Origin of the sequence: Mycoplana ramosa (genome assembly GCF_041930185.1) — a bacterium.
Taxonomy (GTDB): Bacteria; Pseudomonadota; Alphaproteobacteria; order Rhizobiales; family Rhizobiaceae; genus Mycoplana; species Mycoplana ramosa.
In genome coordinates this window covers 113,695-168,406 of record NZ_JBHEEW010000003.1, presented here as the reverse complement: position 1 = coordinate 168,406, position 54,712 = coordinate 113,695, and the positions used below count along the sequence as shown (strand labels likewise).

The 54,712-nt window shown below is 64.0% G+C and carries 59 protein-coding genes, 1 tRNA gene and 1 riboswitch (1 of these 61 cut by a window edge); of the genes, 29 read left to right on the top strand and 31 right to left on the bottom strand.

What is annotated here, in order from left to right:
* Positions 1-159: 159 nt before the first annotated feature.
* The 3 genes from JNC62_RS05205 (at position 160) to JNC62_RS05195 (ending at position 1,143) form a co-directional block, all read left to right on the top strand.
* Positions 160-369: a cold-shock protein gene (locus JNC62_RS05205; protein WP_374836619.1), complete on the top strand. Its 210-nt coding sequence runs from the start codon at positions 160-162 to the stop codon at positions 367-369.
* Positions 370-503: 134 nt separating this feature from the next.
* The gene (locus tag JNC62_RS05200; protein ID WP_374836925.1) at positions 504-785 is read left to right on the top strand and encodes a hypothetical protein; all 282 of its coding nucleotides are present in this window, start codon (positions 504-506) and stop codon (positions 783-785) included.
* Positions 763-1,143 (top strand): DUF6481 family protein, encoded by a 381-nt coding sequence (locus JNC62_RS05195; RefSeq protein WP_374836618.1) that lies wholly within the window; start codon positions 763-765, stop codon positions 1,141-1,143. The genes JNC62_RS05200 and JNC62_RS05195 overlap by 23 nt, the downstream gene beginning before the upstream one ends.
* A gap of 254 nt (positions 1,144-1,397) precedes the next feature.
* Here JNC62_RS05195 and JNC62_RS05190 read toward each other — a convergent pair whose 3' ends face one another.
* A complete protein-coding gene (locus JNC62_RS05190; RefSeq protein ID WP_374836617.1) occupies positions 1,398-2,621 on the bottom strand; it encodes an argininosuccinate synthase in 1,224 nt (407 codons plus the stop codon).
* A 20-nt stretch (positions 2,622-2,641) separates the two neighbouring features.
* Positions 2,642-3,040 (bottom strand): hypothetical protein, encoded by a 399-nt coding sequence (locus JNC62_RS05185; protein ID WP_374836615.1) that lies wholly within the window; start codon positions 3,038-3,040, stop codon positions 2,642-2,644.
* 25 nt (positions 3,041-3,065) lie between these two features.
* On the opposite strand from JNC62_RS05185, the gene JNC62_RS05180 reads away from it, so the two are divergent.
* Positions 3,066-3,713, top strand: coding sequence for a LysE family translocator (locus tag JNC62_RS05180; RefSeq protein ID WP_374836613.1), 648 nt, complete (start codon positions 3,066-3,068; stop codon positions 3,711-3,713).
* Positions 3,714-3,729: 16 nt separating this feature from the next.
* On the opposite strand, the gene rlmN is transcribed toward JNC62_RS05180, so the two are convergent.
* The 4 genes from rlmN to JNC62_RS05160 all read right to left on the bottom strand — a co-directional run bounded on the left by rlmN (position 3,730) and on the right by JNC62_RS05160 (position 6,812).
* Positions 3,730-4,968 carry a dual-specificity RNA methyltransferase RlmN gene (gene rlmN / locus JNC62_RS05175; RefSeq protein WP_374836612.1) on the bottom strand — a complete coding sequence of 413 codons (1,239 nt, stop codon included), beginning with the start codon at positions 4,966-4,968 and terminating at the stop codon, positions 3,730-3,732.
* A 253-nt stretch (positions 4,969-5,221) separates the two neighbouring features.
* Positions 5,222-5,725, bottom strand: a complete 504-nt coding sequence (locus JNC62_RS05170) for an invasion associated locus B family protein (protein ID WP_374836610.1) — start codon at positions 5,723-5,725, stop codon at positions 5,222-5,224.
* A 322-nt stretch (positions 5,726-6,047) separates the two neighbouring features.
* Complete coding sequence (locus tag JNC62_RS05165) at positions 6,048-6,431, bottom strand: YkvA family protein (protein ID WP_374836608.1); 384 nt, start codon at positions 6,429-6,431, stop codon at positions 6,048-6,050.
* An 81-nt stretch (positions 6,432-6,512) separates the two neighbouring features.
* Entirely contained in the window at positions 6,513-6,812 is a 300-nt protein-coding gene (locus JNC62_RS05160) for a 4a-hydroxytetrahydrobiopterin dehydratase (protein ID WP_374836606.1), read from the bottom strand.
* Between the two features lie 71 nt (positions 6,813-6,883).
* Between JNC62_RS05160 and JNC62_RS05155 the strand changes: the two genes are divergently transcribed.
* Positions 6,884-7,390 (top strand): low molecular weight protein-tyrosine-phosphatase, encoded by a 507-nt coding sequence (locus JNC62_RS05155; protein WP_374836605.1) that lies wholly within the window; start codon positions 6,884-6,886, stop codon positions 7,388-7,390.
* Here JNC62_RS05155 and thpR read toward each other — a convergent pair.
* Positions 7,309-7,890 carry an RNA 2',3'-cyclic phosphodiesterase gene (thpR, locus tag JNC62_RS05150; RefSeq protein WP_374836603.1) on the bottom strand — a complete coding sequence of 194 codons (582 nt, stop codon included), beginning with the start codon at positions 7,888-7,890 and terminating at the stop codon, positions 7,309-7,311. The genes JNC62_RS05155 and thpR overlap by 82 nt on opposite strands.
* A gap of 87 nt (positions 7,891-7,977) precedes the next feature.
* Entirely contained in the window at positions 7,978-8,622 is a 645-nt protein-coding gene (locus JNC62_RS05145; RefSeq protein WP_374836601.1) for an arylesterase, read from the bottom strand.
* A 132-nt stretch (positions 8,623-8,754) separates the two neighbouring features.
* Here JNC62_RS05145 and JNC62_RS05140 point away from each other — a divergent pair, with 132 nt between their 5' ends.
* The 5 genes from JNC62_RS05140 (at position 8,755) to JNC62_RS05120 (ending at position 15,276) form a co-directional block, all read left to right on the top strand.
* Positions 8,755-9,471, top strand: a complete 717-nt coding sequence (locus JNC62_RS05140) for an ABC transporter ATP-binding protein (RefSeq protein WP_374836599.1) — start codon at positions 8,755-8,757, stop codon at positions 9,469-9,471.
* Positions 9,468-12,026 carry an ABC transporter permease gene (locus JNC62_RS05135; RefSeq protein ID WP_374836597.1) on the top strand — a complete coding sequence of 853 codons (2,559 nt, stop codon included), beginning with the start codon at positions 9,468-9,470 and terminating at the stop codon, positions 12,024-12,026. The genes JNC62_RS05140 and JNC62_RS05135 overlap by 4 nt, the downstream gene beginning before the upstream one ends.
* A 261-nt stretch (positions 12,027-12,287) precedes the next feature.
* Positions 12,288-13,031, top strand: coding sequence for a Bax inhibitor-1/YccA family protein (locus tag JNC62_RS05130; protein ID WP_374836595.1), 744 nt, complete (start codon positions 12,288-12,290; stop codon positions 13,029-13,031).
* 168 nt (positions 13,032-13,199) lie between these two features.
* Complete coding sequence (locus tag JNC62_RS05125; protein WP_374836594.1) at positions 13,200-14,018, top strand: DeoR/GlpR family DNA-binding transcription regulator; 819 nt, start codon at positions 13,200-13,202, stop codon at positions 14,016-14,018.
* Between the two features lie 64 nt (positions 14,019-14,082).
* The gene (locus tag JNC62_RS05120; RefSeq protein ID WP_374836592.1) at positions 14,083-15,276 is read left to right on the top strand and encodes an MFS transporter; all 1,194 of its coding nucleotides are present in this window, start codon (positions 14,083-14,085) and stop codon (positions 15,274-15,276) included.
* Positions 15,277-15,309: 33 nt separating this feature from the next.
* Here the strand turns inward: JNC62_RS05120 and JNC62_RS05115 are convergent, their stop codons facing one another.
* Genes JNC62_RS05115 through JNC62_RS05105 form a run of 3 tightly spaced genes read right to left on the bottom strand, consistent with a single transcriptional unit; the run spans position 15,310 to position 18,046 of the window.
* Positions 15,310-16,629, bottom strand: coding sequence for a xanthine dehydrogenase family protein molybdopterin-binding subunit (locus JNC62_RS05115; protein ID WP_374836591.1), 1,320 nt, complete (start codon positions 16,627-16,629; stop codon positions 15,310-15,312).
* Complete coding sequence (locus JNC62_RS05110; RefSeq protein WP_374836589.1) at positions 16,566-17,585, bottom strand: molybdopterin cofactor-binding domain-containing protein; 1,020 nt, start codon at positions 17,583-17,585, stop codon at positions 16,566-16,568. Before JNC62_RS05110 ends, JNC62_RS05115 begins: the two co-directional genes overlap by 64 nt.
* Before the next feature lie 2 nt (positions 17,586-17,587).
* Entirely contained in the window at positions 17,588-18,046 is a 459-nt protein-coding gene (locus JNC62_RS05105; RefSeq protein WP_374836586.1) for a (2Fe-2S)-binding protein, read from the bottom strand.
* Positions 18,047-18,325: 279 nt separating this feature from the next.
* Between JNC62_RS05105 and ispG the strand changes: the two genes are divergently transcribed.
* The gene (gene ispG, locus JNC62_RS05100) at positions 18,326-19,579 is read left to right on the top strand and encodes a flavodoxin-dependent (E)-4-hydroxy-3-methylbut-2-enyl-diphosphate synthase (protein ID WP_374836923.1); all 1,254 of its coding nucleotides are present in this window, start codon (positions 18,326-18,328) and stop codon (positions 19,577-19,579) included.
* A gap of 94 nt (positions 19,580-19,673) precedes the next feature.
* Here ispG and hisC read toward each other — a convergent pair whose 3' ends face one another.
* Positions 19,674-20,732 (bottom strand): histidinol-phosphate transaminase, encoded by a 1,059-nt coding sequence (gene hisC / locus JNC62_RS05095; RefSeq protein WP_374836584.1) that lies wholly within the window; start codon positions 20,730-20,732, stop codon positions 19,674-19,676.
* 3 nt (positions 20,733-20,735) lie between these two features.
* On the bottom strand, positions 20,736-21,653 hold the full coding sequence (locus JNC62_RS05090; RefSeq protein WP_374836582.1) for a polyprenyl synthetase family protein: 918 nt from the start codon (positions 21,651-21,653) through the stop codon (positions 20,736-20,738).
* 101 nt (positions 21,654-21,754) lie between these two features.
* Between JNC62_RS05090 and mtgA the strand changes: the two genes are divergently transcribed.
* From mtgA to rpmF, 3 genes are all read left to right on the top strand, one after another.
* Positions 21,755-22,582, top strand: coding sequence for a monofunctional biosynthetic peptidoglycan transglycosylase (gene mtgA / locus JNC62_RS05085; RefSeq protein WP_374836581.1), 828 nt, complete (start codon positions 21,755-21,757; stop codon positions 22,580-22,582).
* 73 nt (positions 22,583-22,655) lie between these two features.
* Positions 22,656-23,303, top strand: coding sequence for a glutathione S-transferase family protein (locus tag JNC62_RS05080; protein ID WP_374836579.1), 648 nt, complete (start codon positions 22,656-22,658; stop codon positions 23,301-23,303).
* Positions 23,304-23,574: 271 nt separating this feature from the next.
* Positions 23,575-23,760 (top strand): 50S ribosomal protein L32, encoded by a 186-nt coding sequence (gene rpmF, locus JNC62_RS05075; protein WP_097137963.1) that lies wholly within the window; start codon positions 23,575-23,577, stop codon positions 23,758-23,760.
* A gap of 120 nt (positions 23,761-23,880) precedes the next feature.
* On the opposite strand, the gene phaR is transcribed toward rpmF, so the two are convergent.
* Entirely contained in the window at positions 23,881-24,459 is a 579-nt protein-coding gene (gene phaR / locus JNC62_RS05070; protein WP_374836577.1) for a polyhydroxyalkanoate synthesis repressor PhaR, read from the bottom strand.
* A gap of 338 nt (positions 24,460-24,797) precedes the next feature.
* Between phaR and JNC62_RS05065 the strand changes: the two genes are divergently transcribed.
* The 8 genes from JNC62_RS05065 to JNC62_RS05030 all read left to right on the top strand — a co-directional run bounded on the left by JNC62_RS05065 (position 24,798) and on the right by JNC62_RS05030 (position 32,628).
* Positions 24,798-25,979 carry an acetyl-CoA C-acetyltransferase gene (locus JNC62_RS05065; protein ID WP_374836575.1) on the top strand — a complete coding sequence of 394 codons (1,182 nt, stop codon included), beginning with the start codon at positions 24,798-24,800 and terminating at the stop codon, positions 25,977-25,979.
* 103 nt (positions 25,980-26,082) lie between these two features.
* A complete protein-coding gene (locus JNC62_RS05060) occupies positions 26,083-26,808 on the top strand; it encodes a beta-ketoacyl-ACP reductase (RefSeq protein WP_374836573.1) in 726 nt (241 codons plus the stop codon).
* Positions 26,809-26,927: 119 nt separating this feature from the next.
* Positions 26,928-27,767 carry an AAA family ATPase gene (locus tag JNC62_RS05055; protein ID WP_374836571.1) on the top strand — a complete coding sequence of 280 codons (840 nt, stop codon included), beginning with the start codon at positions 26,928-26,930 and terminating at the stop codon, positions 27,765-27,767.
* Positions 27,768-27,813: 46 nt separating this feature from the next.
* Positions 27,814-27,891, top strand: a riboswitch (SAM riboswitch).
* 60 nt (positions 27,892-27,951) lie between these two features.
* The gene (gene metA / locus JNC62_RS05050) at positions 27,952-28,875 is read left to right on the top strand and encodes a homoserine O-acetyltransferase MetA (RefSeq protein ID WP_374836570.1); all 924 of its coding nucleotides are present in this window, start codon (positions 27,952-27,954) and stop codon (positions 28,873-28,875) included.
* 4 nt (positions 28,876-28,879) lie between these two features.
* On the top strand, positions 28,880-29,329 hold the full coding sequence (locus JNC62_RS05045) for a GNAT family N-acetyltransferase (protein WP_374836568.1): 450 nt from the start codon (positions 28,880-28,882) through the stop codon (positions 29,327-29,329).
* Positions 29,330-29,334: 5 nt separating this feature from the next.
* Positions 29,335-30,522, top strand: coding sequence for a vWA domain-containing protein (locus JNC62_RS05040; RefSeq protein WP_374836567.1), 1,188 nt, complete (start codon positions 29,335-29,337; stop codon positions 30,520-30,522).
* Positions 30,523-30,637: 115 nt separating this feature from the next.
* Complete coding sequence (locus tag JNC62_RS05035) at positions 30,638-31,654, top strand: aldose epimerase family protein (RefSeq protein WP_374836565.1); 1,017 nt, start codon at positions 30,638-30,640, stop codon at positions 31,652-31,654.
* Positions 31,655-31,740: 86 nt separating this feature from the next.
* Entirely contained in the window at positions 31,741-32,628 is an 888-nt protein-coding gene (locus tag JNC62_RS05030) for an NAD(P)-dependent oxidoreductase (RefSeq protein WP_374836563.1), read from the top strand.
* A gap of 37 nt (positions 32,629-32,665) precedes the next feature.
* Here JNC62_RS05030 and JNC62_RS05025 read toward each other — a convergent pair whose 3' ends face one another.
* Positions 32,666-33,388: a GntR family transcriptional regulator gene (locus JNC62_RS05025; protein ID WP_374836561.1), complete on the bottom strand. Its 723-nt coding sequence runs from the start codon at positions 33,386-33,388 to the stop codon at positions 32,666-32,668.
* Positions 33,389-33,596: 208 nt separating this feature from the next.
* Here JNC62_RS05025 and JNC62_RS05020 point away from each other — a divergent pair, with 208 nt between their 5' ends.
* A complete protein-coding gene (locus tag JNC62_RS05020; protein ID WP_374836559.1) occupies positions 33,597-34,628 on the top strand; it encodes a trans-3-hydroxy-L-proline dehydratase in 1,032 nt (343 codons plus the stop codon).
* A 176-nt stretch (positions 34,629-34,804) separates the two neighbouring features.
* On the opposite strand, the gene lhpI is transcribed toward JNC62_RS05020, so the two are convergent.
* The 7 genes from lhpI to JNC62_RS04985 form a co-directional block, all read right to left on the bottom strand.
* Positions 34,805-36,496 (bottom strand): cis-3-hydroxy-L-proline dehydratase, encoded by a 1,692-nt coding sequence (gene lhpI / locus JNC62_RS05015; RefSeq protein ID WP_374836557.1) that lies wholly within the window; start codon positions 36,494-36,496, stop codon positions 34,805-34,807.
* 15 nt (positions 36,497-36,511) lie between these two features.
* On the bottom strand, positions 36,512-37,762 hold the full coding sequence (locus JNC62_RS05010) for an NAD(P)/FAD-dependent oxidoreductase (protein ID WP_374836555.1): 1,251 nt from the start codon (positions 37,760-37,762) through the stop codon (positions 36,512-36,514).
* A 7-nt stretch (positions 37,763-37,769) separates the two neighbouring features.
* The gene (locus tag JNC62_RS05005) at positions 37,770-38,492 is read right to left on the bottom strand and encodes an amino acid ABC transporter ATP-binding protein (RefSeq protein WP_374836553.1); all 723 of its coding nucleotides are present in this window, start codon (positions 38,490-38,492) and stop codon (positions 37,770-37,772) included.
* A complete protein-coding gene (locus JNC62_RS05000; protein ID WP_374836921.1) occupies positions 38,485-39,138 on the bottom strand; it encodes an amino acid ABC transporter permease in 654 nt (217 codons plus the stop codon). The genes JNC62_RS05005 and JNC62_RS05000 overlap by 8 nt, the downstream gene beginning before the upstream one ends.
* 13 nt (positions 39,139-39,151) lie before the next feature.
* Positions 39,152-39,817 carry an amino acid ABC transporter permease gene (locus tag JNC62_RS04995; protein ID WP_374836551.1) on the bottom strand — a complete coding sequence of 222 codons (666 nt, stop codon included), beginning with the start codon at positions 39,815-39,817 and terminating at the stop codon, positions 39,152-39,154.
* 68 nt (positions 39,818-39,885) lie between these two features.
* Complete coding sequence (locus tag JNC62_RS04990) at positions 39,886-40,692, bottom strand: ABC transporter substrate-binding protein (RefSeq protein ID WP_374836549.1); 807 nt, start codon at positions 40,690-40,692, stop codon at positions 39,886-39,888.
* Positions 40,693-40,922: 230 nt separating this feature from the next.
* Positions 40,923-42,440, bottom strand: a complete 1,518-nt coding sequence (locus JNC62_RS04985) for an aldehyde dehydrogenase (NADP(+)) (RefSeq protein WP_374836547.1) — start codon at positions 42,438-42,440, stop codon at positions 40,923-40,925.
* A 193-nt stretch (positions 42,441-42,633) separates the two neighbouring features.
* On the opposite strand from JNC62_RS04985, the gene JNC62_RS04980 reads away from it, so the two are divergent.
* Positions 42,634-43,671 (top strand): Ldh family oxidoreductase, encoded by a 1,038-nt coding sequence (locus JNC62_RS04980; protein WP_374836545.1) that lies wholly within the window; start codon positions 42,634-42,636, stop codon positions 43,669-43,671.
* A gap of 144 nt (positions 43,672-43,815) precedes the next feature.
* Here the strand turns inward: JNC62_RS04980 and JNC62_RS04975 are convergent, their stop codons facing one another.
* From JNC62_RS04975 to JNC62_RS04940, 8 genes are all read right to left on the bottom strand, one after another.
* On the bottom strand, positions 43,816-44,778 hold the full coding sequence (locus tag JNC62_RS04975; RefSeq protein ID WP_374836543.1) for a dihydrodipicolinate synthase family protein: 963 nt from the start codon (positions 44,776-44,778) through the stop codon (positions 43,816-43,818).
* Positions 44,779-44,900: 122 nt separating this feature from the next.
* Positions 44,901-45,605, bottom strand: a complete 705-nt coding sequence (locus JNC62_RS04970) for a GntR family transcriptional regulator (protein WP_374836541.1) — start codon at positions 45,603-45,605, stop codon at positions 44,901-44,903.
* A gap of 268 nt (positions 45,606-45,873) precedes the next feature.
* Entirely contained in the window at positions 45,874-46,605 is a 732-nt protein-coding gene (locus JNC62_RS04965; protein WP_374836539.1) for an ABC transporter ATP-binding protein, read from the bottom strand.
* Between the two features lie 2 nt (positions 46,606-46,607).
* Positions 46,608-47,354: an ABC transporter ATP-binding protein gene (locus JNC62_RS04960; protein WP_374836537.1), complete on the bottom strand. Its 747-nt coding sequence runs from the start codon at positions 47,352-47,354 to the stop codon at positions 46,608-46,610.
* Positions 47,351-48,331: a branched-chain amino acid ABC transporter permease gene (locus JNC62_RS04955; protein ID WP_374836535.1), complete on the bottom strand. Its 981-nt coding sequence runs from the start codon at positions 48,329-48,331 to the stop codon at positions 47,351-47,353. Before JNC62_RS04955 ends, JNC62_RS04960 begins: the two co-directional genes overlap by 4 nt.
* On the bottom strand, positions 48,331-49,209 hold the full coding sequence (locus tag JNC62_RS04950) for a branched-chain amino acid ABC transporter permease (RefSeq protein WP_374836533.1): 879 nt from the start codon (positions 49,207-49,209) through the stop codon (positions 48,331-48,333). The genes JNC62_RS04955 and JNC62_RS04950 overlap by 1 nt, the downstream gene beginning before the upstream one ends.
* Positions 49,210-49,265: 56 nt before the next feature.
* Complete coding sequence (locus JNC62_RS04945) at positions 49,266-50,402, bottom strand: ABC transporter substrate-binding protein (RefSeq protein ID WP_374836531.1); 1,137 nt, start codon at positions 50,400-50,402, stop codon at positions 49,266-49,268.
* A gap of 382 nt (positions 50,403-50,784) precedes the next feature.
* A tRNA-Gly gene (locus tag JNC62_RS04940) sits at positions 50,785-50,859 on the bottom strand.
* 271 nt (positions 50,860-51,130) lie between these two features.
* Between JNC62_RS04940 and JNC62_RS04935 the strand changes: the two genes are divergently transcribed.
* The 5 genes from JNC62_RS04935 (at position 51,131) to JNC62_RS04915 (ending at position 54,061) form a co-directional block, all read left to right on the top strand.
* The gene (locus JNC62_RS04935; RefSeq protein ID WP_374836529.1) at positions 51,131-51,652 is read left to right on the top strand and encodes a prolyl-tRNA synthetase associated domain-containing protein; all 522 of its coding nucleotides are present in this window, start codon (positions 51,131-51,133) and stop codon (positions 51,650-51,652) included.
* Between the two features lie 59 nt (positions 51,653-51,711).
* Entirely contained in the window at positions 51,712-52,665 is a 954-nt protein-coding gene (gene trxA / locus JNC62_RS04930; RefSeq protein ID WP_374836527.1) for a thioredoxin, read from the top strand.
* Between the two features lie 112 nt (positions 52,666-52,777).
* Positions 52,778-53,458, top strand: coding sequence for an LON peptidase substrate-binding domain-containing protein (locus JNC62_RS04925; protein WP_374836525.1), 681 nt, complete (start codon positions 52,778-52,780; stop codon positions 53,456-53,458).
* 10 nt (positions 53,459-53,468) lie between these two features.
* A complete protein-coding gene (locus JNC62_RS04920; RefSeq protein ID WP_374836523.1) occupies positions 53,469-53,657 on the top strand; it encodes a Trm112 family protein in 189 nt (62 codons plus the stop codon).
* A gap of 32 nt (positions 53,658-53,689) precedes the next feature.
* Complete coding sequence (locus tag JNC62_RS04915; protein WP_374836521.1) at positions 53,690-54,061, top strand: nuclear transport factor 2 family protein; 372 nt, start codon at positions 53,690-53,692, stop codon at positions 54,059-54,061.
* Between the two features lie 18 nt (positions 54,062-54,079).
* Here JNC62_RS04915 and JNC62_RS04910 read toward each other — a convergent pair whose 3' ends face one another.
* Positions 54,080-54,712 carry the 3' portion of a ubiquinone biosynthesis hydroxylase gene (locus JNC62_RS04910; RefSeq protein WP_374836519.1) on the bottom strand. It continues 588 nt past the right edge of the window, so 633 of the gene's 1,221 nt are visible here — the last part of the coding sequence; its start codon lies off the right edge, out of view — the gene reads right to left on this strand; it ends in the stop codon at positions 54,080-54,082.

Here is a 54,712-nt window from a genome sequence, read left to right as displayed (position 1 = left end):
TACCGTTACCTAAGACAAATCGATATTTGCTTGCTGAGCTTTGCTTCCCGCGCATTTTGCAACCGCGCCCTGAACGAACCTTTCTCTCAAAAATCGCTATATCACTAACCGCAGCGCAACCTCGCGGCGGTCGTTCAATATGCTATGAAAGGGTTCATCATGACCACTGGCACAGTTAAATGGTTTAATTCCACCAAGGGCTTCGGCTTCATCCAGCCCGACAACGGCGGCCCGGACGCGTTCGTCCACATCTCCGCCGTCGAGCGCGCCGGAATGCGCGAGATCGTCGAAGGCCAGAAGCTCGGCTATGACCTGGAACGCGACAGCAAGTCGGGCAAAATGTCTGCCTGCAACCTCCAGGCTGCCTAAATCGGTATCGTGCTCTCCCTTGACCACGGATGTACTGGCACTGTCGAGAGCGTGATCCGAACGAAGGTCAGGCAATTTGCCTGGCCTTTTTTATTGCCGCTCGGTCGGCCGAGCCTGCCAAAGTCAGGGCCACAATGACACAAACACACAGCAAATCGCGCCAACAGGCCGAGATCGCCTTTTCCAAGGCTCAATCGCAATTCTTTGCGCGAGACCGCGCGGTCGAGGAGCAGGAGGCGATCGTCCGGGCCCGCGAGGAAAAGACCCTGCGCCTAAGGGAAGCCCGCCTGACAAAGGAATCGGATGATCGGGCAGCAGCGACCGCCTCCCTCATATTGAAGCGGGCCAAAAAGCCTGACCTTCATACCGCAACTCCTCAACCAGGATCTAGATTTGAGAAACACCAGAGACAATGAACTCGTCGATCGGCGCGGTGCTGCCGCCAACGCCAAGGCGGCTCTGCTGCAGGCCTATCGTGCGGCAAAAATAGCCGCTGAGCCGACACAGCAAGCCCGCCAGGCGGAGCGTCAGGCGATCGCCGCGGCCAGGGAAGAACGGCGCGCCGAGCGGGAGCGGGTCAAGATCGAGGAGCGGGAGCGCATGCAGGCCGAGGCTGCAGCGCGCGAGGCCGCAATCACGGCTGCTGCGAGAGCCGAGGTCGAAGCGCGCGAGGCGGCGGACCGAGATCGCATCGCTCGCGTCATCGAGGACGAGGCCGCTCGCAAGGCCGAGCGCGATCGACGTTACGCCAATCGAAAAGCCAGACAAGCCTAAACGTCACCCGAGCCTGCACAAAGGCCGCGCACCGCTTGCGCATTCCGTTTGCGCAGAAAAACGCCTTCGGTCACCCAACGCGCAGCCCCCGCGCCGGAAGGGTTTCACGGTGCGGCAGACCGCTTTCAGACGCCCCGGCTCGTTCGGGGCGTCTTTATTTTCAAGCGAGCGGTCTGATCGTTCGATAAAAACAAAGGAGCACCGCCGGAGTTTCCCCCGGCAGGGCTCATTTTGTCGGATCTGTCCGGGGCGGATCAGCCTTTGCGGTCGCGGGCGGCCAGCGTGCGCAGGCGCAGCGCGTTCAGCTTGATGAAGCCGGCGGCGTCCTTCTGGTCGTAGGCGCCCTGGTCGTCCTCGAAGGTGACGAGCTTGTCGGAATAGAGCGACTTGTCGCTCTGGCGGCCGATCACCATGACGTTGCCCTTGTAGAGCTTCAGCGTCACCTCGCCCTCGACATTCTTCTGGCTAAGGTCGATCGCCGCCTGCAGCATCTCGCGCTCCGGCGAGAACCAGAAGCCGTAGTAGATCAGTTCGGCATAGCGCGGCATCAGCTCGTCCTTCAGGTGGGCAGCGCCACGGTCGAGCGTGATGCTCTCGATCGCGCGGTGCGCCGCCAGCAGGATCGTGCCGCCGGGCGTCTCGTAGACCCCGCGGCTCTTCATGCCGACGAAGCGGTTCTCGACGAGGTCGAGGCGGCCGATGCCGTTGTCGCGGCCATAGGTGTTGAGCGTCGACAGCAGCGTTGCCGGCGACATGCGCACGCCGTTGATCGAGACGGCATCGCCGCGCTCGAAGCCTACGGTGATGACGGTCGCCTTGTCGGGCGCGGCCTCCGGCGAAATCGTGCGCATGTGCACGTATTCGGGCGCCTCGACGGCCGGGTCTTCCAGGACCTTTCCTTCCGAAGACGAGTGCAGCAGGTTGGCGTCGACCGAGAACGGCGCCTCGCCCTTCTTGTCCTTGGCGACCGGGATCTGGTGCTGCTCGGCGAACTCGAGCAGCTGCGTGCGGCTCTTGAACGACCAGTCGCGCCAGGGGGCAATGATCTTGATGTCGGGGTTCAGCGCATAGGCCGACAGCTCGAAGCGGACCTGGTCGTTGCCCTTGCCGGTGGCGCCGTGGGCGATCGCGTCGGCGCCGGTCTTTCTGGCGATCTCGATCAGGTGCTTGGAGATCAGCGGGCGGGCGATCGAGGTGCCGAGCAGGTAGACGCCCTCGTAGACGGCATTGGCGCGGAACATCGGGAAGACGAAGTCGCGGACGAACTCCTCGCGCACGTCCTCGACGAAGATCTCCTTGATGCCGAGCATCTCGGCCTTCTTGCGCGCCGGCTCCAGCTCCTCGCCCTGGCCGAGGTCGGCGGTGAAGGTGACGACTTCGGCCCCGAGTTCGGTCTGCAGCCATTTCAGGATGATCGAGGTGTCGAGGCCGCCGGAATAGGCGAGAACGACCTTCTTGACTTGCTTGGGAGATGCCATGGTTGTCTGTCCGTCTGGTGTCAGGGAATGCGGTCATGCCGCGCAAAGATTTCGCCGGCACTTTTAGCGAGATTATACGCCGAAGCAAGCGATCGTGCCGGGTGAAGCTTGCGCAGTTGTTGCGACTGAGGGCGTAGTTTCAGAAATCTGCGGCATTGACGCGTCCGGAGGACGATCTCCCCAGCGCCGCTGCGATCAATGCGCGCAACCAGCAATTTCTGGACGAGGTCGGTCGAATCCTGGGCGCCGAGCGGTTCGAAAGCCTGTTTGGTTTTCGCCTTGGCCGGGAGGCCAATCTGGTCGATCCTGAAATCAGGCGACAGCAGCAACTGCTGCAGCAGTAACGATAAAATCGCCCCCGGCATGTGATTGTCACGGCGTGCGTGGAGAGCTAATAACAGATCCAGCATCACTGCCATGCAATGCCTTCCTGGGACGACCATTGTGGATTTGTTACCCGCACCTGCCACCTTCATCGCCTTCACGGCAGCAAGCCTTTTGCTCGCTGCGACGCCGGGGCCGGACATGACGCTGTCGATCAGCCGAGCGCTATCGCAGGGACGTGGCCCGGCGCTCTTCGTGGTGCTTGGCACCAGCCTGGGCATCGTCGTGCACACGCTGCTGGTCGCCTTCGGCATCTCGGCACTGATTACCGCCTCGCCCACCGCCTTCACGATCCTCAAGACCGGTGGCGCAGGCTACCTGCTCTGGCTTGCGATCCGGGCCGTGCGGGTTGGCTCGAGCTTTTCCGACATGCCGAATACGAGCGCACCGAAAGGCGCTTGCGCGTGGGGAAATATCTCGACCGGCTTCTGGGTGAACCTGCTGAACCCGAAGGTCATCATCTTCTTCATGACCTTCCTGCCGCAATTCGTCTCCGCCGGTGATCCCGACGTGACGGGCAAGCTCGTCGTCCTCGGCCTGCTGTTCATCGTGTTGGGCATGCCGGTGAACACAATCATCGTGCTTGCGGCCGACAAACTGTCGATCTGGCTGCGCAACAACAAGAGGGTGCTGCGCGGCCTCGACTATACCTTCGCCGGCGTGTTCTCGATCTTCGCGGCGAAGATCTTCATGACGCAGGGCCGCTGACGCGCCCGCAGGCGCTTCAGTCGTCCTCGCCGTGGCCGGCGATCATCATCGCCTCGTAGGCGAGGCGGTCGACCTTCCGCATGCGCTCGGATTCCGACTTCAACTGGCCGCAGGCGGCGAGGATGTCGCGGCCGCGCGGGGTGCGGATCGGCGAGGCGTAGCCCGCCTGGTTGACGAAATCGGCGAACTTCTCGATCTGCTCCCAATCCGAACACTGGTAGTTCGTGCCCGGCCATGGATTGAAGGGGATGAGGTTGATCTTCGCCGGAATGCCCTTCAGCAGCTTCACCAGCAGCTTGGCATCCTCGAGACTGTCGTTGACGTCCTTCAGCATCACGTATTCGAAGGTGATGCGACGCGCGTTCGACAGGCTCGGATAGGCGCGGCAGGCGTCGAGCAGGTCCTTCAACGGGTACTTCTTGTTGATCGGCACCAGCATGTCGCGCAGTTCGTCGCGCACGGCGTGCAGCGAAATCGCCAGCATCACGCCGATCTCCTCGCCGGTCCGGTAGATTTCCGGCACGACACCGGAGGTCGACAGCGTCACACGCCGCTTCGACAGCGACAGCCCGTCGCCATCGGTGGCGATCAACAGCGCCTGCTTGACGTTCTCGAAATTGTAGAGCGGCTCGCCCATGCCCATCATGACGATGTTGGAGACCTTGCGGCCTTCCGATGGCACGATGGCGCCGGCCGGCGTATCGCGGTCAGGGAAGTCGCCGAGCCGGTCGCGGGCGAGCAGAAGTTGGGCGAGAATTTCCTCCGCCGTCAGGTTACGCACCAGCTTTTGCGTGCCGGTATGGCAGAAGGAGCAGGTGAGCGTGCAGCCGACCTGGCTGGAAATGCAGAGCGTCCCGCGACCCTCTTCGGGGATGTAGACCGTCTCGACCTCGACCGGACGGCCCGCGCCACGCGGCGGAAAGCGCAGCAGCCACTTGCGCGTGCCATCGTTCGACACCTGCTCCTCGACGATCTCGGGGCGAGCGATGGTGAAGTGCTCCTTCAGCATCTCGCGCATGTCCTTCGACACATTCAGCATGTGGTCGAAATCGGAAACGCCGCGCACGTACAACCAGTGCCAGAGTTGGCTGACGCGCATCTTGACCTGCCGCTCCGGCACACCCTTCTCGACGAGAGCCTTGCCCATATCGTCGCGCGAAAGCCCGATCAGCGACGGTTTTTCCGCCTCTCGCGGCTTGCGCACAGGCTTTTCGGTCGCGGGCTCCGCCCCGTTCAGGAAATCCAAGCTGGCCATCACTGCAATCCCATCGCGGCAAAGAGCCTGCGCGGCCATCGGCCCGCGGATTTGCCGCCCATCGAACATGAAGTCTTCGGAACCCGGCGGCGCAACTGGCTGCGCGCGGCTCCTCACGCTAGCGGCGCCTTTAGCATCCTTCGGCCGCAGAGTCACGCGCGCTGGAGGTGGAGGGCGCAATCGCGGCCTGAGATCCGCAAAGCAAAAGGCCGGTCGATCGACCGGCCTTGCGCATGTCAGCTTCTTCAGTGGCCTACTTGCAGGTTTCGATCTGCTTCAGCGCCGCCGAGATGCCCGACAGCGAGTAGGAATAGGTGGTGCCGGTGCCGCGGCGCGAGGTGGCCTTGACGGCCATATCCTTGCCGGACTTCATGGCCGCGACCAGGGCCGGTTCCTCTGCGGCATTCTCGACCCAGGCCGAATTGCCCTTGGTGAACATGACGAACGTTCGGCCGTCGATGACGACATTGACCTTTGAGTTTTCCTGCAGCGGGTAGCCCATCATGGCCTGTGGCTCGTAGGAGATGTTCTGGCCCGGACGCTGCGACACCAGGAAGAAGATGTCGCCGTGATCGACGCTGGCCGGCGCCTTCTCCTTCGGCACGGACAGAACGTAGCAGACCTTTCCGCCGCTCGACTGGTAGGAGTATGCCCCCCAGGCGTTGAACTGCTGGATCCGGGTCGGCGATTGCGCCGATGCAACGCCGGCCGTTGCCAGTACGAGGGTAAGTGCGGTTGCGATTTTCCTTACGAACATGATTCCCTGCCGGTTGTCTTGCTGTCTTTCGCCCAGACGGACGTGACGGCTCGCATCATCACGATTTGATTTAATTTGACTTAATTCTGGTTACCAAATCGTCAACAGACGCTCATTTCATCGAACCGGCGGTTACTATGAAACCTGCTGCAATGCAAACCGCATGCAGGATGTCATGGCGAAACCGCAGGGTGCCGATGGCGAAGCCCATCCCATCACGATGAGTTAGTCGACAAAGATTCGGGCAAGAGTTTGACGCAAGTCGAGAACGCCGCCGCTGCTCCGTTGCGGGCTTCAGGGTGCGCGCAACATCGCAAGCCGATCAAACAGCATCCGGCAAACCGTCCGCCAGGGCGCGGTCAGCCGACAGGTAGTGGTCTTCACGAATATGGCCGCGAATGGCGGCGAAGGCGGCCGTCAGCACGGCGATGTCGTCGGAGAACCCGATGCCGGCGAGGAGGTCGGGAATGCCGTCGATCGGCAGGACGAAATAGGCGAGCGCCGCCAGCAGAATGCCGCGCACGCGCGTCGGCGTCCTGCGGTCAAGCGCGCAGAAATAGGCGGCGACGAGGTCGCGACTGAACGGGACCTGACGGAAGGCCCGCTTCAGCACCGGCCAGAAACGATCGCGGACGCGCTGTTGCTGCCTATGCTGCTCATCCTCATCGCCGGGCAGCAGGATTTCGCCAATTTTCACATCGTCCATTCCGACACACTCCCTGCACCGACGGTCAATATCGACGCGTCCACAAATATGGGAACCCGCAATCCCTGCAGCAAGGCATTTTCATCGCTCGCGCGCCGCCTTCTCCATCGCCTCGGCCAACCGGAAATCAAGCGCCGTCACGCCGCCGGAAGAGTGCGTCGTCAGCCGCACGTCCACCCGATTGTAGACGTTGAACCATTCGGGATGGTGGTTGAGCCGCTCCGCCGCCAGAGCCGCTTCCGACATGAAGGCGAAAGCATCGGTAAAACCTTTGAACTTGAACGACTTGGCGATCGCCAGCCCATCGTCCTCAAGCGTCCAGTCCTCGAGCATGGCGAGACTGGAGGTGATCGCTTCCTTGCCGAGTTTCTCCTGCTTCATCGATGCGTCCTCCGTTGCAGGGCTTTGTCTTAGCAGATAGTTTGCCGCCCTTCACCTTCAAGGAGGTCTGCGTGGCCCCGCTTTCCATCCTGTTTGTCTGCCTCGGCAACATCTGCCGATCACCGCTCGCGGAAGGAATCCTCCGTCATCTGGTATCTGAGGAAGGCCACGGTCAGGATTTCGTGATCGATTCGGCCGGAACCGGCGGCTGGCACGTTGGCCACGCCCCAGACGAGCGCGCAATCGCGGTTGCGGCTGATCACGGCATCGATATTTCGCGATTGAAGGCGCGCAAGGTGTCGTCCGCGGACTTCGACCGCTTCGACCTCATCCTGGCGCTCGACCGCAGCAATCTGCGCGACCTGACAGACGTTGCGCCTCCGATCCGCCGGGCAAGCATCGAACTGTTCTCAATACGAGCGTTCGGCACCCTGGAAGACATACCCGATCCCTACTATGGCGACACCGCCGAATTCGAGACCGTCTATCGCCTGCTCTATCGTGGATGCGCTTCCATCGCCGCCACGCCGAACGCCGGGCCGGCTTCGAACAAGGGGAAGACTTCCTCCGTCACGTAGGGCCCGCCGCCGACCGATTCCTTCGATGACATCAGCACGAAGCGATTGACGAGAAACGGTGAGGACGCGAAGTTTGCCCGTCCCGACAGGTAATGGACCACATCCTCCAGCCGGGCATTGCGCAGCCGGGCGAGTGTCACGTGCGGGGTGAACTTGCGCGGATCCGCCGGCAGGCCAAGGCGCTGGCAGATGCGCTCGATCTCCGCCTGCAGCGCATACATTTCCGGTGCGGGCGACACCCCGGCATAGATCGAATGCGGCTTCTTCGAGCCGAACGAGCCGACACCGGCCAGCGAAAGCTGGAACTCGGGCCGTTCGATGCGATCGAGCTTGTCGACGACCTCATCGGCGGTCCGGCCATCGACGTCGCCGATGAACCGCAGCGTGATATGGAAGTTCTCGACGTCGATCCAGCGCGCTCCCTGGAGACCGCCGCGGAGCAGAGACAGGCTCATTGCGGCATTGCGCGGCACTTCGAGGGCAACGAATAGTCTCGGCATGGCGAGCTCCCCGAATCTGTAGTCGTAGCACCAGCGAATCATGCATTGCCTTGGGGCGCAACCCAAATTTCGCAGGCGCGAAAAGCCTCAGTCGATTACCCCCAGGCTTTTGACGAAGGCTTCGACCGTCGGCAGCATCTTGTCGACCATGACGGCGACACCCTTTGCGTTCGGATGCATGCCGTCGTCGAGTTGATGATCGGCATGGGTGACAACGCCGTCCAGGAAGAACGGATAGAGGGGAACATCGTGCTTCCCGGCGACTTGCGCGTAGATGCTATTGAAGCGCTTGCCGTAATCCTCGCCCATGTTCGGCGGCGCCAGCATGCCGACGAGCAGCACGGCGATGCCCCGCCTCTTGAGGCCGGAAACCATCTTATCCAGGTTTTGTTCCGTCTGTTCCGGCGGAATGCCGCGAAGCGCGTCGTTGGCGCCGAGCTCAAGGATGACGCCCTTCGTTCCCTCCGGCACCGACCAGTCGATGCGGGCGAGACCGGCGGAGGTCGTGTCGCCGGAAATGCCGGCGTTGGCGATCGAGACATCCAGCCCCCTGGCCCTGAGTGCCTTTTCGAGCTGGGCCGGGAAGGCCTCCTCGACCGGAAGCTGGTATCCTGCCATCAGGCTGTCGCCGAAGCCGACGATCTGGACGGGCTCGGCGGCGGCAGGCCGCACGATGGAGGTGGCGGCCAGCACCAGCGCGATGAAAATTCCGTGAGCAGCTTTAAACGGCATACCGATGATCCTAAGTTGCTGGCGCTGCCCCGCAGAACCGGGACGGTTCAGGCGGGGCATGCAATTTTACGAGCGCAACGGTTCCGGCGCGGTGCCAGCCCTGCAATGTATCAAGATATAGGATAGATTTCCGTGGGCGAAACCATCATCGATCTCAAAAAGGCGGACCTCACCCTTGGACAGGACGCGGCCTCCGTCCATGTGCTGAAGCAGGTCGACCTTTCGATCGGCCGCGGCGAATCGGTGGGCATCGTCGGTCCTTCGGGATCGGGGAAGTCGACGCTTTTGATGGTTCTGGCCGGCCTTGAGAAGCTGGATCGGGGCGAAGTCCAAATCGATGGAGCAGCCCTCCATAGCATGACAGAGGACCAGGTCGCCGACTTCCGTGGCCGCAACATCGGCATCGTTTTCCAGTCGTTCCACCTGATTCCCAACATGACGGCGCTCGAAAACGTCGCGGTTCCGCTCGAACTTGCCAATGTGCGCGACGCGTTTGCCATCGCCCGACGCGAACTGGAGGCGGTCGGGCTTGGCGAGCGCCTGTCGCATTATCCGGGCCAGCTTTCCGGCGGCGAGCAGCAGCGCGTCGCCATTGCCCGCGCCCTTGCGCCGCAACCGCGGCTGCTGATCGCCGACGAGCCGACCGGGAACCTCGACGCCGACACCGGGCGGCAGATCTCCGATCTTCTCTTCGCCGAGCAGGCCCGTCGCGGCATGACGCTTGTGCTCGTCACCCATGATGCGGCGCTTGCCGCACGCTGCCAGCGCCAGGTGCGCATGCGCTCCGGCGAGATCGTCATCGACGCGGGGGACGCCGTCGCCACCAAAACGAAACGGGTGCCCGCATGACCGGGGCAGCAAGCCCGACAGCCTGGCTTTCGCTCGCCGCACGGTTTGCCGTGCGCGAGATGCGCGGTGGTCTGCGTGGGTTTTATATCTTCCTCGCCTGCATCGCGCTCGGCACCGCCGCCATTGCCGGCGTCAATTCCGTCTCCCGCGCCATCAGTTCTGCCATCGACGCCCAGGGTCAATCGCTGCTTGCCGCCGATGTACGCTTCCAGCTGAGAAACCGGGTGGCCACGGCCGAGGAGCGCGCCTATTTCGACAAGCTCGGCACCGTCTCCGTCTCCTCGGACCTGCGCTCGATGGCCCGCCTGCCCGACGGCTCCGACCAGGCGCTTGTGGAACTCAAGGCCGTCGACGGCGCCTATCCGCTTTACGGCACGGTCGAAACGTCGCCGCAGCGTTCGCTTGCCGAATTGTTTGCCAAGGAGGGCGAAAGCTATGGCGCCCTGGCAGCACCGCTTCTGCTTGAGCGGCTCGGCATTCGCGTCGGCGACGAATTGCGCCTCGGCACAGCCCGCATCCGGATCACGGCAACGCTCAATCGCGAGCCGGACGCCCTTTCGGAGGGGTTCGGTCTGGCGCCGCGACTGATGATATCGACCGAAGCCCTGGCGGCGACGGGTCTGGTTCAGACCGGCAGCCTTGTCGAACATGCCTACAAGATCCGCCTGCACGACCCCGCCGAAAACAAGCTGTCATCCATCCGCAAGCAGTCGGAAAAAGCGTTCCCGTCCGCCGGGTGGTCGGTACGCACGAGCAACAACGCCGCGCCGGCGCTCTCCAACAACATCACCCGTTTCTCGCAGTTTCTGACACTGGTCGGCCTCACGGCGCTGATCGTCGGCGGCGTGGGCGTTGCCAACGCAGTGCGCGCCTACATCGATTCCAAGCGCGGCGTCATCGCGACGTTCAAATGCCTCGGCGCCCCGGCCGGGCTGATATCGGCCATGTACCTGATCCAGATCTCCCTGATTGCCGTCATCGGGATTGCGATCGGTCTCGTGCTTGGTGCGCTCATACCCATCGTGGCGATGCGTTTCCTCCAGGGCATCTTGCCGGTCCCATCCGAAATCGCCGTCTATCCCGCCGCTCTGGTGCTGGCAGCCGGCTTCGGGCTGATCACGGCCCTTGCCTTCGCGATCATGCCGCTCGGCCATGCTCGCGAGGTTCCGGCGACGGCCCTCTTCCGTGAGCAGGGATTTGAGCGCCGGCGGCTGCCGGCCTGGCCCTACATTCTCGGCGCTGGCCTTTTCCTCGCAGCCCTTGCGGGGCTGGCTGTTCTGACGGCCTACGACCGCACCATCGCGCTCGTCTTCCTCGGTTCGATCGCCTTTGCCTTCATCGTACTGCGCCTCGTCGCATTCCTCGTGACGGCGATCGCCCGCCGGGCGCCGCGCGTCAATTCGCCGGCGCTCCGGCTGGCGATCGGCAACATCCATCGGCCTGGCGCGCTGACGCCGTCCGTCGTGCTGTCGCTTGGGCTTGGCCTGACGCTGCTCGTGACGCTGACGCTGATCGACGGCAATCTGCGGCGCGAGCTGACCGGGAGCCTGCCGGAGCGGGCACCGAACTTCTTCTTCATCGATATCCAGCGAGCGGATTTGGAAGGGTTTCGCGCGCTGCTGAAGAAAAACATGCCGGATGGCAAGATCATCGAAGTGCCGATGCTGCGCGGCCGGATCGTCGCCTTCAACGGCGAGGACATCTCGCGCCGCAACGTGCCGCCGGCCGGACGCTGGGTGCTGCAGGGCGACCGCGGCATCACCTACGCGAAGAACGTGCCGGAGAACTCGACGCTAGCGCAGGGTGAATGGTGGCCGGCTGACTATTCCGGCGAACCGCTGGTGTCCTTTTCGGCCGAGGAAGCCGGCGAACTCGGCCTGAAGCTCGGCGACACGGTGACGGTCAATGTGCTCGGCCGCAACGTCACCGCCCGAATCGCCAATTTTCGCAACGTCGAATGGGAATCACTGTCGATCAACTTCGTGATGGTGTTTTCGCCGAACACCTTCGCCGGCGCGCCGCACGCCTGGCTGGCGACGATGATCGATCCGAAGGCGACCGCGGAACAGGAGGCCACCACGCTCCGCGCTCTCACCAATGCCTATCCGACGATCACCAGCGTGCGGGTGAAGGACGCGCTGGAAATCGTCAGCGAACTGATGAACCAGCTTGCGGTTGCTATTCGCGCGGCTGCCGCCGTTGCCCTCATCGCCTCCGTGCTCGTGCTCGCGGGCGCGCTGGCGGCCGGCAACCGTGCCCGCACACACGACGCCGTCGTGCTGAAGACGCTCGGCGCCACGCGTCGCACCCTGATTCGGGCCTTTGGCTACGAGTACATGATGCTGGGACTCGCGACCGCCGTTTTCGCGCTCTTCTCCGGCGGGGTTGCCGCCTGGTTCGTCGTCAGCAGGATCATGACGCTGCCGTCCCGCTTTCTCCCGGATGTCGCCATCATGACGGTCGTCATCGCGCTTCTCATGACCGTCGGCATCGGGCTGGCCGGCACCTGGCGCGTGCTGGGACAGAAGGCGGCCCCGGTTCTGAGGGAGCTTTGACCGACGAAATCGCGCGCTTGCCGCTGCGGCTCGCGCCGCCCATCCTCTCGCGAAGTTGATCGATGATTCAACGTTGGGTCTTGTACTCGGCGGGTTTCGTTATCATATTTTCCGCAAGGCATGCTGAGCTCCGCAGCGGCGCCTGGGTTGTTGGGCCAAAACCGGTAGAAAGCCGGGAGGGTCCGAAAGACACCTCGGTCCTTCGGGACTGGATGCGATACCCGACACCGAAGAAACCTACGGGGCTTTCGAGAGGAAAAAATGGCTGATCTCCGCAATTACCAGGCCCGACCGACGACCGGCACGCAAGCCGGCGCCGTCATCGATGAGGGTCTTCGCGCCTATATGCTGAAGGTCTACAACCTGATGGCATTCGGGCTAGCGATTACCGGCGTCGTGGCGTTCTTCGCCTCGCAGGCGGCATTCTCGGGCGGACAACTCACCGCGTTCGGTCAGGCGATCTACGTCAGCCCGCTGAAGTGGGTGGTCATGCTTGCGCCGCTCGGGCTGGTGTTCTTCCTGAGCTTCCGCATTCAATCGATGAGCGTCGCCGCCGCGCAGATGACCTTCTGGGTCTATGCCGCGCTGATGGGCCTGTCGCTGTCGTCGATCTTCCTGATCTACACGGGCGCCAGCATCGCTCAGACGTTCTTCGTCTCGGCTGCGGCGTTCGGCGCTCTGTCGCTCTACGGCTACACGACAAAGCGCGATCTCTCCGCCATGGGTTCGTTCATGGTGATGGGCCTGTTCGGCCTGATCATCGCCTCGCTGGTTAACCTGTTCCTGCAGTCGTCTGCGCTTGACTTCGCGATCTCCGCGATCGGCGTTCTGGTCTTCGCCGGCCTGACCGCCTGGGATACGCAGAAGATCAAGGAGATGTACTATGAGGGCGACGAGGTCGGCGTTGCCGGCCGCAAAGCGATCATGGGAGCCCTCACCCTGTACCTCGACTTCATCAACCTGTTCCTGTTCCTGCTGCGTTTCCTCGGAAACCGCAACGAGTAGGGAAAACAGGCTGGAACAAGCCGCTTGAAAAGACCAACCCCGCCGGCTTCGGCGGGGTTTTTGTTTGCGACGCTGGTGCGTCCATAGCGATGCCGGCATTTCTCTTTTGACTTGATCGCCTGCCTGTTTATGCGTATTTATTCACGCTCATGCACGATTGAGGATTCCATGTCGATCAGCGAACTGCTTCTCGGCGAACGGCAAACATTGATCCAGGAACGGCTCGCCCGCCACGGAAGGGTCATCGCGGCTGAACTCGCCACTGAACTCGGGGTGTCCGAGGACACCATCCGCCGCGACTTGCGCGAGATGGCCTCCGCCGGCCTGTGTCGGCGCGTCTACGGCGGGGCGCTTCAATTCGGCCCGTCAACCTCTTTCAGCGAGCGCGTCGGCGTCGATGTCGATCGCAAGGAAGCGCTCGCTCGCGCCGCAGTTCTCCTCATCGAACCCGGCTCCACCATCTTCCTCGACGCCGGCAGCACCAACCTGGCGATTGCCCGTGCGCTACCGGCGGACAAGAACCTGACCGCCGTCACCAATGCGCCGGCGATCGCCGCGGCACTGATCGATCGGCCAGGCATCGAGATCATCCAGATCGGCGGGCCGATCGACAGGAAGACCGGGGCTGCGACCGGCGCAAAGGCGCTGCGCGATGCCGAGACCCTTCGGCCGGACCTTTGCATCCTCGGCGTTTGCGGCCTGCATGCGGATGCCGGCGTCACCGCCTTCAGCTTCGAGGAGGCCGAGTTCAAACGCTTCGTCGCCCTTCATAGCCGCGCGGTTCTAGCTGCCGTCACCAACGACAAGCTCTCGGTGGCAGCCCCTTATGCGGTGATACCGCTGACGCACCTGAGCCAGGCGGTGCTCGAGGCGGATGCCGACGAACAGGAACTTCTGGAGCTGGCCGCCCTCGGCGTGCGCCTCACGCGTGCCGAGCGGCCGGCATCCCGTTCGCCCGGCCGGATGAAAATACTAGACGCATCCTGACGCATACTTTGTCAGGCACTTCGATCCGCACCGCAAACGGTGCGACGTACAGACAGGACCCGCAATGAGTTCGCACGACAGCACGGCGACCGACGCCAGAGTTAAATCGTCCTATTATCCGCCGTCGCGGATCGCCGTATCGGGACTGTTCCTGCTGAACGGCACCTTTATGGGCGCCTGGGCTCCGAAGATCCCGGAGTTCGCAAGTCGCCTGTCGTTGAGCGAATCCCAGCTTGGCCTGATGATCGTCTGTTTCGGCATCGGCTCGCTCGTGCTGATGCCGATCGCGGGCATCCTGATCGCCCATTTTGGCACCTCCCGCGCGCTCAGGGGCGCGACCCTCGTCTTCCTGCCGACCCTGTTGCTGCTGTCGATCGCCCCGAACATCTGGTGGGGTGCGATGGCGATCTTCCTCTTCGGTGGCCTGACCGGCGCCATGGACATCGCGATGAACGCCAACGCCGTGGAAGTGGAAAAATCCATGCGGCGGGCCATCATGTCGTCCTGTCACGCCTTCTGGAGCCTCGGCGCCTTCCTCGGGGCGACCACCGGCGGCTATCTCATCGAGACGATCGGCGTGCTTGGGCACGCAACACTGCTGACCGCGCTCGCAGCACTCGGCCTTGCCGCCCTCTGGAGCCTGGTTCTCGCCGACGCGCCGCACCCGGCCGAAACACGCCAGAAGATCCGGCTGCCGCTCTCGCCGCTGCCGTGGCTGATCGGCGTCATGGCGTTGTTCACGATGATTCCGGAGGGTTCGATCCTCGACTGGGGCGCACTCTACATGCGCGACGAGCTCGGCGCTTCGCTTGCCCTCTCCGGCTTCGCCTTCGGGGCCTTCTCCGCCACCATGGCGATCATGCGCTTTGCCGGCGACCATGTGCGCGATCGCTTTGGCGCCGTGAAGACGCTGCGGGTCTCCACCGTCCTCGCGATCGTCGGTATGGTTCTCGCCGGCCTTGCGCCGAATGCCTATGTGGCGATGCTGGGTTTTGCCATCTGCGGCGTCGGCATCTCCAACATGGTGCCGATCGCGTTCTCCGCGGCCGGCAACCTCCCGGGCTTTGCGCAGGGCGTAGCGCTTTCCGTCACGACCGTCATGGGCTACTCCGGCGCCCTCTTCGCTCCCTCCTCGATCGGCTTCATCGCCGAACACACCGGCTTCGCCTGGGTCTTCTCCGTACTGCCGGTGCTGCTTCTGGTGGTGCTGCTGCTCTCCAAGCACGCCGTCCATGCCGACGTGAGGGAGAAGCATTGAGCCCGCACCGTCGTTAGCGACGGCCGGGCCGTGTCACACGAACTCGACCTCCTTCGACAGCGGCATCGCGCGGATCCGCTTGCCGGTGAGCGCATGGACCGCATTGGCGAGGGCCGGGATCGACGGCGGCGTGCCGGGTTCGCCGGCGCCGCCCATCCGGTGGGCCGTCTCCAACAGTCCGACCTCGATTGCGGGGCACTGGGGCATGCGCATCGGGGCATAGTCGTGGAAATTCGATTGCCGGGCGGCACCGTCGGCAAAGGTGATCTCCTCGCCGATCGCCGACGACAGTCCGTAGACGATCCCCGACATCATCTGGGCCTCGAAGATCGAGGGATCCATCACCTGGCCCGGGTCGGCCGCGCACCAGACCTTCTCGATGCGGATCTTGCCGCCGACGTCTTCGACCTGCACGACCTCCGCCACCCAGGTGCCGAAAGACAGCGTGAAGGCAAAGCCCTTCGCCTTGCCGGCCGGCAGCGTTTCCCCCCAGCGCGACATCGCGCCCACCTTGTCGATGACATTCACTGCGGTCGGATGATCCGCCATCAGCTTGCGGCGCAAGTCCAGCGGATCGAACTTTCCGGCCACGGCGATTTCGTCCATGAAGCTCTCGTGGAAGAAGCCGTTGAAGGAACTGCCGACCGAACGCCAGAAGCCGACCGGGATTGAAACCGGCGCCTTGATGCCGCCGACCCGATAGTTGGCGATCGCATAAGGCTGGTCGGCAGACCCGTCGGTAATCGTCTTGTCGGGCCCGAACGACGGCAGGCTCGGGAAGTAGCGCGGCAGGACGCTGCCCATGATCGAGGGGGCGGCGATGCGCATGTCCACGGCAACGGGCAAACCGTCGTCGCCCAGGCGCGCGCGAAAACGGCCGGCGGCGGCGGGACGATACATGTCCTGGCCGATGTCCTCCTCGCGCGTCCAGGTGACCTGCACCGGCCGCCCGTCCGCAGCCTTGGCGACGATCGCGGCATAGATCGCATAGTCGACATCGGCACGCCGTCCGAAGCCGCCGCCGAGATAGGTGGTGTGGACGAAGCAGTTTTCCGTCTCGATGCCGACCGCGGCCGCGGCCAGCTGGCGCACCAGCGTCGGCGCCTGATTCGGCGCCCAGAGGTCGAGCCGGCCGTCCTTCAGCTGGGCTGTGGCATTCATCGGCTCCATCGTCGCATGCGCAAGATAGGGCACGCTATAGTCGGCCTCGACGAGGCGCTCGCGCGGCGCATCGGCAAAGGCCATCTCGACGTCGCCGTCATTGCGGCCGTAGCTGATGTCGCTGCCCCTCAGCGCATCCTCCAGAACCTTTCGAATATCGGCATCGTTGGACGGATAGCTGCCCCTGCCCATTCGGCCTTGACCGCATCGGCCGCCTGGAAAGCCCGCCAGGTGTTGTCGGCGATCACTGCGAAACCGTTGGCGATGCCGGTCTCGACCTTGAGAACCTTGACGACGCCCGGCATTTTCTCGGCTTCCGCCGCGTCAAAGCCGACGATCGCGCCGCCGCGATAGGGATTCATCCGCAGCGTGGCGAAAAGCATGCCCGGCAGGCGCACGTCGATGCCGAAGATCGGTGCGCCCGTCACTTTGGCGTGCATGTCGATGCGCTTCTGCGGCTTGCCGAGGATCTTCCATTCGGCCCTTTCGCGCAGGCGGATCTCGGCCGGTGGCGCAAAGGCAGCCGCTTCCTGCGCCAGTTCGCCGTAGGTGAAGGTCTTGCCGGAGGCCGGGTCGGTGATCGCGCCGTCCGCCGTCCGGAGCGAGCCGGCCTCCACACCGAGCCGCTTGGCCGCTGCCAGTTTCAGCACCTCCCGCGCCGCTGCCCCCGCCTGGCGCATGCGGTAGTAACCGTCGACGACCGACGTCGAGCCGCCCGTGGCCTGGATGCCGAGGACCTTGCCGAGCACGCCCATGCCGGCGCGCATCGTCTCGGCCATGGTCGACTCGTCGAAATGCGGGAAGGGGACCCCCTCCTCCAGCATCGTCGTGTTGACATAAGCGTGGCCGGCCGGTCCGTGCTCGACGATCACCTGCTCAAGGCGAACGTCGAGTTCCTCGGCGACGAGGGCCGCCAGCGTCGTCGCAACGCCCTGCCCCATCTCGGCCCGCGGCGCGATCAGCGTGATCGTGTTGTCGGGCGCGATCTTCACATAGGGATTGAACGTCGTCTCGCCCTCGACCAGCTCGTCGTCGAGCGGATTCGGATAGGGCTTGCGATGGAAGTAGTAGCCCACCGCGAGGCCGCCGGCGACAAGGGCGGTGCCGACCAGGAAGGTCCGGCGCGCGATTTTTCCAATGGTGCCCATCGTCAGGCTCCCGTCGTCGTGTTCGCGGCACGCTTGATCGCCGCGCGGATGCGCGGATAGGTGCCGCACCGACAGAGATTGCCGGACATGGCGTTGTCGATGTTTTCGTCGGTGGGGTTCGGGTTTGCCTCGAGCAGGGCGACCGCGCTCATGATCTGGCCGGCCTGGCAGTAGCCGCATTGGGCGACCTGCTCGTCGATCCACGCCTGCTGCACCGGATGCAGCCGACCGTCCGGCGTCAGCCCCTCGATGGTCGTCACGGCCCCCAAAACCTCGCCGATCGGCATCGAACAGGAACGGACAGGCTCGCCGTCGACGAACACCGTGCAGGCACCGCACAGGGCGATACCGCAGCCGAATTTCGGCCCGCGAATGTCGAGCTCGTCGCGCAGCACCCAGAGGAGCGGCATGTCGGGCTCCACGTCCAGCTCGTGCTCCGCACCGTGCACGATCAGCTTCATTGCCGTCTCCTCAAGGATGACCTTCCGCCTGCTCCATTCGGCCACTGTAGCGGTTTGATATACCCTCGCATCGGGCTTGAACATGGAAATGATGACCGAAAGCCCCTTGCGCCCTCCTCCTCCACCCGTGCCCTTGCCGCGCCCAGCATGGGCAACATCGCCGACTGGCCGCACAAGACGAGCGTCGCAGTTGACAAGCCACATTTCCTGTTCCACCTGAGAGGGGAAAAGTCCCGGCAGAACCGTCACAATTTGCCGGTAAGCCAGCACGAGGCTAACATGTCCTTCTCCTTCGATTTCGAACCCAAGCCACGCCGCCAGTCCGTCGGCGTTAACGTCGGCGGCGTGATGGTCGGTGGCGGGGCGCCGGTGGTCGTGCAGTCGATGACCAACACCGATACAGCCGACATCGATGCGACGGTGGCGCAGGTGGCCGCCCTGTTTCGTGCTGGCTCCGAAATCGTGCGCATCACGGTCGACCGCGACGAGAGCGCCGCCGCCGTGCCGAAGATCCGCGAGCGGCTGCTGCGGCTCGGCATGGACGTGCCGCTGGTCGGCGATTTCCACTACATCGGCCACAAGCTGCTCGCCGACCATCCGGCCTGCGCCGAGGCGCTGGCCAAGTATCGCATCAACCCCGGCAATGTCGGCTTCAAGGACAAGAAGGACCGGCAGTTCGGCGCCATCGTCGAGACGGCGATCCGCCATGACAAGCCGGTGCGCATCGGCGTCAACTGGGGATCACTCGACCAGGAACTGCTGACCCGCCTGATGGACGAGAACCAGGAGAAGGGGTTTCCGCTCACCGCCCAGGAGGTGATGCGCGAGGCGATCTGCCAATCCGCGCTGCTGTCTGCCGAACTTGCCGAGGAGATCGGCCTGGCGCGCGACAAGATCATCCTGTCGGCCAAGGTCAGCAACGTGCAGGACCTGATCGCCGTCTACGCCATGCTGTCAGCCCGCTCCGATCACGCCCTGCATCTCGGCCTGACCGAGGCCGGCATGGGCACCAAGGGCATCGTCGCCTCGTCCGCCTCGCTCGGCATCCTGCTGCAGCAGGGCATCGGCGACACGATCCGCATCTCGCTGACGCCCGAGCCCGGCGGCGATCGCACCCGCGAGGTGCAGGTGGCGCAGGAACTGTTGCAGGTCATGGGCTTCCGCCAGTTCGTGCCCGTCGTCGCTGCCTGCCCCGGTTGCGGCCGCACCACCTCGACCGTGTTCCAGGAACTCGCCCAAAAGATCCAGGACGACATCCGCAAGAACATGCCGGTCTGGCGGGAGAAATATCCGGGCGTGGAGGCGCTGAAGGTCGCCGTCATGGGCTGCATCGTCAATGGCCCGGGCGAGAGCAAGCACGCCGATATCGGTATCTCGCTGCCCGGCACCGGCGAACTGCCGGCCGCCCCCGTCTACATCGACGGCAAGAAGGCGATGACGCTGCGCGGCGCCAACATCGCCGGCGAATTCGAGGCCCTCGTCGCGGACTACATCGAGCAGCGTTTCGGCCAGGGCCAGGCGGCTGCGGAGTAGTCGCAGCCGGGCCACTTCGATCATAGGGACCCACCGCGCCGTGATGCCCAACCGTGACAGCCAAGACCGGCCCGGCAGGACGCCCTGGATCATCTCATGAGATGATCTGCTCAAGCGCTGCGATCAGCCGATCGCATTCCTCCGGCGTGCCGATGGTGATGCGCAAAAAATCCGAGATGCGCGGCTTGGCGAAGTGGCGCACGAGGACCGCACGCTCGCGCAGGCCTTTCGCCAGATCCGCGCCGCTGTGGCCGGGATGGCGGGCGAAGACGAAGTTCGCCTGCGACGGCAGCACCTCGAAGCCGCGCTGGCGCAGCGCCCCCATCACGCGCTCGCGCGATTCGATCACCTTCTTGCGCGTCTCGTCGAACCAGGCGACATCCTCGATTGCGGCCGTGGCCCCTGCCTGCGCAACGCGGTCGAGCGGATAGGAATTGAAACTGTCCTTGACTCGCTCCAGCGCATCGATCAGCGGCCGCTGGCCGATGGCGTAGCCGACCCGCAGGCCGGCGAGCGAGCGCGATTTCGACAGCGTGTGGATCACGAGCAGGTTTTCGTATTTGCGCGTCAGCGGGATCGCGCTCTCGCCGCCGAAATCGATATAGGCCTCGTCGATCACCACCGGCTGGTCCGGATGCACGGCGACGATCGCCTCGATCGCCGACAGCGGGAGGCCGATGCCGGTCGGCGCGTTCGGATTTGGCAGGATGATCGCGCCGCAATCCCGCCGGTAGTCGGCAATGTCGATCGTGTAGTCGTCCGTAAGCGGCACCTCGACGGCCTCGATGCCGAACAGACCGCAGTAGGTCGGGTAGAAGCTGTAGGTGATGTCGGGGTAGAGCAGCGGCCTGTCGTGCTTCAGCAGCGCTGCGAAGGCATGCGCCAGCACCTCGTCCGAGCCGTTGCCGACGAACACTTCGTCCGGTGCGACGCCGTATGTCTTCGCGATCGCTTCCCGCAAGGCCCGAGCGGACGGATCGGGATAGAGCTTCAGGCTGTCCGCAACGGCGGCCTGCATCGCCGCGATTGCCTTGGGCGACGGGCCATACGGGTTTTCGTTGGTGTTCAGCTTGACGAGATCGGCGATGCGCGGCTGCTCACCGGCGACGTAGGGTTTCAGCGTCGAGACGACGGGCGACCAGTACTTGCTCATCGATCAGCTCCTGCGATTGGCAATGAAGCGGGCGGTTTCGACCAGAATGTTGGCGCGCTCGCCGAACGGCGCAAGCAGGCCCTCTGCCTCGCCGACCAGTTCGTTGAGCCGGTTCTCGGCCCATTCCTGTCCTTTCAGCGAGACGAGCGTGCCCTTGCCGCGCGCGGCGTCCTTGCCGGTCGCCTTGCCCATGGTCTGCGTATCCGCCGTCAGGTCGAGCAGGTCGTCGGCAAGCTGGAACGCCAGCCCGATCGTCTCGCCATAGCGCCTGAGCCGGTCGCGTGTGGCGCCGTCGGCATCGGCTATAATCGCACCAGCCTCGCAGGCGAACCGGATCAGGGCGCCGGTCTTCATCGCCTGCAGCGTCACGATGCCCGCCTCATCGGGTGGCGTCTTTTCCGCCGCAAGGTCCAGCACCTGCCCGCCGACCATGCCACCGATGCCAGCGGCGCGTGCAAGCGACAGCACAAGCTCGATCTTGGCCCTGTCGGCAAGCGCCGTCTCGGGTGCCGCCAGGATATCGAAGGCGAGCGTCAGCAGGCTGTCGCCGGCAAGAATGGCCGCCGCCTCGTCAAAGGCAATGTGCACCGTCGGCTGGCCGCGGCGCAGGTCGTCATCGTCCATCGCCGGCAGGTCGTCATGCACCAGCGAGTAGCAGTGCACGCATTCGAGCGCGGCCCCGACCCTCAGGGCAGCGCAGGCGAAGCGGTCGCCCAGCAGCGCGGCAGATTCCATGACGAGGAAAGGCCGCAGCCGCTTGCCGCCGTTGAGCACGCCGTGCCGTATCGCCGCCATCAGGCGTTCCGGACGCGCGGTCTCTCCGGTGCGCAGGTCCGGTGACAGCAGGTCGGCGAGCGTCGCTTCGACAACCTCTGCATGCGATTTCAGGCGTTGCTGGAAGAGGGCGGAATGGCTGTTCATCGCCGCTCTTTGGCATGGGGCGCGACGATAGGCAACGGCGAAGGTTGGACAGCGGCGCCAAACGCGGGCAAAGTTCTCTGCAACCACTGGCAAACCCGCCGATGCAACGGTATGAAAGCCCGGAACAGCGAGAGGACGGACACCGGCCTTTGGAGATTGCACCGGAAACCCGCGTTGAGGCGCAACTGAATGCCAGGCAGCAGCTCGACGCCACGAAAACCGGCCCTGGCGAGGACAGGGGCGTGATCCGGCGGATGAGGCGTGGCTGGAAAAAGGCGGTGCTCGTCGTGATCGCGCTGCTGGCCCTGCCCTACCTCCTGATTCCGGTCTATGCCGTCGGCTTCGTTCATCCCGTTTCCACGCTGATGCTGCGGGATCTCGTCACGCTGCAGGGCTACGACCGCCGATGGGTCGATTTCGACGACATCGCCCCGGTCCTCGTGCAATCGGTGATGATGTCGGAGGACGGTCAGTTCTGCGCCCATGACGGTGTCGACTGGAACCAGATGCGCGGCGTCGTCAACAACGCGCTGCAGGGTGAGGCCACCCGCGGGGCGAGCACGATCCCGATGCAGACGGTCAAGAATCTCTATCTCTGGAACGGGCGCTCCTTCGTGCGCAAGGGGCTGGAGTTGCCGCTTGCCGTTGCCGCCGACATCGTCTGGAGCAAGCGCCGGCTGATGGAAATCTACCTCAACATCGCCGAATGGGGACCGGGCATCTACGGGATCGAGGCCGCCGCCCAGCACCACTTCAACGTGCCCGCCAAGAGGCTGTCGCGGCGTCAGGCGGCGCTGCTTGCGGTGTCACTGCCCAATCCGATCGACCGTAACGCCGGCAAGCCGGGTCGCGGCCTGAAGCGGCTCGCCAACGTGATCGAGCGCCGGGCCAGCCGCTCGGGCGAATACATCAGATGCCTTTATGATTGAATTCAGGCCTTTTCATTGGTGCTGAGCGGCCGGCAATTCTAGAGTGAGGCCCAAACCATCACAGGGAGCCTCCATGCCCGACCTCGTGCTCTATATCGGCAACAAGAACTATTCGTCCTGGTCCCTCCGCCCCTGGATCGCAATGGAGGCCGCCGGCATTCCCTTTTCCGATCGGGTGATCCCGTTCGATTTCGCCGCCGGCAATCCCGCCTACAAGGAACTCTCGCCGACCGGCCGCGTGCCCGTGCTGCATCACGGCAAGGTGCGGGTGTGGGAGTCCTTGGCGATCATAGAGTATGTCGCCGAACTCTACCCCGACGCCGGCATCTGGCCGCAGGATCGCGAAGCCCGCGCACAGGCCCGTTCCGTCTCGATGGAGATGCTCGCCGGCTTCCAGGCGCTTCGCAACGCCTGCCCGATGAACATCCGCAGACCACCGCGCGCAATCGACCTGCCGGACGGGGTGATGGACGACGTTGCGCGGATCGAAGCGACCTGGCGCGATGCACTGCAGCGCTGGGGCGGCCCGTTCCTGTTCGGCCCCTTTTCCGCGGCCGACGCGATGTATGCCCCCGTCGTCAACCGCTTCCATGCCTACCGTCTGACGACCGACCACAGTTTGCTGGCCTATATGGATCGCATCATGGCCCATCCCGCCTGGAAGAAGTGGGAAGCAGCCGCGCTGGCCGAACCCTGGACCGTGCCGGAGGACGAGGCCTGAGACGACCATCTGGCGCGGCACCGCCGGCACCGCCGCTTGGTAACGGATGGCCCCTCCAAACCAGCCACGGAAGGCAACCCTGGCGCGCCGCCCGAACGGCAGGCTTGCCGCGAACGAACGAGCTGCGGGTTTCGCGAAAAAATCCGTGCAGGGACTGGTCAAGCAGGTTTTTGCCATGTATAAGCCCGGCAAATTTCCGAGATAGATGCATGTCTTTTTCGGCCATTTTGAGTGGCCTGGGACGTGTTTGCCCGTTCAGTGGAGTAGTGAAATGGCTGTACCGAAAAGAAAAACGAGCCCGTCCAAGCGCGGCATGCGCCGCTCCGCCGACGCCCTGAAGGCTCCGAGCTACATCGAAGACAAGAACTCCGGCGAACTGCGCCGCCCGCACCACATCGACCTGAAGACGGGCATGTACCGCGGCCGTCAGGTGCTGACGCCGAAGGAAAGCGCGTAACCGCTTCCATCCTTCGACAATGAAATTGGGCCGGCATCGTCCGGCCCTTTTCTTTGCCCATATCCAAGTCGGGAGCGATTCGTCTGGTCGTCCGGCTTTGCTCCACACCTTCGGGCGGCGTCAGCCCAGATTGTCCAGCTTCGACTGCAGCGCGCGGAGCTGCTCCTTCAACTCGTCGATATCCTTGGCCTCGGCCTTCTTCGTTTCCTTCGGCGGCGGCGCGCTCATGAAGGGCGAGAACATCTGCATCGCCTTGTGGAACATCTCGGTGTTGCGGCGCACCTGCTCTTCCACCAGTTGCATCGGCACTTGCAGGTTCTTGCCGAGCGGCGTGTCGCCGAAGGCCTTGTTCATCTGCTCGCGCATCTGCGACTGCTGCTCGGTGAACGCCTGCATCGAATGCTCGAGGTAGCTCGGAACCACCATCTGCATCTGATCGCCGTAGAAGCCGATAAGCTGCCGCAGGAAGGAGATCGGCAGAAGCGTGTTGCCGGTCTTCGATTCCTGCTCGAAGATGATCTGTGTCAACACCGAATGGGTGATGTCGTCGCCGGATTTCGCGTCCTGAACGATGAAGTTCTCCCCCTTCTTCACCATCACCGCGAGGTCGTCGAGCGTCACGTAGGTGCTCGTGCCCGTGTTGTAGAGCCGCCTGTTTGCATATTTCTTGATCGTGATCTGACCGTCGTTCTTGGCCATCTGGGTCTCCTCATCCCCGCATTTCCAATCGCTTGCTGGTCGCTGCGAGTATCCGCAAAAATCATGGCATGACAATCCAATTGTGCACTGCAGTGGAAAAAATGCTGCGCAACAATTTTTGGCGCGCTTGCACAACAGCTGCAGCATGGGCTGAGGCATGGACGAAGGCGTCGACAACGCGTTTGACTCTCCACCGAAGCTTTGTCAGTTTTGCCCTGAGGTGGTTGCACTGCAAGGTCGTTCGGGCCGGCGCGCAACCGGAAGGGTTTCCCCGCGCCGGGAAGCGCCGCATGCTGCGGCGCACCGGTCGTGGGGCGAAAGAGCGAGGAAAAGACCCCATGAGCACTTCGTCCATCGTCATCGCGAGCGCGGCCCGCACCGCCGTCGGCTCCTTCAACGGCGCCTTCGCCAACACGCCCGCCCATGAGCTTGGCGCGGCGGCGATCGCGGCGGTCCTGGAGCGTGCCGGCGTTTCCGCAAGCGAGGTGGACGAGGTCATCCTCGGTCAGGTCCTGCCCGCCGGCGAAGGCCAAAACCCGGCACGCCAGGCGGCGATGAAGGCCGGCGTGCCGCAGGAGAAGACCGCCTGGGGCATGAACCAGCTCTGCGGCTCCGGCCTGCGAGCCGTTGCCCTCGGCATGCAGCAGATCGCAACCGGTGACGCGAACATCATCGTCGCCGGCGGCATGGAATCGATGTCGATGGCGCCGCACTGCGCCCATCTGCGCGGCGGCGTGAAGATGGGCGACTTGAAGATGATCGACACGATGATCAAGGACGGCCTGACCGACGCCTTCTACGGCTACCACATGGGCATCACGGCGGAGAACGTCGCCCGGCAGTGGCAGCTGTCGCGCGAGGAACAGGATGCCTTTGCCGTCGCGTCGCAGAACAAGGCGGAAGCCGCGCAGAAGGCGGGCCACTTCAAGGACGAGATCGTTCCCTTCACCGTCAAGACCCGCAAGGGCGACATCATCGTCGACAGCGACGAGTATATCCGCCATGGCGCAACGCTCGATTCGATGGCGAAGCTGAAACCGGCCTTCGACAAGGACGGCACGGTGACGGCCGCCAATGCCTCCGGCATCAATGACGGCGCGGCGGCAGCTCTTCTCATGAGTGAAGCCGAAGCCGCGCGTCGCGGTATCCAGCCGCTGGCCCGCATCGTCTCCTGGGCGACCGCCGGCGTCGATCCGAAGATCATGGGAACCGGCCCCATCCCGGCCTCCCGCAAGGCGCTGGAAAAGGCAGGCTGGAAGGTTGGCGATCTCGGCCTCGTCGAGGCCAACGAGGCGTTTGCCGCCCAGGCCTGCGCCGTCAACAAGGACCTCGGCTGGGATCCCTCGATCGTCAACGTCAATGGCGGCGCGATCGCCATCGGCCATCCGATCGGCGCCTCCGGCGCGCGCGTCCTCAATACGCTTCTGTTCGAGATGAAGCGCCGCGGCGTTTCCAAGGGCCTGGCGACGCTCTGCATCGGCGGCGGCATGGGCGTCGCCATGTGCGTGGAACGAATGTAAGCGCCTGCCACCATTGGCCGGCATCCGCCGCGCATCGCATTCAAGGGTGGCGCTTCCGGCGCCACTCGGAGGCCCAACGAAAAACGTCTAGGGGGGAGTGCAAATGAGCAGGGTAGCATTGGTCACTGGCGGCACGCGCGGCATCGGCGCGGCCATTTCAACGGCGCTCAAGCGGGCCGGCTACAAGGTGGCCGCCACCTACGCCGGCAACGATGAGGCCGCCAACGCCTTCAAGGCTGAAACCGGCATTTCCGTCTACAAGTGGGACGTCTCGAGCTACGACGCCTGCGCGGAAGGAATCGCCAAGGTCGAGGCCGACCTCGGCCCGATCGGGGTGCTCGTCAACAACGCCGGCATCACCCGCGATGCAATGTTCCACAAGATGACGCCGCAGCAATGGAGCGAGGTCATCAACACCAACCTGACCGGCCTCTTCAACATGACCCATCCGGTCTGGACGGGTATGCGCGACCGCAGTTTCGGCCGGATCATCAACATCTCCTCCATCAATGGCCAGAAGGGCCAGATGGGGCAGGTGAACTATTCGGCGGCCAAGGCAGGTGATCTCGGCTTCACCAAGGCGCTGGCCCAGGAGGGGGCTGCCAAGGGGATCACCGTCAATGCCATCTGCCCCGGCTATATCGGCACCGAAATGGTCCGCGCCGTGCCGGAAAAGGTTCTGAACGAACGCATCATCCCGCAGATTCCGGTCGGGCGCCTGGGCGAGCCGGAAGAGATCGCCCGCTGCGTCCTCTTCCTCGCATCCGACGATGCCGGCTTCATCACCGGTTCGACCATCTCGGCCAATGGCGGGCAGTTCGTGGTCTAGAGCTTCCCTGACAGGGATCACGGCGCCATCGTCGTCAACCGGTGTTGGCGCCGTCTCCCCTTTACGGACCTGCCACCATCCCTTAGATGACCCTGCAGAAACAGCAGCAGGGCAGAGGCATGCAGTTTACCGGAACAGCCGACTATGTCGCCGACAAGGACCTGATGGTTGCCGTCAACGCGGCGATCCGGCTGGAGCGGCCGCTGCTCGTCAAGGGCGAGCCCGGCACCGGCAAGACAGAGCTCGCCCGGCAGGTGGCCGCTGCCCTCGGCCTCGACCTCATCGAATGGAACGTGAAGTCGACGACGAAGGCCCAGCAGGGCCTTTACGAATATGACGTTGTCTCGCGCCTGCGCGACAGCCAGCTCGGTGACACGCGCATCAACGACGTGCGCAACTATATCCGCAAGGGCAAGCTCTGGCAGGCCTTCGAGGCGCCGAAAAAGACGGTCTTGCTGATCGACGAGATCGACAAGGCCGACATCGAGTTTCCCAACGACCTTTTGCAGGAACTCGACCGCATGGAGTTCCACGTCTATGAGACGAGCGAGACCATTGCCGCGGCCAACCGCCCGATCGTCATCATCACCTCCAATAACGAGAAGGAACTGCCGGACGCCTTCCTGCGCCGCTGCTTCTTCCACTACATTCGCTTCCCCGACCAGGACACGCTGTCGCGCATCGTCGAGGTCCATTATCCCAGCATCCGCAAGTCGCTGCTCTCGGCCGCCCTTTCCACCTTCTTCGATATCCGCGAAACGCCGGGGCTGAAGAAGAGGCCATCCACGTCCGAAGCGCTCGACTGGATCCGGCTGCTCGTGGCCGACGACGTGGAGCCTGCCGATCTGCGCACCGATCCCAAGACGATGCTGCCGAAGCTCTACGGCGCCCTGCTGAAGAACGAGCAGGACGTGCACCTGTTCGAGCGGCTGGCCTTCATGGCCCGGCGCGACGGCTGACAAAGACCATGCGTGATTGATTCTCAGCCGCGCAGGCGTTATCTATGGCGCTCCCCGTGGTGATTTGGCCGGCCGGCTTGCAGCCACGTAAAACAAGTCGCTAAAGGGCCGCGAGAAGAGGGACTTCCGTGGACCGGTTGCGATGATGTCGCCGCCGGTTTTTTTGTTTTGATCGAGTGAGCCCATGCCCATCAAGATTCCCGATACGCTGCCTGCTTTCGAAACCCTCGTTCACGAGGGCGTGCGGGTGATGACCGAGACGGTGGCCGTCCGCCAGGACATTCGCCCGCTGCAGATCGGGCTGCTCAACCTCATGCCGAACAAGATCAAGACCGAGATCCAGATGGCCCGCCTCGTCGGCGCGTCGCCGTTGCAGGTGGAACTGTCGCTGGTGCGCATCGGCGGCCACAGGGCGAAGAATACGCCGGAGGAGCACTTGCTCGCCTTCTACGACACGTGGGAGGACATCAAGCACCGCAAGTTCGACGGCTTCATCATCACCGGCGCGCCGATCGAGACGCTCGACTACGAGGACGTCACCTATTGGGACGAGATGAAGCAGATCTTCGACTGGACCGAGACGAACGTCCACTCGACGCTGAACGTCTGCTGGGGGGCGATGGCGGCGATCTACCACTTCCACGGCGTGCCGAAGTACACGCTCGACGAGAAGGCGTTCGGCGTCTTCCGCCATCACAACCGCAACCCCTCCTCCGTCTTCCTCAACGGCTTTTCCGACGACTTCCAGATCCCCGTCTCGCGCTGGACCGAGGTGCGCGCGGAAGACATCCGCAAGTGCCCGGACCTGGAAATCCTGATGGAATCGGACGAGACCGGCGTCTGTTTCGTGCAGGAGAAGGCCGGCAAGCGTCTCTATGTCTTCAATCACGTCGAGTACGACTCGACCTCGCTCGCCGACGAGTATTTCCGCGACGTCGACGCCGGCGTGCCGATCAAGATGCCGAAGAATTACTTTCCTCACAACGATCCCGCCAACGCCCCCTTGAACCGCTGGCGCAGCCATGCGCATCTTCTGTTCGGCAACTGGATCAACGAGATGTACCAGACGACACCGTATGATCTGGAGATGATCGGCAAGGAAGGATGAGCGCATGAGCCGCCTCGTGATCAGACCTGTTGCGACTGACGACGAGGCTGCATGGCGCAGCCTTTGGACGGCCTACCTCGCCTTCTACGAGACCGTGCTCCCGGAAGACGTCTACCGATCGACCTTCACCCGGTTGACCGGCGACGGCGCCAACGAGTTCGCCGGTCTGCTGGCCGTTCTCGACGGCAAGCCGGTCGGCTTGGCCCACTATCTCTTCCATCGCTCCTGCTGGACGATCAACAATGTCTGCTACCTGCAGGATCTCTACGCCGATCCGCAAGTGCGCGGCACCGGCATCGGCAGGGCGCTGATCGAGGCGGTCTATGCAAGGGCCGCCGAAGTTGGCACGCCGGAGGTCTACTGGATGACGCAGGAATTCAACGCCACCGCGCGCCGCCTCTATGACCGCATCGCCGAGAAGACGCCGTTCATCATCTACCAGAAGAACCGCTGACGGCCATGTTCATCCCGTTCTTCCTCGCGCTCAGGGCCGCAAAGGTTCCGGTCACGCTGCGGGAATTCCTGTCGCTGCTGGAAGGCATGGAAGCCGGCATTGCCGACTTCGACGTCGAGGCCTTCTACTACCTGGCCCGCAGCGCGCTGGTGAAGGACGAACGCTTCATCGACCGCTTCGACCGGGTCTTTGCCGAGACCTTCAAGGGGCTTGAGGCAGTCTCGGGCGCGGCACCGGAACAGATCGACGTCAATATTCCCGAAGCGTGGCTAAGGAAGCTGGCCGAGCGATACTTGACGGACGAAGAAAAGCGTCTGATCGACAGCCTCGGCGGCTTCGACGAGCTCATGGAGACCCTGCGCCGGCGTCTTGCCGAACAGAAGGGACGCCACCAGGGCGGCTCGAAATGGATCGGCACGGCCGGCACCTCCCCCTTTGGCGCGTTCGGCTACAATCCGGAGGGCGTGCGCATCGGTCAGGACGGCTCCCGGCATCGCCGGGCCGTCAAGGTCTGGGACCGGCGCGAATTCCGGGACTACGACGACGCTGTCGAACTCGGCACGCGCAACATCAAGGTCGCGTTGAAGCGGCTGCGGCGCTGGGTGCGCGACGGAGCGGCGGACGAACTCGACCTGCCCGGCACGATCCGCTCCACCGCCCAGCACGGCTATATCGACGTCGTCACCCGACCCGAGCGGCGCAACGCGGTGAAGCTGCTGATGTTCTTCGACGCCGGCGGCTCGATGGACTCGCATGTCCGCACCGTCGAGGAGCTCTTTTCGGCGGCGCGGGCCGAGTTTCGGCACCTGGAGCATTTCTACTTTCACAACTGCGTCTACGAGGGCGTGTGGAAGGACAACCGCCGCCGGCGCACCGACGTCACGCCGACGCTCGAGCTGATCCGCACCTACGGCAGCGACTATCGCGTGATATTCGTCGGCGATGCGGCGATGAGCCCCTACGAGATCACCCATGCGGGCGGCTCCGTCGAGCACTGGAACAAGGAGGCCGGCGCGGTCTGGCTGACGCGGATCACCGAGCATTTTCCCCGGGCGATCTGGCTCAATCCGGTGCGGAAGGAGCACTGGCGCTACACCCAGTCGACCGAGCTGATCGGCCGCCTGATGCACGGCCGCATGTTCCCGCTGACCCTTGCCGGGCTGCAATCGGCGACGAAGGAACTGTCCCGTTGACGAGCGCGCCTAACCAATGGTTCTCTGGATGCTCCGGTCTTGCCGCGATTTTCGGATGGGACGGGGCCACAACCTGATGAGCCATGCAAGGTGGCAGGTCGGGGAGGACGAGTGAATGCGCGCGGATAACGAACCGTTCGGCAGCCTGGCGACGGGCGAACCGGTCTACCGGATCTCGATCTCCGGCGGCGGTTTGCGGGCGCACGTCCTCACCTGGGGCGCGGTCATCCAGGATCTGCGTCTGCAAGGCCATCAAGCGCCGCTCGTGCTCGGCTTCGAGCGGTTGCCGGACTACCTGGCGCATTCGTCCTATTTCGGCGCCACGCCCGGCCGCAACGCCAACCGCATCGGCGACGGACGCTTCGAGATCGACGGCAACGCCTACCAGCTGGAACTGAACGAGAAGGGGGTCACGCACCTTCATGGCGGCAGCGACGGCATCGCAAAGCGCAACTGGCAGATCGTGGAGCAGTCGGAAAGCCACGTTCTGCTGCGGATCGTCGACCCTGACGGCCGCGCCGGCTACCCCGGCAATTGCACGATCACCTGTCGCTATCGGCTGAGCGGCGAAGGCACGCTTTCGGTCCTCTACGAAACGACGAGCGACGCCCCCACGATCGCCAACCTCTGCCAGCACAGCTACTTCAACCTGGACGGCCGAGACGATGCCCTCGCCCATGACATCATGATCGCCGCTGATCACTACCTGCCCGTCGACGGGCGCCTCATTCCGACCGGAGACATCCGTGCGGTTGACGGAACGCCGTTCGACCTGCGCACGATGACGCCGATGCGGCGACAGAGCGAAGCCGGCGGCGTCACGTTCGATCACAACTTCTGCCTGGCCCCCGAACGCCGGGCCAAGACCTCGGTTGCGCTCGCGCGCAGCATCAATTCCGGCGTGTCGCTGGAGGTGCGGACGACGGAGCCGGGCGTGCAGTTCTACACGGGCTCGAAGCTCAACGTGCCGGTGCCCGGTCTCGAGGGGCGGCGGTACGGCCCTTTTGCCGGCTTTTGCCTGGAAACGCAGATCTGGCCCGATGCGGTCAACCATGCCGGCTTTCCCAAGGCCGTGCTTCGCCCCGGCGAAACGTTGCGGCAGGAAACCGATTACGTGTTCATGAAGAGCTGACGGACCGATCGTCCGCTCTACGCTTCGATCATACCGGCTGCTATGCTCACGGCCGGCGTGTGTCCGGTGGTGAAAGGAAGACGGCGATGGAGAAGCGAACCGTGGGCTTCGTCGGGCTCGGCATGATGGGCCAAGGCATGGCGGCGAACATTCTGGCCAAAGGCTATCCGCTGGTGGGCATGGCGCATCGCAATCGCGTGCCGCTCGAGGCGTTGGTCGCCAAGGGAGCGACCGAGGCAAAGTCACCCCGCGAGATGGCCGTGCGCTGTGACGTCATCGTTCTTTGCGTCACCGGTTCGCCCGAAGTCGTGGCCGTCGTCGAAGGGGATGACGGGATCGCCTCTGCCGGCCGGCCGCTCACGATCATCGACTGCTCCACCTCCGATCCCTCCGTCACCACCGCGCTTGCCGCACGGCTCGCGGAGAAGGGGATCACGCTGATCGACGCGCCGCTCGGCCGCACGCCGGCCGATGCCGCCGCCGGCACGCTGGACGTGATGGTCGGCGGAACCGATGCGGACGTCGCCGGGGTTCGTGCGATCCTCGACTGCTTTGCCGGCCGCGTCATCCATACCGGCCCGACCGGCACCGGCCATACGATGAAACTTCTCAACAATTTCCTGTCGATGGGCTATGCCGCGCTCTATTCGGAAGCGCTCATGCTTGGCCGCAAGGCCGGGCTGACAGCGGACACCTTCGACAGCGTCATCCGCGGCGGGCGAATGGATTGCGGGTTTTACCAGACCTTCTTTCGCTGGGTTCTGGAGCGCGATCCGAACGCCCACAAATTCGCGATCCGCAACGGTTTCAAGGACATGAGCTACCTGACCGCGTTCGCCAACGCGGCAGGCGTGGCCAATCCGGTCGGGGCGGCCGTGCGCAACGCCTTCGCCCAAGCCGTCAACGCTGGCCGCGGCGAGGACTATGTGCCGATGCTGTCCGACTTCGTCGCCGAGGCGAACGGGGTCAGGTAAACGAGACAGAGCTTCGGGAGAACTGGGATTTCTCCGGTCAGGACCTCTCCTCGCGCAGAAAGACGACCAGCGAGCGCCCCGCATCTAGCACGTGGTCGCGTGTCAGACGGGAGGCGAGTTCGGCGTCCCCCGCAAGGCATGCTTCGAGGATCGCCTCATGCTCGCGCTTGGCCCGCTGCACACCGTCGGTCAGGCTGAGTTGCGCCCGCAGATATCGATCGATGCGATCAAGCGAACCGCGGACGATCTGCAGATAATAGGGCCGGCGGGCGGCCTCGTAGAGGCTGTAGTGAAACCGACGGTTTGTCTCGCCCCATTTGGCCGGGTCGGGCTCGCGCCCGAACTCCTTGCAATACGCCCGTGCCGCGTCGAGCGTCCGTCGATCCATATTGGGCACGGCCAGGCGCATCACCTCGGCCTCCAGCATTGCGCGGAATTCGAAGATCTCCTCGATCTCCTCGATCGACAGGCCGGCGACCACCGCGCCCTTGTAGCGCTGCGTCGTGATCAGCCCCTCCTGCTCGAGCCGGGAAAGTGCCTCGCGCACGGGGATGCGGCTGGTGTTGAACATCTGCGCGATCTGATCCTGCCGCAGGTTCTGGCCTTCAGCCAGTTCCCCCTCGATGATGGCCTTGCGCAATGCCTCATAAACGATATCGGCCGCTGATGCGGCTTGCCTGACATCGACGGCATCGAGCTTCATGTGTCCAAACCCCGGTTTGCGAAAGGGCAGCGTCCGCGACTGCCGCGCTTCGGTCATAGGTCCAATCCGCCACACGGGCAACAGAGCCCTGACGGCGAAAGGTTTTATCGCCGCATATATTGTATATTGGATCCAATATTTCTATGAGTGATCTCGCCGGCCCGGCCGTGATCAGACGGCTGATGGCACGGATCTCGAAACCGTCACCGATCTCGGCGAACATGCCTATCGGGTCGGGGCGCGCCGTAAATGAGGAGTCGGACGTATGCGCAGCAGCAAGGTCATCCACATCGTTTCCTGTCACGCCGAAGGCGAAGTCGGCGACGTCATCGTCGGCGGCGTCGCCCCCCCACCCGGCAAGACCGTGTGGGAGCAGCGCCGCTTCATCGCGGAGGACCAGGGCCTGCGCAACTTCGTGCTGAACGAGCCGCGCGGCGGCGTCTTCCGCCACATCAACCTGCTGGTGCCGCCGAAGGATCCGCGGGCCACCATGGGCTTCATCATCATGGAGCCGGAGGACACGCCACCGATGTCCGGCTCGAATTCGATCTGCGTGTCGACGGTGCTGCTCGACAGTGGCATCGTGCCGATGGTCGAGCCGGAAACGCGGATGGTCCTGGAGGCTCCCGGCGGATTGGTGGACGTGGTCGCCACCTGCCGCAACGGCAAGGCCGAGCGCATCACGGTCACCAACGTACCGTCCTTTGCCGACAAGCTCGATGCCAAGCTCGAAGTGGAAGGCCTTGGAACCTTGACGGTCGACACCGCCTATGGCGGCGACAGTTTCGTCATCGCCGATGCCCGTGCGCTCGGCTTTTCCGTGACGCCGGACGAGGCGCGCGAGCTGGCCGAGACCGGCATCCGCATCACCAAGGCCGCCAACGAACAGCTTGGCTTCACCCATCCGGAAAACCCGGAGTGGAACCACATCTCGTTCTGCCAGCTGACGCTGCCGGTGGAAGAACGCGATGGCGCGCTTCACGGGCGCAACACGGTCGTCATCCAGCCGGCAAAGCTCGACCGTTCGCCGACCGGCACCGGCTGCTCAGCCCGTATGGCCGTGCTGCACGCCCGCGGCCAGATCAAGCTCGGCCAGAGCTTCTCCGGCTATTCGATCATCGATTCGCGCTTTGACTGCCGCATCGTCGGCGAAACCACCGTCGGCGGCCGGCCGGCGATCGTGCCGGAAATCTCCGGCCGGGCCTGGATCACCGGCACCAGCCAGGTGATGCTCGATCCGGACGACCCGTGGCCGGCCGGCTACCGCCTGGCCGACACCTGGCCGCGCAAGCAATAGCACGCTCCCGCGGTGCCGCGCCGGTCTGCGGGCGGCGCCGTCACAGCGGCCGCGAGAGGTCTTCTCGCGGCCGCTGCAAGGCCGGAAACGGGACATGTGGAAGACAAGAATTCAAGCGCGTCGGGCGGATCTGAACGATCGCGACGCGCTGTCTGCGTCGACGGACCGGTTTGGCGTCAGGCCAGCCATTCCGGCAGCTTGACGGGGACCCTGCCTGACTGGGCGGCCACCACACAATCGGCAAGGCTGCCGAACCGCACGGCACGGTTGGACAGGCCCGGGCCATAGTGGGCGTATTTGCCGGAATTGGTCATCACCGCCCGGGTGCGCGTCGGGAACACCGGTTCGGAGATCGAACACCAGCAGAGATCGGGCAAGACCTGCACGCCGCTGTCCTGCAGCCGGGCGAAGGTGCCGTCGCGCTTGGCATCGGCGATCACCTGGTTGCCAGCCGTGACGATCACCGCCACGCCCGCTTGGCATTTTCCGCCGGCGAGCGCATCGGCGAGCGCGCGGCATTCCTCAAGCGAGGCGTGCGGGCTTCCGATGGCAATGAGTTCTACCTCTTCCGGACCGTCGTTCAACTGCATCCAGGCGGCCGCCATGTCGCTGCGGCTGATGTTCACACGATCGGCATCGGCGGCGGCGGCACCCTCGGCCTCCGGCGTCACCCCCTCGATATGGAGCATCGGTGCGGCGGAGGTGGTGCCAAAGGCGGCACAAAGCGCCTTGAGGTCATCGCGCGACGGCCGCGCCGAGGCCAGCCCGCGCAGCAGCGGGATGCGGTCGGGGGCAGCCCGGCCAGCGAGATAACCGATCAGCGGCCAGAACGCATCATCCACGCGCTCTGGCAACTCCACGTCGATGACGCGCCGCGCCTTGCGGTGCGCGTCGAGGTAGACGCCGGACAGCGGCGCCCGCCCGGTCAGGGCGATGCAGAGGTCGAGGAAATCGGGATGCTTCGCCGTGCGCGCGCCGAGCACGGTATTGGCGAAGATCACGGCATTGGATTCAGACCAGGCAATCGATTCACCCGCTTGCGGTGCGCTGTCGAGCAGATAGGGCGAGCAGGTAAAGGTCGGCCGGCACCCCATGCGGACATAGGCATCGGCGAGGCGCGCCGCCGGGTCGCCGAACGCATGCGGCACCCCTTGCGCCTGCCAGTTGGCGCGATCGACGGAAATGGCGTTCATCGTCGTCGGTACACGGACCTGCGCGCCCATGTCGGCCATTTTCTCGGCAAAGGTCAGGTTCGCGGGACTGGCGTAGATGCAGCCATCAATGTGCCCCTGCGAGACGTCCACAAGACTGCGCGCGCCCTGCTGCGCCGCCATGGCGCAGATGATGCGCATCGCCTGCTGGACCGCCACGCCCTGCTGTCCTTCCAGCATCGCGCGATCGGCATCGGTCAGGTCGAGCGCCGCGGTGGCCGGCGGGCTGACCGGAATCGTCAGGCCTTCGGCCTCGATGGTGCTGTCGCTGATCCGTGCCGTCTTTGCGCGCGACAACGCCGCATAGGCATCTGGCGCAACACGCAGGACCGGCAGCGGCTTGCCGAACATTTCCGATGCAATCAGCGCACCGAGGGTCAACACGTCCTCGGCTTCGGAGAACACCAGCGCCGCCGGCGCCCGTCCGGTGAGCACGAGATCGAGCAGCACACCGGATCCGGTACAGGAGCCTCGGCTCGACGGCATCATCAGTATGGCGCCCGTCAGGCACTGGCCGTGGAGCGGATGGTGAACATCGATGACGGCGCCGGTCGCCGGATCAACGCCACCCCAGAAGCTCAATGCCTCCGGTGTGGCCACGACGCGACCTTCGGCCACGCCGCCAAGGATGCTTTGGGCGGGCGTCTGAGAGTTCATTCGGCAGTTCCTCTTTCAGAAACGTTGGGGCGAGAAAGCAGCAAGGTCGATGGCGGGGGACTGATCGGTCAACAGGTCGGCGACGATCCGCGCCGTGCCCGCCGATTGGGTCAGGCCAAGATGGCCGTGCCCGAATGCATAGATCACGCGCGGCGTTGCCCGGGCGCGGCCGATCGCCGGCAGGCTGTCGGGCATCGAGGGGCGGAAACCCATCCATTGCTCGCCGCCCTGCGGCTTCAGCCCGGGCAGGAACGCCTGCGCTTTCTTCAGCATCGCCTCGGACCGACGGTAGTTCGGCGGCAGCTTCAGGCCCCCGAGTTCCACCGCGCCGCCAACTCGGATACCGGTCGACAGGCGCGTGACGACGAAACCGTGGCCGCCGAAGGTGACCTGCGTACGCAGGTCGAAGGCGTCAGCGGGAAGCGTGGTGTTGTAGCCGCGCTCGGTTTCCAGCGGGATGCTCTCGCCGAGCGTCCTGGCGATCTTGTGCGAGAACGCACCGGCCGAAAGAACCACCTTGGCTGCCCGGCGCGTGGCGCCGTCGTCGGACTGGATCTCGACCGCGTCCCCGTCCGGTCGAAGGGCTGTGACCCCTGCTCGCTCGATCACCCCTCCCATGGCTCGGAAATGATCGGCAAGCGCGAGTGTGAAGAGCTTCGGGTCGGCAATCGAGTACCAGCCCGGCGTGAACGTCCCACGGATGAAGCGCGGCGCAATGCCGGGTTGGATCTCGGCCATGGCGGCGGCATCGAGGTGCCGGAACTCGATCCCGTGTTCCGCCCGCGCCTTCCAGCCGGCGAGCGAGGCCTTGAACTCTGCCTCGCTTTCATAGACCTGGAGGTTGCCGTCCTTGCGCAGCATCGGCAGGGTGCCGGTCTGCTGCAGGAAGGATTCAAGTTCCGCCTTCGACAGATCCATAAGCGCCGTTTGCGCCGTGGTCGAGCGCGCCACGCGCTTGGGCGAGCAGGCCCGCCAGAAGCGGAACATCCACGGCGCGATCTGGAGCGCATAGGACGGCGGCACTGACAGCGGCCCGAGCGGATCGAGCAGCCATTTCGGCGCCTTCATCACGATGCCCGGCGAGGCGAGCGGCAGGATGTCGGTGAAGGCGAAGGCGCCGGCATTGCCCGCCGAGGCGCCGGCCGCCGGGCCTTCGCGATCAAGGACGACGACCGACAACCCGCGCGCCTGCGCGGCGATCGCCGCGGAAAGGCCAATGACACCTGCGCCGATGACGATCACATCGGCCTGACCCTGCTCTTTCATCATGCCCTCAATGCGTCGCCGCCAGGAACTTCTTCGTCTCGGGGTGCTGCGGCGCGTCGAACAGCTGCTCCGGCGGCGCGATTTCGGCCATGACGCCCTGATGGAAGAAGGCCACACGGTCGGAGACTTCGCGCGCGAACTTCATCTCGTGGGTGACGCAGATCATCGTCATGCCCTCGGATGCCAGCATCCGCAGCGTGTCGAGCACCTCGCCCACCAGCATCGGGTCGAGTGCCGAGGTCACCTCGTCGAACAGCATGTATTCCGGCGACATCGCCAGCGCCCGGGCGATCGCCATACGCTGCTGCTGGCCGCCCGACATGCGGTTCGGATAGACCGACAGCTTTTCGGCCAGCCCGACATGGGTGAGCTGGCGCACCGCGACGGCCTCGGCTTCGGCCTTCGACAGACCGAGCACCTTGCGCGGCGCGAGCATGACGTTTTCCAACACCGTCAGGTGCGGGAAGGCGTTCCACTGCTGGAACACGATGCCCACCTTCTGGCGCAGCTTGTTCAGGTCGGTGCTTTTGGCATGAACCTCGGTCCCGTCGATGACGATCCGGCCGGCGTCGATCGGCTCCAGGCCGTTGATGCAGGTCAGCAGGGTCGACTTGCCGGAGCCGGAGCCGCCGATGACGGTCAGCACTTCGCCCTTGTCGACGGTCAGGTTGATTCCCTTCAGAACCTCCAGCTCGCCGAAGGATTTGCGGACGTTTTCAATCTCAATCATTGGGAGACCACCGTTTCTCGAGATACCCGCCGAGCCGGGCGATGGGGAAGCTGATGATGAAGTAGATGGCGCCGCAGATCATCAGGATCAACAGCGGCTCCTGCAGACGGGTGACGAGAATCTGCGAGGCGCGCAGCAGCTCGATCAGGCCGAGCCAGAGCACAAGCGCGGAATCCTTCATCACGCTGAGCGCCAGGCCGATCCAGGCCGGCAGCGAGACGCGGGTGGCGAGCGGTGCCACGATGTAGCGCATGTCCTGCCACCAGGTCATGCCGAGCGAGCGGGCCGCCCGGCGGGTTGTCATCGGCACCGATGACATGCCGCCGCGGACGATCTCGGTGCAATAGGCGGCCGTATAGAGCGACAGCACCACGCAGGAGGTCGTGAAGGGAGGCCAGCCGAGCTTGGCGATCGACTGGAAGGCGTTGCCGAGCACGAGCTGGATCAGCAGCGGCACGGAGCGGAATACGTCGAGCACGAAGGTCAGCGGTGCCGACCAGTAGGGCCCGAGCTGGAAGCGGATCACCCCGCAGAGGACTCCGAGCACCGTGCCGGCGGCGACCGAGATGGCGGTGACCGCGAGCGTCATCCCCGCGCCCTGCGCGAGGAAGGCCAGGTCACTCCAGGTGAGGGCGGTATCAATCATCACTCACCTCTCCTCAGTAGCGGAACATGCGCGAGGCAAATGCCCGGGCGGCCAGGGTGACGGCCTTGGCGATGACGTAGTAGATCACCGCGGCCAGCGCGAAGAACTCGAAGGTGCGGAACGAACGAGCGTTCAAATCTTGCGTAACGCCGGTAAGATCGGTGTTCATGCCCACGGTGACGCCGAGCGAGGTCATCAGGATCGCCCAGACCATCTGGTTGGTGACCGGGAGGAAGGCGATGCGCAGCATCTGCGGCATGACGATCAGCCGGAATGCCTGCAGCGAGGTCATGCCGAGTGAGCGGCCCGCGCGCGTCTGGGTGTCGGGGATCGCCTTGAGCGCGCCACGGAAGTTCTCCGCCAGGTAGCCGGCATTGTTGAAGACGATGCCAACCAGAAGCGACGTGAAGGGGCTCAAGTGGATGCCGAAACTGCCAAGGCCGAAATGGGCCATGTAGATCTGGAACAGGGCCGGCGTGTTGCGCGCGATCTCGACCCAGGCGGTGGCGAAACCGCTGAGGATGCGGTTACCCGACAGTCGGAAGAGCGTCAGGACGATGGCGATCACCAGGCCGATGGCCATGGACAGGAGCGCGATCTGCAGCGTCACCAGGGCGCCGTCGAGCATCTGAGGCAGCGCCTTGAACGCCTGCTTCCATTGAAAGGTGTAGCTGAACATTACCGTCTCACCTTGCGAAGGATCAACGGCGCGAGGTCATCCCTCGCGCCGTCGGGAAAACGGTCAGATTAGCGGTAAACACCGTTAACCGACAGGGACGGCAATTCGCCGCCGACCCACTTTTCGTAGAGCTCGGCATAGCGGCCGGTGCGAACCTGCTGGTTGATGAACAGGTTGAGGTAGTTGATCAGGCCGTACTCTTCGCGATTGGTGAAGAGGGCGACATAGTCGATGTCGAACGGCGCCTTGCCGACCACCGAGATGCCGGCAAACTTGCCGGACTTCACGTTGGACTGTGCCACGGTCGAGGTGGAGACGGTGGCGTCGATCTGGCCCTGGCTGAGAGCGAGGAACACGTCGGCCTGCGTCTGGTAGGGACGGAACTCGCCCTCACCCCATTCCTTGACTTGCTTTTCGAGCGCGATCGCCTCGAAGGTGCCGGCAGTGGCGCCCACGGTCTTGCCCTTCATATCCTCGAAGGACTTGATGCCCGACTTGTCGTTGGCGGTCACCGCCATCTCGAAGGCGAAGTAGGGGATCGTCATGCCGACGGTCTTGGCGCGTTCCAGCGTGTCGGAGGTCGAGGCGACACCGACGTCGACGCGGCCGGACATCAGCGCCGGAATGCGCTCGGGGAACGGCGTCTCGACGATCTCTGCGGTGACGCCCAGCGCCTTGGCGAGATCGTTGCAGTAGTCGACGTCGAACCCGATCGGGTTGTTGTTCTCATCGCGCGAACCCATGGGCGGGAAGTCGAGCACCACGGCGCAGCGCAGCGTGCCGGAGGAGATAATGTCGTCCAGCTTGTCGGCCTTGGCCGTGGAGACCATGCAGGTTGCGGCCAGAAGGCCAGCCATCACGGTTGAAAATTTCATACGTCTCTCCCTTTTATGGCGATCATAGGTGCCAGAAAGGCGCCATAATCATAATGGCGCCCCAAAAATCAACACAAAAAATACTTGTTGTATACATTTTGAATGCAGGTGATTGATATTCCAGCCACTTTCCTTGCCGCGGAAAGGCCATGGAACCCTTGCATGCGTTCCATGGCCCCTGTTTTCATACATCTCGGCGGAGCCGGATGGTTAGTAGTCCGTGTTGGCTGTCAGGCCAAGAGGTCCTCCGGCAAAATTTCGGCCGGCATGTTCTGATAGGCTACCGGACGAAGGAAGCGGCGGATCGACAAGGTGCCGACGCTGGTCGCTCCGAAATTGGTGCTGGCCGGATAGGGGCCTCCGTGGACCATCGAATCCACCACTTCCACACCCGTCGGGAAGCCGTTGACGAGCACGCGCCCAGCCTTGTGCTCGAGGACGGGGCGCAGGCTGCGGGCAGCGTCCACATCCGCGGCGTCCATGTGCAAGGTTGCCGTCAGCTGCCCTTCGAAGGAGCGGGCAAGGCGAAGCATCTCGTCCAGCGAACTCACCCGCACGACGAGACCGAGAGGACCGAAGACTTCCTGCCCCAGACCGTGATCAGCCAGGAAATCCGTTCCCTTGGTCTCGAAAAGATTGGGGGAAGCCTGGCGCCCCTCAGAGGGCGTCACCAGCGTCGCCTGGACCGAATTGCTCGCCAGCAGCCGCTCCTGTCCCTCGCGGTAGGCCGACGCGATCCCGTCAGTCAACATCGTCTGGGGCGCCACCTGCGCAAGCGCAGCCTTGGTCGCCTCGACGAAACGGTCGGCATCCGGGCCATCAATCACCACGGCGATGCCGGGGTTGGTGCAGAACTGTCCCGCTCCCATGGAAAGCGAGGCTGACCATCCCTGCCCCAGCGCTTCAGCGCGCGCCGCAACGGCGTGCGGCAACAGGAACATCGGGTTGACGCTGCCGAGTTCGCCGAAGAACGGGATTGGCTCGGGCCGTGCGGCACACAGGTCGAACAGCGCCCGCCCACCGGCGAGGCTGCCGGTAAAGCCCACCGCCTTGATCTGCGGGTGCTGCACCAGCGCGTGGCCAACGTCGCGCTTGCCGCCCTGGATCAGCGAAAAGACCCCCTTCGGCATGCCGGTCTCCTCGATCGCAGCAAGGATCGCTTCGGCGACGATCTCGCCGGTCCCGGGATGGGCCGTATGCCCCTTGACCACGACGGGGCATCCTGCCGCCAGGGCCGCCGCCGTGTCGCCGCCGGCCGTCGAGAAGGCGAGCGGGAAATTGGAGGCGCCAAAAACGGCCACCGGCCCGATCGGACGCTGCACCATCAGGATTTCCGGCCGCGGCGCCGGCTGCCGGTCGGGCAGCGCCGGTGAGCGGCGGCGATCGAGGTAGTCGCCCTTGCGAATGTGCTCGGCGAAGAGCCGCAACTGGCCGACCGTGCGTCCGCGTTCCCCCTGCAGCCGCGCCTCGGGCAGGCCGGTTTCCTGGGTTCCGATTTCGGTGATCGCCTCGGCGCGGGCCTCGATCTCCTCGGCAATGGCGTCGAGGAAAGCGGCGCGCGCTTCCCGCGAGGTGGCAGCGTAGCTCCAGAAAGCCTGCTCGGCAGCCTGGCAGGCGCGGTCGACCAATTCGACGGTTCCGGCCGAGAAGCTATGCGCTGGACCATGCGCCGGAGCGGAGGTAAAGGTCTGTTCACCGGCGACCCATTCGCCAGCGATCAGGTGTTTGCCGTTAGGGGTATAGGGCATGTCTTGGGATCCTTCGTAACTTGCGCCTCGAGCCACCGGATGAGGGAACAACCGGCACGATGGCCCGGCACTTGCTTCTTTCGCCCCATCATGCATACAACATGTCCACATGATTGCAACGCTTGTCTCGGCAGTGCCGCGCACACCCGATCAAGCGACAGCCACACAGCATGACGCACGAAAGGAAGCTGCGATGAGCCAAGACACCACCCTGACAATCGAGGCCCTAACCGGGCGCGTCGAAGAAATCTTCCGCAAGGGCGGGCTCAACGAGGTCCAGGCCGGCGCGGTGGCCCGGGTGATCGTCGCCGGGGAGCGCGACGCCTGCAAGTCGCACGGCATCTACAGGATCGAGGGCGCCCTGCGCACGGTCAAGGCAGGCAAGGTCAAGCCGGACGCGATCCCGGAACTGACGGTGACGGAAGGCTCGGCGATCGTCAAGGTGAACGCCAAGGGCGGCTTTGCCAATCCGGCGGTCGAGCTCGGCGTGCCGGCTCTGGCGGAGCGCGCCCGCGCCTGCGGTCTTGCGGCCCTCGTCATCAACGACTGCACACATTTCTCCGCCCTCTGGCCGGAGGTCGAGGCGTTGACGGCACAAGGCCTCGCCGGGCTCGTCATGTGCCCGAGCTATTCGACCGTCGCGCCGACCGGCGGCAACAAGCCTCTGCTCGGCACCAATCCCGTCGCGTTCGGCTGGCCGCGGCCGGGCAAGTCGCCCTACGTCTTCGACTTTGCAACCTCGGTGGCCGCGCGCGGCGAGATCGAGCTGCACCGTCGCGCGGGCAAGCAGCTTCCCGAAGGCTGGGCGATCGATGCGGAAGGCAAGCCGACGACCGATCCGGAAGCCGCACTCGCGGGCGCCATGCTGCCGTTCGGCGGCCACAAGGGCTCGGCCATCGGCACGATGGTGGAACTGCTCGCAGGCATCATGATCGGCGACCTGACCAGCCCCGAAGTGCTGGACTACCTCGGCACGACGACACTCTCCCCCGTCCACGGCGAACTGATTCTGGCCTTCTCGCCGGAGGCCTTCGCCGCAGGCCGCGCCGGCGATCCATTCGCCCGCGCCGAAGTGCTGTTCGAGGCGATCGTCGGCCAGGGCGCCCGTCTGCCCTCGCAGCGCCGCTATGCCGCCCGCGCGAAATCGCAGGCCGAAGGCATCACGCTCACGGCCGCCGAAATGGAGCAGCTCGACCGTCTCCTGGCGCTCGGGCTCGACGCCATCGCGTAGTTACCCCGCGCGAGGCTTGGCACAATTGACCCCGGCCTGGTCCAGGCCGGGGTTTTTTCGTTGCTTGGCCGGCCGCCGCCTGTTCCAAAACGCAAAAAGGCCCTCCCGAGGGAGGGCCTCCTTGTAAGGAAAGATGGCGTCAGCTTACGGCTTGTACTTCTGCACCGCGCCCGGGAGCTTGCTCCACTCGGCGTACCAGGTGTCGAACAGCTTGAGCTGGGCCTCGACATAGCCGCGCTGGCTCTCGGAGAGAGCGTCGGTCTCGTTGAAGTGTAGCGTGTATTCCTTGTCGCCCTTCAGCACCATCATGTGCTTGTAGTAGAGGACCAGGTCCGGGCCTTCGTCGAAGGAGGAGAGGACGGCGAGCGCCTGCTCCATCTCGAGTGCGCGCTGGCGGGCTTCCGCATCGCCGGCGGCGGCAGCGCGTGCCAGGTTGCACATGTGCAGGACTTCCTTCGGCAGGACGCAGCCGATGCCGGTGATGGCACCGACGGCACCGCAGTTCACGAAGCCCTGGAACACGCAGGTGTCGACGCCGACCATCAGGATGACGTCGTCATCGCGGCTGGTGATGTGCTCGGCTGCATAGCGCATGTCGGCCGCACCACCGAATTCCTTGAAGCCGATGAGGTTCGGGTGCTCGGCGCGCAGCGCGAAGAACAGGTCGGCGCGGGTGGCGTAGCCGTAGTAGGGGCTGTTGTAGATAACCGCCGGCAGGTCCGGAGCGGCGGCCAGGATCGCCTTGAAATGGTCCTTCTGGGCGGAGACGATCGAAGCGCGCGACAGGATGCGCGGGATGACCATGAGGCCGTGCGCACCGACCTTCTGGGCGTGCGCGGCATGTGCGACAGCCGTGGCGGTATTGACGGCGCCGGTGCCGACGATGACCGGCACGCCGGCCTTGACCAGGCGCTCGACGCCTTCCATGCGCTGCGCATCGGTCAACAGCGGCCAGTCACCCATGGAGCCGCAATAGACCACGGCCGACATGCCCTTTTCGATCAGTTCCTTGCCCTTGCGGACGAGCGCGTCGAAATCCGGGGTGCGGTCTTCCTTGCAGGGGGTCATCAGGGCCGGAATAACGCCGGTGAAAATGTTGGCCTTCATCGTAAACTCCTCTTCGGCTCTCGATCGGACAGAGCAGGCACGCCAACGGCGTCGCTGCACCTGCCCTTCGAGCCGGATAATAGCACTTGTATTTTATTTGTCGACAAGAAATGCACAAATCATCACAGCGTGATGTTGAGCCGCTCCTCGCGGGTAAAAAGCTTCTGGATCTGCGAGACAATCTGTTCCGCATGCGCCTTCGCCAGCCTGTCGGCATTCTCCATGTCGCGAGCGGCGATCACGGCAATCATCTGCGCGTGCTCGTCGACGAAACGCTGCGGAAACTGGTCTTCATAGGAGCGGTAGTAAAGGCGCAGGATCCGCCGCCCCTCATCGAGCAGCCGGCGAAACAGGCTCGTGAAATAGGGGTTTCGACCCGCATCGGCGATGGCCGAGTGGAAGGCCGCATTTGTGGCGATCATCGCGAGCGCATTCCTCGCCTCGACGGCCGCCGCGTACTCCTCGTGGAAGCCACGGATCACGACCAGATCCTCCGGGCGATGGTATTGTGCCGCCAGACGCGTCGTGACCCGGTACATCAGTACCAGCGCGTCGAAGAAGGTGTGCATATTGAGGAAATCGATGTTCGACACCATCGTCGAGCGATTGGGCAGCGTATCGATCAGCCCCTCGCCCGCCAGCCGCACGAGCGCCTCGCGAATCGGCGTACGGGACATCTCGAAGCGCTCCGCCAGTTGCACCTCATCGATCGGGCTGCCCGGCGGCAGCACGAGATCGAGGATCTCGTCGCGTAAGATGTCGTAGACAAGCTTTACGCCAGATCCGCGCTTGCGTTCCAAGTTTGATGTCGGCAGCTTCATATTCATCGTCAAAACTCTGTGTCGACAAACGAAATACACACATTGGCTGCAAATTCAACGCCCACCGCCGGCAACGGCCCGACATTCGACGCAAGCCGGTGACGCAGAAGAACGGAGATCAAGGCGCCGCGCCCCCTATCGGGCGCCTGCAATCGCCGAACCTTGAGCGACCTCCAACAGGCCGGGGCACGCTCATCCGCCCACCAGGGGGCGACCGGCTCGCTCGCACCTCTTCTGGCATTCGCCGTGGCCGGCTGTTCCACCCTTAAACGGTTCAGCCCTCGGCAGCTTCCCCACCAACGTGGCCGCCAAGGAAAAGCTGGCCGACCCGCGGATCGGCCAGCAGCTTGGCGGCCTCGTCATGCATCCGCGTCTGCCCGAGTTCCAGGACCAGGCCGTAATCCGACATCGCCAGCGCCGACCTGGCGTTCTGCTCCACCATCAGAATGGTGACGCCTCGATCGCGCAACCGGATGAGCGTCTGGAACACCTCCTGCACGAGGTTCGGCGAAAGGCCGATCGACGGCTCGTCGATCAGGATCAGCTTCGGATCGAGCAGCAGCGCGCGCGCCACTTCAAGCTGCTTTTGCTGCCCGCCCGACAGTTCGATCGCCTTGCGGTCGCGAAATTGCCGCAGCATCGGAAACTGGTCCATGACCGTCTCGATGCGCTGGCGCACCTGCTCCTGATCCGTCGCGGTGATGCCGCCGAGTTCCAGGTTGTGGTAGACGGACAACTGCGGCACCACATTGCGCCCTTGCGGCACATAGGTAACGCCTTTGCCGATCATCTGCCGCGGCGTGTTTCCCGTCACGTCCTTTCCGTCGAGCAGAACTTGCCCGGACTGGATGTCGAGCAGGCCGAAGATCGCTTTGAAGACGGTGGACTTGCCGGCGCCGTTCGGTCCGATCACCGTGGTGATCGAGGCCTTCGGGATCGAAAACGACACGCCGTTCAGGATAGTGATCTTGCCGTAACCGCCGTAGATGTTCTTCAGTTCGAGCATGCTCAGCCCCCCAGATAGGCGTCGATGACAGTCTGGTTGGCACGGATTTCCTCCGGCGTGCCTTCCGCGATGATGCTGCCTTCCGCCAGCACGATGATGCGGGTGCAAAGGCTCATGACGAACTCCATGTTGTGCTCGATCACGACAAAGGTCGTGCCGTGTTCGGCATTGTAGGCCGCCAGACGATCCTTCAGACCCGTGAGCATGGTCAGGTTCACCCCGCCCGCCGGCTCATCGAGCAGCACCAGGCTCGGACCTGCCATGAAGGCCATCGCCGCGTCGACCAGCTTCTGCTGGCCGTAGGACAGAGAGCCGGCCAGCGTGTCGCGCAGATGGGTCAGGCGGAAGAAGGCGATCAGCTTCTCAGCCTCCGCGGTCAGGCCGGCATCGCCAGGGCCGAAGAGGCGGGACAGCATGCTGCCGTGGTGTTCCTGGCCGGCCAGGATGATGTTGTCGAGCACCGACATCTTCGGGAACACCGACAGCTGCTGGAAGGTCCGGCCGACGCCGAGCTTGTTGAGGTCGGAGGCGCGCATCCCGGACACGTTCCTGCCGTTGACCGCGACGTCGCCGCCATCGGGCGGGAGCTGGCCGAGGATGCAGTTGAAGAGGGTCGACTTGCCCGAGCCGTTCGGGCCGATCAGGCCAAGGATTTCCCCCTTGTGCACGTCAAAGGAGACACCGTTCACGGCCGTGATGCCGCCGAAGCTCTTCCTGATGTTGCGGACGGATAGGACTGGCGCGTTCATTTCAGGCCCGCCCCCTCTTTCATGTCGGCCCGGAGCCGGTGTCGAGGCCAGAACCGTTCACGCAATTTCCCCCACACGCCGATCAATCCGGACGGCACGAACACCAGCATCACAATGACGAGCGCCGAGTAGATGATCAGGTAATATCCCTCGGTGAAACGCAGCACCTCCGGCAGCAGGATCACCACGGCGGCCCCCAGGAAGGGTCCGAAGAAATAGCCGGAGCCGCCGACCACGACCATCAGCAGGATGCGAAGCGAATGGGCAACGCCGAACGATCCCGGCTCGATGAACTGCACGAGCGGCGCGATCAGGGTGCCGGCCAACCCGCCGAAGGTCGAGCCGATGGCGAAGGCGAGCAGGGTGATGCGTCGCGTATCGACGCCGAGGCTTTCGGCGCGAATGGGATTTTCCCGCAGCGCCTTGAACGCACGCCCCCACGGCGAGCGGACGATCCCCCACATGGCCAGCGCGGCCAGCACGGTTACGCCAAGCGTGAAGTAATAGAAGTGGAGCTGCTTCATCGTCGAAAACAGGCCGAAGTCCGGCCGCGGCATGCCGACGAGCCCATAGGAGCCGCCGGTCAGCCAATCCTCGTTTCGCAGCACCAGAAAGACCAGCGTATTGAACGCGAGCGTGACGAAGGCCAGGAAGTGGCCCTTCACCCGCAGGGCCGGGTAGCCGAGCAGCAGGCCGACGACGAAACAGGCTGTGAGCGCAAGTGGCAGCGTCAGGATCCAGTGCCAGCCGGCCAGCGTCAGCAGCGACGTCACATAGGCACCGATCGCCATGAAGGAAGCCTGTGCCAAGGAGATTTGGCCAGCATAGCCGAGCGTGAGGTTGAGACCCATGGCGGCGATGGCAAAAACCAGCCACGAGGTCAGCACATAGATGATGTAGTTGCCCTGCCCGATGGGTGCCGCGATGGCCAGGACGAGAAGTCCCAGGATGAAGAACGTACGCCTGCGATCGGTCATCAGACGGTCCTTCCTTCCGACGTGCCCATGATCCCTTGTGGCCTGACGAGGATGATGCCGATCAATAGAACAAGCGGCAGTGCCGCACGATATTCGGCCGTGACATAGGCTGCGGTGAGATTGTCGAGGACGCCGATCAACAGCCCGCCGACGAGTGCGCCGCGAATCTGATTGAAGCCCCCGACAATGGCAGCGATGAAGGCGATCAGGCCAAGCGTCTCGCCGTTCGAAAATTTGGCCAGATAGACCGGCGTGATCAGGAATGAGGCAAGGGCCGCCAGCGCCGCGTTGATCAGGAAGGCGTAGAGGATCATGCGCTTCACATTGACGCCCAGAATTTCGGCGACGGCGGGATTCTGCGCGGTGGCCTGCATGCAACGGCCCGTCCGCGTCCGGTTCAGGAACAGCGTCAGCGCCACGACGATCGCGAGCGACAGCACCAGATTGAGGATATCCTGCATCGAAAGGACGGCGCCGAAGACATTGATCGGGTCATTCGGAAAGATTGACGGGAACGGCTGTGCCTCGGCGGAGTAGAATTCCTTCACACTTTCCTTCAGCAGGATGCCAAGCGCCATCGTCGCAATGATCAGCGTGATGCCCCCGTGCGGCAGGATCGGCTCGGCGACAAGCTTCTTGAACATGAGCCCGAGCACCACGACCGAAACAGCAAGACCGAACAGCAACGCGGTCCAGAACGGCAAGCCGAAAAGGCTCATCCCTGCCAGCACGAAGAAGGCCGGCAGCATGACGAATTCCCCTTGCGCGAAATTCACCGTCTGTGCCGCTTGCCAGACGAGGGTAAAGCCGATCGCGACAAGCGCGTAGATGGAGCCGGTCGCCAAACCGGACAGAAGGACCTGTAAGAACTGGGACATCGCGTCTTCTTCCGATGGCCGCGGCGAGCGTGGTCGCCGCGGCAGGAAAGGGTGGATCAGTTGGCCGGAAGCGTGCCGATAACCACCGGCGCGCCGTCCTTCACCTGGACCATAAAGCTCGGGCGCGACATCTCGCCGCGGTCGTCCCAGCAGGTGTCGAGCAGGATCTTCGGATAATCTGCCGCCTTCAGGCAAAGTCCGCGCATCTTTTCGGAGAAGGCCTCGCCGTCGAGCTCGCCCACCATCTCGGTGACGTACTTGGTCGTCCAGGCACCGACATAGCCCTTGATGGCGTCATGGGTCGGCTTGCGCTTGAACGTCTCCTCGAACTTCTTCGTGAAAGCCGCGATGCCCGGCACTTCGGTCGCCGTGGCGGTGACGCCGACATGGGCGATGGCGCCGTCGGCCGCGGCCCCGGCCAGTTCCACGACCTTGGCCTCGGTCAGCGTGACTTCGCCGACGAGCGGCATGGCCAGGCCCTGCTTCTTCGCCTCGATCAGGAAACGGGCCGACTCTTCCTGGTTCATGTAGACAAAGACGGCCTCCGGGTTGGCTTCCTTGAGCTTGGCCACGTCGGCGGCATAATCGGTTTGCGCCTGTTCCGAAGCGACGTCGATGACGACCTCGATGCCGGCCTTCTTCATCTCCTCAACGAAGACGTCGTGACCGCCCTTGCCGAACTCGTTGTTGAGCCAAGCCACGCCCACCTTCTTCGCCTTCAGAGTGTCGGTGAAATACTTCGTCAGCGCCGGAACGCCCTTCTGTGCGCCGGACGACGTGCGGAAGACGAACGGATTGCCCTTCTCCACGATGCTCGGCGCCTCCGAGCCGACGAACTGGGGGATGCTGTTCTGCTGCGCAACCAGCATGTTGACCATCGTCGAGCCGGAATAGATCGTGCCGAGGATCGCATAGGCGCCGTCATCGATCGCCTTCTGGACCATGGCGCGCGAAACCTGCGGATCGGTCTGGGTGTCGTACTCGCCGACCTCGATCTTTTTTCCGAGAATACCGCCCTCGGCGTTGATTTCCTCGGCTGCAATCTTGATGCCGTCACGCCAATTGGTGCCGGCCGGCGCGCCAGGCCCGGAAAGTTCGGCAACCATGCCCAGCTTGACCGTTTCCTGGGCATGGGCCGTGCTGGCGACAACCAGAAGCGCGGTCGACGCTGCGAACAGGTATTTGCGGTACATTTATGTCATCCCCCTAAAAATTACGCTTTGGATCTCCGGTGGCTCGGCCTCCTGCCGGAATCGCCAACGCATTGAAAATACTGGGAGACAAAAGTCAAATTCATCGTTCCCCATCGACGACGTTATTGGCGGTTTCCACCAATGTTTCCACTTGGGGCATCGAAATTCCGGCGACCGGCATCCGGCAACGATGCGCGCGACGAACCACGGCGGTGCTTGCGCAGAGCAATCGCGGGTGTTCGAAGCGGCGAGCCGCCAGAACCAATTTGCCTCTCGACCCCGAGCAATCGTTCGGCAACCATCGAATTTCAACTTCGCGCGGCTGGGCGATCAAATCGCTTCTGCACGAACAGCGCCATAAATCTTTGAAATCTTGGAAGAATGGAGCGGGTGAGGCGATTCGAACGCCCGACCCCAACCTTGGCAAGGTTGTGCTCTACCCCTGAGCTACACCCGCTCATCGTCGACGGCCTGGGGTAGTCGGTGGCCGAAGGTCGCTGCGTTGCGGCGACGGGCGCTATATGGCCTAAGCGTTTTTCAAATGCAACAGGGAAATCACGCGATCTTTCAGAAATTTTCGATCGGACCGCGCAAGGCCCGGAATCCGGCCGCTGGCGCGAGCCGCGCCCGGCGCGACGCCCGTTGCCTCTCCCCGCGATAGGTTTTAAGCAGCAAGCGAGCCAAGCGGTGGCATCGGACACACAGGCGGGACAGCAGTGGGATCAGACATGGACATGCAGCAGGACGCACGGCAACCGAAAACCGAAGAGGAGCTTTTCGCCTTCCTCGACGGCCTCGGCATCAAGCATACGACGAAGAATCATCAACCGGTCTTCACGGTCGCCGAATCGGTGGCGCTGCGCGACGAGATCCCCGGCGGTCACACCAAAAACCTGTTCCTCAAGGACAAGAAGGACAACTATTTCCTTCTGACCGTGGAGGAGAATGCGACCGTCGACCTGAAGACGATCCATGGCGTCATCGGCGCGGCGAGCCGCGTTTCGTTCGGCAAGCCGGAAAAGCTGATGGAGTATCTGGGCGTCATCCCGGGTTCCGTGACCGCCTTCGGCGCCATCAACGACACCGGCCTGAACGTGAAGGTGATCATCGACGCGGACCTGATGGCCTATGATATCATCAACGCGCATCCCTTGCGGAACGATGCAACCACCTCGATCGGATCGAAGGACCTGCTCCGTTTCATCGAGGCGACGGGCCACGAGCCGCTTGTCTTGAAAGTGACCGCCTGACATACGATCTTCTGGCGAAATTCGATTGAAGTCGGGCGACGGTCCGTGAGGAGAAGGTGATGAGCGACAACCCCTATGCGACATCGTTCGGCGGACAGATGAACGCCGCCGTCAACTATGGCGGCGCCCCTGCGGGCGACCTGATCAAGGACACGACGACCGCGAATTTCGCCAAGGACGTGATCGAAGCCTCCCGCCAACAGCCGGTGCTCGTCGATTTCTGGGCGCCGTGGTGCGGCCCCTGCAAGCAGTTGACGCCTGTCATCGAGAAGGTGGTGAAGGAAGCCGCCGGCCGGGTCAAGCTCGTCAAGATGAACATCGACGACCACCCGTCGATCGCCGGACAGCTTGGCATCCAGTCGATCCCTGCCGTGATCGCCTTTGTCAGCGGCCGCCCCGCCGACGGCTTCATGGGGGCGCTGCCGGAAAGCCAGGTGCGCGCCTTCATCGACAAGGTCGCCGGCCCGGCCGGGGCCGACCAAAAGGCCGAGATCGAGGCGATCGTCGGCGAGGCAAAGGCACTGCTGGAGCAGAAGGACATTGCCGGCGCGGCCGATCTGTTCGGCGCGGTGCTCCAGGCGGACCCGGAAAATGCCGCAGCGCTTGCGGGCATGGCCCAGTGCATGATTGCCGCCGGCCAGCTCGACAACGCCCGTCAGGCGCTTGCATCTGCCACCGAGGAAATGGCGAAGGATCCGGCGATCGCCGCGGCGCTGAAGCAGCTCGATCAGATCGAGGAGGCGCGCAAGCTCGGCGACCCGCAAGCGCTGGAACACGCGCTCGCCACCAACCCGGACGACCACGCCGCCCGTCTGAAGCTCGCCAAGATTCGCAACGTCGAAGGCGATCGCCAAGCCGCCGCCGACCACCTGCTGATGGTCATGAAGCGCGATCGCACCTTCGAGGACGATGCGGCCCGGCGCGAGCTTCTGCAATTCTTCGAGGTCTGGGGGCCGAAGGATCCGGCAACGATCGCCGCCCGGCGCAAGCTGTCCTCGATCCTGTTTTCCTGATCGATCGCCCTGCGGACATCTTGAGAATTTCGGCGCAAACCCCATTTCAAGGGCATCGCGGCGTTCCGGCCCCACACCGGACGCCGCCAGATGCAAGGGGAAGGCGACAAGAATGCATGTCGGAAATGCGCGCTATCTGAAACCGGACGACTTGCCCGGGATGATTCCGGTGTTTCCGCTCACGGGCGCCCTGCTCCTGCCGGGCGGACAATTGCCTCTCAACATCTTCGAGCCGCGCTATCTTTCGATGTTCGACGACGCCCTGGCCGGCTGCCGGCTGATCGGCATGGTTCAGCCGGTCTTCGGCGACCATGTCGATTCCGATCCGTCGTCGGAGGCGCCAGCACTTTGCCGGGTCGGCTGCATCGGCCGCATAACTTCCTTCGCCGAGACCGGAGACGGGCGCTACATCACCTCCCTGACCGGGGTCTGCCGCTATCGGCTGATCAGCGAAGTGCGCACGACCAAGGCTTATCGCTGCTTCAAGATCGCGCCCTTCATCAGCGATCTTTCCGGCGCCGATGACGAACGCGGCGTAGACCGGGAGGCCTTGCTCTCCGCCTTTCGCGCCTATCTCGACGCCAACAAGCTGGAGGCGGATTGGGAAAGCGTCGAGCGCGCCAGCAACACGACGCTCGTCAACTCGATGTCGATGATGTCGCCCTATGGCCCCGCCGAAAAGCAGGCGCTGCTCGAGGCGCCCGATCTGAAAACCCGCGCCGAAACGCTGATCGCGATCACCGAAATCGTGCTGGCGCGCAATTTCGGCGACGTCGACACCCGCCTGCAGTAGGACCGCGCCGATGGACAACAAGACGCATCACGTCGATCCGAAGCTGCTGGAACTGCTCGTCTGCCCGCTGACGAAGGGCCGGCTGACCTGGAACGCGGAAGCCGGCGAGTTGATTTCCGAGCGGGCCAAGCTCGCCTATCCGGTTCGCGACGGCATTCCGATCATGCTCGTCTCCGAGGCGAGGGAACTGAAGGACTGACGCCAGACACCCCCTGCAAGGCGAGACAGGCGATGGACATTCGATCGGCGCTGGAGCAACTGTGCGAGGCCTTCAACGCGCATGATCTCGATCGGATCATGGCGTTCTTTTCCGACGATTGCGTCCTGGAGATGCCGAGGGGAGACAAGCCCTGGGGCTCTCGTTTCGAAGGCAAGGAACGAGTTGGCGCAGCGCTGGCCACGCGCTTCGAGGGCTTACCGGACGTCCAGTATGCCAATGCCGAGCACTTTGTCGATGCAGAGGCTGAGACCGGCATCTCCAAATGGCTCCTCACCGGCACCTCCCGCGAGGGACGGCGAACTGAAGTCCATGGCTGCGACTTCTACACGTTTCGCAACGGCAAGGTGATCCGCAAGGATTCCTACTGGAAGATTGTGGAGTAGCCGACCCGAAAGAAATGCTCAGATCGGCTGGCCGATCAGCATGCGCGGCTGGCCTTTGCCCGCAAGTCCTTCGGCCTGGCGGATGAAGAAGGATTTCAGCCCTGGAAGACGATCGACGATCCCGAGCCCGAGGTCGCGCACCAACCGCACCGGCGTGATGTCGTTGGAGAAGAGCCTCGTCAGCACGTCCGTGGTCACCCCCATGCGGAACGTGTCGAACCGGCGCCACGTCTCGTAGCGCTCGAGCACCGCAAGCGACCCGATATCGAGCCCCAGCCGGTCGGCCTCGACAATTGTCTCGGCCAGCGCCGCGACGTCCTTGAATCCGAGGTTCAGGCCCTGGCCGGAAATCGGATGAATGCCATGCGCGGCATCGCCGGCGAGCGCAAAGCGCGGCGCGACGAAAGAGCGGGCCAGCGTCAGGCCGAGCGGGAAGGCCCTGCGGCCGCCGACGGTCTTGAGCGCCCCGAGCTTGTGCCCGAACCGGCGCTCCAACTCCTCCTCGAAAACCAGATCGTCGCCTTCGACGAGGCGGTTGGCGTCCTCCGTCCGCTCGGTCCAGACCAGCGAAGAGCGGTTGCCGGTCATCGGCAGCGTCGCAAACGGGCCGGACGGCAGGAAATGCTCCTCTGCGGTTCCCTCGTGCGGGCG

Bases quoted from the DNA above. Each gene is read 5' to 3' on its own strand.
- JNC62_RS05205 (WP_374836619.1), top strand. From the start codon at position 160: ATGACCACTGGCACAGTTAAATGGTTTAATTCCACCAAGGGCTTCGGC.
- JNC62_RS05200 (WP_374836925.1), top strand. From the start codon at position 504: ATGACACAAACACACAGCAAATCGCGCCAACAGGCCGAGATCGCCTTT.
- JNC62_RS05190 (WP_374836617.1), bottom strand. From the start codon at position 2,621: ATGGCATCTCCCAAGCAAGTCAAGAAGGTCGTTCTCGCCTATTCCGGC.
- JNC62_RS05185 (WP_374836615.1), bottom strand. From the start codon at position 3,040: ATGGCAGTGATGCTGGATCTGTTATTAGCTCTCCACGCACGCCGTGAC.
- rlmN (WP_374836612.1), bottom strand. From the start codon at position 4,968: ATGGCCAGCTTGGATTTCCTGAACGGGGCGGAGCCCGCGACCGAAAAG.
- JNC62_RS05170 (WP_374836610.1), bottom strand. From the start codon at position 5,725: ATGTTCGTAAGGAAAATCGCAACCGCACTTACCCTCGTACTGGCAACG.
- JNC62_RS05165 (WP_374836608.1), bottom strand. From the start codon at position 6,431: ATGGACGATGTGAAAATTGGCGAAATCCTGCTGCCCGGCGATGAGGAT.
- JNC62_RS05160 (WP_374836606.1), bottom strand. From the start codon at position 6,812: ATGAAGCAGGAGAAACTCGGCAAGGAAGCGATCACCTCCAGTCTCGCC.
- thpR (WP_374836603.1), bottom strand. From the start codon at position 7,890: ATGCCGAGACTATTCGTTGCCCTCGAAGTGCCGCGCAATGCCGCAATG.
- JNC62_RS05145 (WP_374836601.1), bottom strand. From the start codon at position 8,622: ATGCCGTTTAAAGCTGCTCACGGAATTTTCATCGCGCTGGTGCTGGCC.
- JNC62_RS05135 (WP_374836597.1), top strand. From the start codon at position 9,468: ATGACCGGGGCAGCAAGCCCGACAGCCTGGCTTTCGCTCGCCGCACGG.
- JNC62_RS05130 (WP_374836595.1), top strand. From the start codon at position 12,288: ATGGCTGATCTCCGCAATTACCAGGCCCGACCGACGACCGGCACGCAA.
- JNC62_RS05125 (WP_374836594.1), top strand. From the start codon at position 13,200: ATGTCGATCAGCGAACTGCTTCTCGGCGAACGGCAAACATTGATCCAG.
- JNC62_RS05120 (WP_374836592.1), top strand. From the start codon at position 14,083: ATGAGTTCGCACGACAGCACGGCGACCGACGCCAGAGTTAAATCGTCC.
- JNC62_RS05115 (WP_374836591.1), bottom strand. From the start codon at position 16,629: ATGGGCAGGGGCAGCTATCCGTCCAACGATGCCGATATTCGAAAGGTT.
- JNC62_RS05110 (WP_374836589.1), bottom strand. From the start codon at position 17,585: ATGGGCACCATTGGAAAAATCGCGCGCCGGACCTTCCTGGTCGGCACC.
- JNC62_RS05105 (WP_374836586.1), bottom strand. From the start codon at position 18,046: ATGAAGCTGATCGTGCACGGTGCGGAGCACGAGCTGGACGTGGAGCCC.
- ispG (WP_374836923.1), top strand. From the start codon at position 18,326: ATGTCCTTCTCCTTCGATTTCGAACCCAAGCCACGCCGCCAGTCCGTC.
- hisC (WP_374836584.1), bottom strand. From the start codon at position 20,732: ATGAGCAAGTACTGGTCGCCCGTCGTCTCGACGCTGAAACCCTACGTC.
- JNC62_RS05090 (WP_374836582.1), bottom strand. From the start codon at position 21,653: ATGAACAGCCATTCCGCCCTCTTCCAGCAACGCCTGAAATCGCATGCA.
- mtgA (WP_374836581.1), top strand. From the start codon at position 21,755: ATGCAACGGTATGAAAGCCCGGAACAGCGAGAGGACGGACACCGGCCT.
- JNC62_RS05080 (WP_374836579.1), top strand. From the start codon at position 22,656: ATGCCCGACCTCGTGCTCTATATCGGCAACAAGAACTATTCGTCCTGG.
- rpmF (WP_097137963.1), top strand. From the start codon at position 23,575: ATGGCTGTACCGAAAAGAAAAACGAGCCCGTCCAAGCGCGGCATGCGC.
- phaR (WP_374836577.1), bottom strand. From the start codon at position 24,459: ATGGCCAAGAACGACGGTCAGATCACGATCAAGAAATATGCAAACAGG.
- JNC62_RS05065 (WP_374836575.1), top strand. From the start codon at position 24,798: ATGAGCACTTCGTCCATCGTCATCGCGAGCGCGGCCCGCACCGCCGTC.
- JNC62_RS05060 (WP_374836573.1), top strand. From the start codon at position 26,083: ATGAGCAGGGTAGCATTGGTCACTGGCGGCACGCGCGGCATCGGCGCG.
- JNC62_RS05055 (WP_374836571.1), top strand. From the start codon at position 26,928: ATGCAGTTTACCGGAACAGCCGACTATGTCGCCGACAAGGACCTGATG.
- metA (WP_374836570.1), top strand. From the start codon at position 27,952: ATGCCCATCAAGATTCCCGATACGCTGCCTGCTTTCGAAACCCTCGTT.
- JNC62_RS05045 (WP_374836568.1), top strand. From the start codon at position 28,880: ATGAGCCGCCTCGTGATCAGACCTGTTGCGACTGACGACGAGGCTGCA.
- JNC62_RS05040 (WP_374836567.1), top strand. From the start codon at position 29,335: ATGTTCATCCCGTTCTTCCTCGCGCTCAGGGCCGCAAAGGTTCCGGTC.
- JNC62_RS05035 (WP_374836565.1), top strand. From the start codon at position 30,638: ATGCGCGCGGATAACGAACCGTTCGGCAGCCTGGCGACGGGCGAACCG.
- JNC62_RS05030 (WP_374836563.1), top strand. From the start codon at position 31,741: ATGGAGAAGCGAACCGTGGGCTTCGTCGGGCTCGGCATGATGGGCCAA.
- JNC62_RS05025 (WP_374836561.1), bottom strand. From the start codon at position 33,388: ATGACCGAAGCGCGGCAGTCGCGGACGCTGCCCTTTCGCAAACCGGGG.
- JNC62_RS05020 (WP_374836559.1), top strand. From the start codon at position 33,597: ATGCGCAGCAGCAAGGTCATCCACATCGTTTCCTGTCACGCCGAAGGC.
- lhpI (WP_374836557.1), bottom strand. From the start codon at position 36,496: ATGAACTCTCAGACGCCCGCCCAAAGCATCCTTGGCGGCGTGGCCGAA.
- JNC62_RS05010 (WP_374836555.1), bottom strand. From the start codon at position 37,762: ATGAAAGAGCAGGGTCAGGCCGATGTGATCGTCATCGGCGCAGGTGTC.
- JNC62_RS05005 (WP_374836553.1), bottom strand. From the start codon at position 38,492: ATGATTGAGATTGAAAACGTCCGCAAATCCTTCGGCGAGCTGGAGGTT.
- JNC62_RS05000 (WP_374836921.1), bottom strand. From the start codon at position 39,138: ATGATTGATACCGCCCTCACCTGGAGTGACCTGGCCTTCCTCGCGCAG.
- JNC62_RS04995 (WP_374836551.1), bottom strand. From the start codon at position 39,817: ATGTTCAGCTACACCTTTCAATGGAAGCAGGCGTTCAAGGCGCTGCCT.
- JNC62_RS04990 (WP_374836549.1), bottom strand. From the start codon at position 40,692: ATGAAATTTTCAACCGTGATGGCTGGCCTTCTGGCCGCAACCTGCATG.
- JNC62_RS04985 (WP_374836547.1), bottom strand. From the start codon at position 42,440: ATGCCCTATACCCCTAACGGCAAACACCTGATCGCTGGCGAATGGGTC.
- JNC62_RS04980 (WP_374836545.1), top strand. From the start codon at position 42,634: ATGAGCCAAGACACCACCCTGACAATCGAGGCCCTAACCGGGCGCGTC.
- JNC62_RS04975 (WP_374836543.1), bottom strand. From the start codon at position 44,778: ATGAAGGCCAACATTTTCACCGGCGTTATTCCGGCCCTGATGACCCCC.
- JNC62_RS04970 (WP_374836541.1), bottom strand. From the start codon at position 45,605: ATGAATATGAAGCTGCCGACATCAAACTTGGAACGCAAGCGCGGATCT.
- JNC62_RS04965 (WP_374836539.1), bottom strand. From the start codon at position 46,605: ATGCTCGAACTGAAGAACATCTACGGCGGTTACGGCAAGATCACTATC.
- JNC62_RS04960 (WP_374836537.1), bottom strand. From the start codon at position 47,354: ATGAACGCGCCAGTCCTATCCGTCCGCAACATCAGGAAGAGCTTCGGC.
- JNC62_RS04955 (WP_374836535.1), bottom strand. From the start codon at position 48,331: ATGACCGATCGCAGGCGTACGTTCTTCATCCTGGGACTTCTCGTCCTG.
- JNC62_RS04950 (WP_374836533.1), bottom strand. From the start codon at position 49,209: ATGTCCCAGTTCTTACAGGTCCTTCTGTCCGGTTTGGCGACCGGCTCC.
- JNC62_RS04945 (WP_374836531.1), bottom strand. From the start codon at position 50,402: ATGTACCGCAAATACCTGTTCGCAGCGTCGACCGCGCTTCTGGTTGTC.
- JNC62_RS04935 (WP_374836529.1), top strand. From the start codon at position 51,131: ATGGACATGCAGCAGGACGCACGGCAACCGAAAACCGAAGAGGAGCTT.
- trxA (WP_374836527.1), top strand. From the start codon at position 51,712: ATGAGCGACAACCCCTATGCGACATCGTTCGGCGGACAGATGAACGCC.
- JNC62_RS04925 (WP_374836525.1), top strand. From the start codon at position 52,778: ATGCATGTCGGAAATGCGCGCTATCTGAAACCGGACGACTTGCCCGGG.
- JNC62_RS04920 (WP_374836523.1), top strand. From the start codon at position 53,469: ATGGACAACAAGACGCATCACGTCGATCCGAAGCTGCTGGAACTGCTC.
- JNC62_RS04915 (WP_374836521.1), top strand. From the start codon at position 53,690: ATGGACATTCGATCGGCGCTGGAGCAACTGTGCGAGGCCTTCAACGCG.